Raw genomic sequence first — 43,931 nt, 5'->3', positions numbered from 1 at the left:
GGATAAAACTTAGGAACTTTAGACATTACGTTCGCTTTGAAGGGGGACGATCCCATGAATCAGGACCAGTTAGACCTACTCAACTTCTTTTTAAATCGCACGTTTGATTCCAAAAGAGGCCAAGCGGAGATCCTATTGCTTCAGGTGTTTAGCACCCAGGAAAACCGCCCATTAACCCAACACCGAATTGATGACATTGAAAGTAAACTGCTGCCGCTCGTTAAGCCAGAATACTTTGCGGCAGTCAAAGAACGTTTGGATCATTTTCCAAATCGAAACGAACCGTTAACGATGGAATGAATGATCAAGAAAATGACGCTAAGATCACTCCCAAATGGAGGACCTTAGCGTCATTTTTTGGTTGGTTTAATTTTGATTTCGGTTCTGTGTTGTTCATTAAGGTCAAATTTCTTGTGTGCAGTCCGACCGTAAAGCATGCTCGCAGCCCGCGCAAAGCGCTGACAAGTTCCTTTAGGGGCGACGGCTCAGGTGCTAACGTTTAAGGGGTGCAATGGTAATGGTAAGAATCCAGAGCCAGGACTCTTGCCTGCCACCTAGCGGAAACATGCTTCGCAGCCCGCGCTGAAGGCGCTGGCAAGCCCCTTTAGGGGCGACGCAACTGCCGCTAACGTGTAAGAGCTAAGCAGCCAAAATCCAGAACCGGGATTTCCGCTGTTTCACCCTTAGACACCGCACCTACCGAGCCTCGTCGCACTCTTTTTTTAATGAATTCCCAACTCCAACTTCGCCTCTCTCGACATCTTATCTATTGACCATGCCGGTTCGAACACGACGTTGATATTGACATCTCTTACCTCGTCGAAGCCTTCCAATTCTTCGCGAATGGCTTCATCCAGGTAATCCGTCAACGGACAACCAGCAATCGTCAACGTCATCGTTAAGTTGCAGACGCCATCATCCGTCAGTTCCACACCATAAATCAATCCTAAATTCACAATATCAATACCGAGTTCGGGATCAATGACATTTTCCAGCACGTCCAGGGCCTTCTCTTTGAATGGCCGATTATCAATTTCACTCATCTGCGTTGCCTCCTTGTCGGTTGTTCAGCGGTTTAGCCGATTGAACCTTCCATTTCAAAACTAATCAGACGATTCAATTCAACCGCGTACTCCATTGGTAGTTCCTTGGTAAATGGCTCCACGAAACTCATGATGATCATTTCGGTCGCCTTCTCTTCTGAAATTCCCCGGGACATCAAATAATAGAGTTGTTCCTCGGAAATCTTAGAAACCTTGGCCTCATGTTCCATCGACACATTATCATTCAAAATTTCGTTGTACGGAATGGTATCACTGGTCGACTTGTCGTCCATGATGATCGTGTCACACTCGACATGGGCAAAGGAACCATCTGAATGGCGGCCAAACTTGACCTTCCCACGATAATCCACCGCGCCGCCATCCTTTGAAATCGACTTTGAAATAACCGATGACGAGGTGTTCGGCGCGTTATGAATCATCTGGGCACCCGTATCCGAATCGATATTCTTGCCGGCAACCGCAATCGACAGCATGGTTCCCCGAGCACCCTCACCATTTAAATAAACTGACGGGTACTTCATCGTAATCTTGGAACCCAAATTACCATCGACCCACTCCATAATGGCGTTGTCCAAAGCCTGAGCCCGCTTCGTTTCCAAACTATAAACGTTATTGGACCAGTTCTGAATGGTTGTGTAACGGCAGTAGGCATTCGGCAGCACATTCACTTCCACAACGGCCGCATGTAAGCTGTCGCCCTGATATGTAGGAGCGGTACAGCCTTCAACGTATTCCAAATGGGCGCCTTCGTCCACAATGATAAGTGTCCGTTCGAACTGGCCGGACTTTTCAGCGTTAATCCGGAAGTATGATTGAATCGGAGTCGTGACGGTCACGCCCTTTGGTACGTAAATAAAGGTCCCGCCAGACCAACAGGCCGAATTTAACGCGGCATATTTGTTATTTGTTGGCTTGACCAACTTGCCAAACCATTTTTTGAAGAGTTCCGGGTACTTCTTAAGCGCCGTATCCGTATCGGTAAAGATAATCCCGAGCTTATCAAACTGCTCTTCCATTTTGTGGTAAACCACTTCAGATTCATATTGAGCCGAAGACCCAGCCAAATATTTTCGTTCAGCCTGGGGAACGCCCAACCGGTCAAAGGTGGTCTTAATCTCTTGGGGCACATCGTCCCAATCCCGGTACTGCTTATCAGTTGCCCGTTGGAAAAACTTCATGTGCTTTAAATCCAACCCGGTTAAATCGGGGCCAAATCCGGGTTCAGCCATCTTTAAATACGTATGATAAGCCTTCAAACGATAGTCAAGCATCCACTGCGGCTCATCCTTGGCCTTGGAAATTTCCCGAACCGTATCCTCCGTCAAACCCAATCCAGTTGAATAAACCGGCTTCACGTCATCGTGAAAGCCAAATTCGTAATCTTTATCATCAAGCACTTCTGAAACGTCAGTCATGTGACCCACTCCCTTCTTGAACCTTATTGACGATTGTTATAATTATGATTTTTGTGTTTTATCTAAGACTTCATCCATTGCGTGCCAGGCTAACGCGGCGCATTTAATCCGGGTCGGAAATTCCGCGACGGAACCGACAATCGCGGCATCCCCCAGCAGTTCCTCGTCCTCATCGTCAATGTCGCCGCCACTGATCAGCTTTGAAAACGCTAAGATCAGCCGCCGGGCAGTCTTAACGTCCTTACCCATTAACACGGTGGTCATCAAACTGGCCGAAGCTTGGGAGATTGTGCAGCCGGATCCGGTAAAGCCAACGTCGGCAATTTTGCCGTCATCGACCTTCACCGAGACCTTAATCAAATCACCACAGGTGGGATTCTTCAGTTGCATTTCACCGGTTGGATCGGCAATCTGGCCCTTATGCCGCGGATAGTTCGCGTTATCAATAATGACCGTTTTATACAGTTCGTTCAGCTTTGCTAGTCCCATTTGCAAAAAACTCCTTTACTTCGTTCAATGCATCGAGTAAACGATCTGCCTCTTCCTTGGTATTGTAAAAATAAAAGCTTGCCCGACAGGTTGCTTCACAGCTCAGGTATTCCATCAACGGCTGCGCGCAGTGATGGCCGGCCCGAACCGCAATCCCGTCCATGTCCAGTCCGGTTGCCACATCGTGAGGGTGCAGCCCTTCCAAATTAAAGGAGAGAACCCCGGTGTGTTTGGCCGGATCATGCGGTCCATAAACGGTAATGCCGTCAATCTGCGTTAATTTTGGCAGCGTGTAATCGACTAATTCCTGCTCGTAGGCTGAAATATTATCCATTCCCAAGTTGTTCAAATAGTCGATTGCACTGCCCAGCGCAATTGCCCCCGAAATATTAGGGGTGCCGGCTTCAAATTTCCAAGGTGATTCCTTCCAGTCGGCGGCCTGTTCATGAACTTCGTTGATCATTTCGCCGCCAAACTGAGTGGGTTCCATCTCGTCCAAAATTTCTGGCTTACCGTAAAGAATCCCGATCCCCGTTGGTGCCAACATCTTATGGCCGGAAAACGCGTAAAAATCAACATCCAGGTCCTGAACGTCAACCTTCAAATGCGGCGTTGACTGGGCCCCGTCAGCAACCATATACGCATTATGCGCATGGGCCAATTGGGCCAACTCCTTGATGGGGTTGACAACCCCCATCACGTTAGACGCGTGGGCGATTGCGACGATCTTCGTCTTGTCGGTGATCTGCTTTCTGGCATCGTCCATGTCCAGCTCGCCATCAGCCGTTAAGCCAATGTACTTTAAAGTTGCGTGTTGGTTCTTCGCAACTTGCTGCCAGGGAACAACGTTACTATGATGTTCGAGTTCGGAAATGACGATTTCGTCACCCTCATTAACCATTGCGTTACCAAAACTCGACGCGATCCAGTTCAAGCTTTCAGTCGTCGACCGGGTGTAAACGATCGTCTTTCGGCTGGGGGCATTAATGAACGCTGCCACCTTGTCGCGGGCAGCTTCAAACTGTTCGGTTGCCCGTTCTGCCAAGGTATGAACGCCCCGGTGAACGTTAGCGTTATCGTGCTCATAGTAGTGCATGATCGTCTGTAAAACGCTAACCGGTTTCTGGGTTGTGGCGGCGTTGTCTAGATAAACCAACGGCTCGCCGTTAACCTCTTGATCAAGAATTGGAAAATCTGTTCGTGAATCATTCAGTCCCTTGCTCATGCGAAAGCTTCCTTTCCATCATGTCCACCATCTGTTCTCTGACATCGGCAACCGGAATATCCCGAAGGACAACCCCGAGAAAGCCCCGCACAACCAGCCGTTTGGCAACTGCTTTGGATAATCCCCGACTCATCAGATAGTACAATTGTTTTTTATTGACCTGGCCAACACTGGCAGCGTGGCCGGCAATCACATCGTTTTCATCAATTAACAAAATTGGGTTCGCATCACCGTGCGCCTTTGGTGACAGCATTAACACCCGATTTTCCTGTTGGGCTTTGGAACCGTGAGCGCCATGGATGATTTTACCAACCCCGTTAAAAATCAAGGTTGATTTGTCCAACAGAACGCCCCGTTGCAGGATGTTGCCTTCCGAGTGGCGCCCATAGTTGGTCACCTGGGTATCGAGCCCCTGAACCTGCTTACCGGTTGAAAGCGCCACGGTCTGCATTTCGGTGTGCGATCCGTCGCCGCGTAAGTCAGAATCAAAGTCCGCAACCGTTGAGCCGTCGTTCAGAACGCCCATCGTCCAATCGATGCGGGCACTGTTTTCCAGATACCCACGACGGTTATAGTAGGCGTACGTGTTCTCACCCAAGGTATCCAGCGCGGAAAATTTGACATAGCTATTATCCTCAGCAACAATTTCAACGGTGACATGCGCTGGATTAACCTGATCACCAATGGTCGTCAACCGCTGCAGGACTGAAAAATGACTGTCGGCACCGGCAACAATTAATGTATGGTTAACAAAGTTTTCTTTTCCGCGACTATCCTGAACCTGCATTAAATCAATGGGTTGGTCAATCTCGACGCCCTTTGGCACGTAGAGAAAGGCCCCGCCGTTCATTAAGGCGGCGTTTACCGCGGTGAGACGGTTTTCGCCGAATTTAACGGCCTTTTGAAACAGGTATTCAGACAACAATTCACTATGGTCCCGAATGGCCGTCTGCATATCAGTCAAAATAACGCCCTTATCGGTTAATTCAGCCGCAAGATCATTTTTTACCGTTCGCTTACCCACACTCACAAACTGATAGTGATCAGTGGGATCTAATAAATCAGTGGGATCATCCGTCACTGGCGTTTGCTTTTCAGCAAATTCAAACAGTGGCCAGGTGTGATAATCCACCTTATCAAATACGGGCAGGGTCAATTCATCGATTTTTTGCCAAGCAGCCTGGCGCATGTCAGTCAGCCAAGCAGGTTCATCAGCGAACTTTGCTTGCGATAGCAGGGTAGGATTTAACTTGCGAGTTTTTGTTGACAACATATTACTTGCCCCCTCCGACACTGACATCGTCATCGACCAAATCGACATCCAATCCAAGTTCATCTTTCAGCCCGGCATACCCTTCAGCTTCCAGCTTCTTAGCCAAGTCGGCATCACCGGTCTTCACAATTCGGCCGTCCATCATGACGTGGACAAAGTCGGGGTGAATGTAATTTAAAAGTCGTTGATAGTGGGTAATCATCAATGTCCCGAAGTCAGGACCTTCCATATGATTAACCCCTTTGGCAACCACTTGAAGGGCGTCAATATCAAGGCCGGAATCAATTTCATCGAGAATGGCAAACTTTGGCTTGATGGTCATCATTTGCAGGATTTCGTTACGTTTCTTTTCACCGCCGGAAAACCCTTCATTTAAGTATCGTTCTGTCATTTCGTCAGACATATTCAGGATTTCCAAATTTTCGTCTAACATTTTCAGAAATTTACGAATGGGCAGCGGCTTATCCTTTGGCCGGGTGGCGTTAACGGCCGTCCGCATAAACTCCATGTTCGTAATCCCCTTAATTTCAACGGGATACTGCATGGCAAGAAACAGGCCGGCCCGGGCCCGCTCGTCGACTTTCATCCCCAAAATGGATTTCCCATCTAAAGTAATGTCTCCCTTAGTGACGTGATAGTTGCTGTTTCCCATAATGGTTTCGGATAACGTTGACTTACCGGTTCCGTTAGGGCCCATGATTGCGTGGGTTTCACCGGTCTTCATCTCCAGGTTGACACCCTTCAAAATTTCTTTTCGTTCCTTTGGTTCTTCATCTTCAACTGCAACGTGCAGATCAGTTACCTTAAGAGTTGCCATATCGTGATACTCCCTTCTATCCCGCTAAATACGAGGATATCTCATGAGTTTGTTATGTACATTACATACATTTGGAATAATTATTTAAATGTGGCGGGTTCCCGGAGCACATTAAAATTTGATTAAATTATATACGCATTCCCCTACCCTTTGCAATACCCAACGCGATATTCATCGTGAATTTAATAATTTGTTTGTTTGGAATATTTACCAGCCATGTGATGGCGCGTGAAAGTGACGAATCGGCGTCAGAAATTTATCCATTTAAACTCGGTCTAAATGGCTTTTTATTACATCTATCAAAAAAACATTGTATTTTTACAATTATTAGAATATTATGAGAACTACACAATTTGATCTTACAATTCTAAGTAAATTTTACTAAGGTAGGTGGTTTCATGGATCGCTTAAAGGATGACGGCCATTTAATGTACTCACCCAAGTTTGAGCACGCAGCCTGTGGTATGGGCTTCATTACTCAGGTGGATGGCCATCCAAGTCACGAAATCGTTGAAAAAGCGCTCACCATGTTACAAAGAATGAATCATCGTGGTGGTACCGGGGCCGAACCCGATACTGGTGATGGGGCCGGAATTTTGATGGCCCTGCCAGACGCCTTTTTTAGGAAGCAAATGGCAGATTACGAACTGACATTGCCAGCGTCCGGTGACTACGCGGTTGCCCAACTTTTCCTACCACATGATGTGGAAGAAAAGGAATCAATGTTAAAGGCGGTTACTGATCAAATCGATGAGGCCGGATTCCCGGTTTTATGGACGAGAAACGTGCCGTTTGTTTATGAGAACTGTGGCCCAGCAGCTCAGCAGTCAATGCCCGGATTCGTCCAGGTTATCCTGCAGCGCCCAGTCGATATTAAGGCTGGTCAGGACTTTGAAGACCACTTATACATTTTGCGCCGACAGCTCGAAAAGACGTTTGACCGCGAATCAATGTATATCTGTTCCTTATCAAGTCGCACCATTGTTTATAAGGGCATGCTGCACGCTTATCAGGTGGGCCTCTTCTATCCGGATCTTCACGATCCTGAAATGAAGAGTGCCATCTGTTTGATTCACTCCCGTTTCTCAACCAACACATTTCCAAGTTGGGATCGGGCCCAGCCATTCCGGTTTCTCGCCCATAACGGTGAAATTAATACCTTAAAGGGTGCCGAAAACTGGATGACCAGTCACGGAATTGAAATCTATGATGAAGACGATTCCGATTCCGCTAAGCTGGAAAACTGCATGGAATACTTATACCGTCATGGCCGCTCGATTCCCCAATCATTAATGATGATGGTTCCGGAAGCTTGGGGTGACGGTGCCGAGATGTCAGATGAACAACGCGCATTCGATGAATACAATGCCACGTTCATGGCACCTTGGGATGGCCCTGCCGCCCTTTGTTTTACCGACGGCATCCAAGTTGGGGCGTTTCTTGACCGTAACGGGTTGAGACCTTCCCGATTTACCTTAACTAAGAACAACCAATTAGTAGTAGCATCGGAATCCGGCGTGGTCGATGTCGATCCAAGTGACATTGTCGATAAAGGAATCCTGGCTCCGGCTGAAATGATTCTGGTTGATACCAGTACCGGAAGAATTTCGAAGACTGATGAGTTGAAGCGTGAATTTGCCGAAGCTCATCCTTACCAGCAATGGCTCAATGCAAACCGTTTGACCCTTGATAAATTACCAGAAGTAAAACCTGAAGCCACCCTTTCAAAGGATGACCTCAAGAAACTGTGGCTTCGTAACGGCTACACCCACGAAGTCATTCAGACAGCGTTAATTCCAATGGCCAAAAACGGCAGCGAACCAATCGTCGCCATGGGATTTGACTCACCGTTGGCCGTTCTCAGTAAAAAGCCGCAATCGCTGTTTACCTATTTCAAGCAGTCCTTCGCCCAGGTGACCAACCCACCGATTGACCCACTTCGTGAAAAAGTGGTCATCGGCACGTTTGGCTTTCTTGGCCGCGACGGTGACTGTACGAAAGATTCGGCGGATAACTGTCATAAGTTAAAGATTAATAGTCCGATCTTAAATGACCAGGAATACGCTAAAATTCTCAGTCTTGATTTGCCATCCCTGAAGGTGGCCAAATTATCTCTGGCTTACGATTTAACCGACACGCCCGACCGTTTAGCTCACGTATTAAAGGATCTCTTCACCCAGGCTGAAAATGCCATCGACGACGGGGCAAGCATCTTGGTGTTAAGCGATCGGCCAGTTGCCGACAATCAAATGACCATTCCCGTTCTTTTGGCCGTTTCGGGCTTACACAATTATTTGGTTCGCCAAGGAAAGGGGACAATGGCTTCCATCGTGGTCGACACCGCCGAAGCGTGTGAAATTCACCACTTCGCCTGCCTCGTTGGCTATGGGGCTGCAGCCATTCACCCTTACGGCGCCTTCGCAGCGTTACGTGAACGGGGCCTGGAGAATCATTTGGAAGATTACTGTCACGCTTCGACCAAAGGAATCATCAAGATCATGAGCCGAATGGGAATTTCCACTACCGCCGGTTACCAAGGTGCCCAATTGTTTGAAGCCGTGGGCCTGGCCGACGACGTGGTTGCTGAATACTTTACCGGGACCCCAACCCGAATTGGCGGGATTAACCTCAACCAAATTGAGAATGAGTATTACCGGAAATATCAGCTCACCTTCAGCGCCCACTCAATCGATGATCTGCCTTCAGGCGGGAGTTTCCAGTATAAAGTTGACGGTGAAGAACACCTTTACAATCCAAAGAGCATTTACCAGTTCCAGAAGGCTGTTCGAACCGGTGATTACAAAGAATATCAAAAATACACTGCTGAAATGAACAAGGAAGCTCTGGATGACCCCGTGACGCTCCGTTCAATGTGGCAGATTGACGGTAACGGCAACAAGCCGGTGCCACTGAGCGAAGTGGAACCCGTCAGTTCAATCGTGAAACGGTTCAAGTCCGGGGCAATGAGTTTTGGGGCCCTTTCTGAAGAAGCCCACGAAACCATCGCGATCGCCATGAATAAGATTGGTGCCCGCAGTAACTCCGGTGAAGGCGGCGAAAACCGCAACCGATTCCACATTGGCGAAGATGGGCTGGACCGTAACAGCAAGATTAAGCAGGTCTCCACGGCGCGATTTGGCGTGAATACCGAATACTTAATGAGTGCCGATGAGCTGCAAATCAAGATGGCTCAAGGTGCCAAGCCTGGTGAAGGTGGGCAATTACCTGCCGGAAAGGCTTATCCATGGGTTGCCAGTATCCGAGGCTCCATTGCCGGCGTGCAGTTAATTTCACCGCCACCTCACCATGATATTTATTCAATTGAAGATTTAGCCCAACTGATTTATGACTTGAAGCAGGTTAACCCCTACGCCAAGATCAACGTCAAGCTGGTCTCCTCAACCGGGGTCGGCACCATTGCGGCCGGGGTTGTTAAAGCCGGCGCCAACACCGTTGTTATCTCCGGATACGATGGCGGCACTGGGGCAGCACCGCGAAACTCGACCCGTGACTGTGGTTTACCATGGGAAATGGGCTTGGCGGATGCGCACCAGACGTTGGCCTTAAACCGATTACGGCAACGAACCACTCTGGAAGTTGACGGGAAACTGTTAACCGGCCGCGACATTGCGATCGCCATTATGTTAGGCGCCGAAGAATTCAGTTTTGCGACCCTGACCATGGTCTCAATTGGCTGTGTCATGATGCGCAAGTGTAACTTGAACACCTGCCCAGTTGGAATCACCACTCAAAATCCTCAGTTACGACGACTCTACGCTGGCCGTCCAGAACACGTTATTAACATGATGCACTTCTTGGCTGAGGATCTTCGGGAACAGATGGCTGCTTTAGGCTACCGGACGGTTGACCAAATGGTTGGCCACGGTGAACATTTGAAGCCACGCTATGTGCCTTCTGGAAAATCCAAGACGTTAAACTACGATCGAATGATCAACAAGACCATCACGATCGAACGGAAAAAGGAAAATCCATTCAAGCCGAAATACAACTGGCCTGATCTGGATCGGTTTGCCGAAACCAGCTTAAAGAACAAGAATTCAACCGTTATTAACTTACCGATTAACAACGTTGACCGGGCGGTTGGTTCGCGATTAGGTGGCTGGATTGGGGCCCACTTTGGTAACTATGGCTTGAAGCCGGGGCAACTGCGCTTCAACTATCACGGTACCGCGGGTCAAAGTTTCGGGGCATTTATTACCCAGGGGCTTGAGATTAAGCTGGTCGGCGAGGCCAACGATTACGTGGGTAAAGGCTTATCCGGTGGTCGCTTGATCGTTGCCGCCCCTCACCAAGCCAAAGAAATTTACACCCACTCACCAATCGTTGGTAACGTGGCGTGCTTCGGCGCAACCGGCGGTGAAGCTTACTTTAACGGCCGGGCCGGCGAACGATTCTGTGTTCGAAATTCCGGTGCCAAGGTTGTCGTTGAAGGCGTTGGCAACAACGGTTGTGAATATATGACCGGCGGAGTTGCCGTCATCCTCGGTCGAACGGGACGAAACTTCGCCGCCGGAATGTCCGGTGGGGTGGCCTACGTCTACGACTGGACGCACGACTTCGAGAAGAACTGCAACAAGGATCTCGTTGACCTTTACCATTTGGACGAAGCCGGTGATGACAGCATTCTCAAGGACCTCCTAAAGAAGCACGTTCAATACACTGACTCTGAGACTGCCCGGAAGATTTTGGACAACTGGGAAGTTGAAAAGAAGACGTTCATCAAGGTATACCCTCGTGATTACCACAAGATGAAGAAACTGATCCGTGAATACTCCAAGCCTGGCATTCCGGAAGCCAAAGTGATTGAAAAAGCCTTTTACACGGCTACGAGTGAAGATTAGGAGGAATCAAACATGGCAGATCCAAGAGGCTTTTTAAAATACCCAAGAAAAGATAATCCGATGCGGCCAATCATGCAGCGGGTCAAGGACTTCAACGTCATGGAGCTGGACCTAAGCGATGCTGATCGCCGCCAACAGGCTGCCCGCTGTATGAATTGCGGGATTCCCTTCTGTCACCACGGGGTTTTCTATGGCGGCGGCCGGGCGGTCAGTGGCTGTCCCAACGATAACCTGATTCCAGAATGGAACGACTTGGTCTATCGAGATCAAGACCGCCGGGCATTTGAGCGGTTAAGTCGCACCAACTGCCTGCCGGACATGACCGGTCGGGTGTGCCCCGCTCCGTGTGAAGTTTCCTGTGTTCAGGCCTTAAACGGCCCGGGCATTACCATTCGAAATAACGAAAAATTCATTATCGAGCAAGCCTTCAAAAATGGCTGGGTCGTTGACTCAGGCAAGCCGCTGCACCGAACCGGCAAGAAAATTGCGATTGTTGGCAGCGGTCCTGCCGGGATTGCGGCCGCATGGCGTTTGAACCAGCTTGGTCATTCGGTCACCCTATTTGAACGTGACGATCGGTTTGGCGGTTTCTTAATGTATGGAATTCCAAATATGAAATTACCAAAGGAAATCGTCCAACGCCGGATTGACACCCTTCGCCAAATTGGTGTCAAACTGGTGCCCAATACCGAAGTCGGTAAAGACATTACGGCCGATGAGCTTAAGAAAGACTTTGACCGGGTAATTCTGTGTACCGGATCGCGCCAGTCCCGTGATCTTGACGTTCCGGGCCGCGAATTGAAGGGCATCTACCAAGCGCCAGAATTTCTTAAGATGGCCACAAAGAACATCCTGAAGAACGGCACCGAAGCTAACAGCCTGCTCAAGGGCAAACACGTCCTTGTCCTGGGTGGCGGTGATACCGGTAACGATTGTATCGGAACCGCGATTCGGGAAGGTTGTGCCGGCATTACCCAATTAGAAATCATGCCGCCGCTGCCAAAGGAACGAACCCCGCAAAATCAGTGGCCCGAATGGCCAATGGTTTTAAAGACTGGTTATGGTCAAAAGGAAGCCAAAGCCCTATTTGGTGACATTACCGAATACTCGGCTACCGCAACTTCGTTCTTTGGTAAAAACGGGCACGTCACTGAGGCTGAAATCAGTCAGGTTGACCACTTCAAGCCGATTGCCGGAACCGAAAAGAAGATCAAGGCCGACATTGTTGTGTTGGCCATGGGCTTCACCGGCGCCGAACAATGGCTGTTCGATCAATTTGGCATCACCAAGACGAATGCCAACTATACGACCAACGATAACCAGATTTACGTTGCCGGTGACTGCCGTCGCGGTCCCAGCCTCGTTATCTGGGGGATTCATGAAGGCCGGATGTGTGCGGAGAAGATTGATGCTTCACTGCAGACGTTGGCGGATGCGAAGGTTTAACGATTACCTTTTCACCAGATATTGAATTAAACTAACAGTCGTTAAAAACGAAGAGGTTGAGACAGACAGATTGCTCGTCTCAACCTCTTCGTTTTTATTCGAATTTTACAGTGTCAAAACGTGCGAGCCCAAGCAATTTAGAAGTTGCTTTGGCCCGCACGTTTTTTGTTATGATCAATGACTTGTAACCCTTCATGATCTGATTTGGTCGCGATTATCAGCTATTGATCGTCAGCATTCAATGCAGAATCAGTGTCCCCCGTTTGTTTAGAAGCCGTCAGTTGCTTATTTAAGGCTTCATACGAACCCAACTTTGGCCCGGTAAAGTGATAGCGGGCGTAGGCGAAGTAAGCAACCGCCAAAACAATTAAGACAACTCCGAAGATTTTGCCAGTTGCGTAGTGCAATACGATTGTTGACGTCAATTGAACATCGGTTGGTGAGAAAATCATCAGCAAAATCAAGAAGACAATCCAGCCACAGGCAACGACACTGACAGCAATGCTCCAAGTTCCCAAATTCCACGGGCCATCATCAGCACTCGTCCAAACATGGGTTAATCTTGCGCGCAATTTAAGCGCGATTGGAATCAAATAAGACCCGTACAACCCAATGACACTCATTGTTCCAATAACGGCGTAGACCCCATCCGAAGTTCCAAATAGAAATGCCAAAATTGAAATCAACCAGATAGCAACCATTGGCGTATGGAACTTCGAGGAGATTTTTTTCAAAACCTTGGAAAATGGTAATCCGCCATCACGGCTGAAGGCATAGATCATTCGCGAGGAAGATGTGACTGCCGAACAGCCACAGAACCACATTGCGATGGTAACCAGCCAAACAATTGCAGAGCCGAGGCGCGGCCCAATTGCCTGCTCAACGGCAACAATGAACCCATTATTACCAGCATTGGCAACCGCAACCGGATTTTTAATCGACATCGTCACTAATGCCAATAACAGAAACCCAAAGATTCCTGAAATTGCCACTGACAGGTACACTCCCCAAGGAGCCTGAACACGTGGGTTCAAGGTTTCTTCACTTGTATGTGCGGAGGCATCGTATCCCGTAAGCGTCCACTGAGCCTGCAGAAGTCCGACCAGAAAGGCGCCCCAATACGGCATCGATTTTGTGGTTGCCGTTGAAAAGGTATGAAATAGATAGGTTGTGCTGTGCGTCGGGCCGAAGAATACCAAGACACCAATAATTAGAAAAACCCCGATGACGTGATAGATAGCTGAAATCGAATTTAATTTGGCAACGATATTGATGCCAACGTGATTCAAAACGGCGTGACTCGCCAAGATAACGAAGTAAGTTGTCAGAAACAGTGGCTTGCTTGGATTGGTAAATAAAAGGTTAGCTGCAAAAATTGCACAGCCATAATCAATTCCAGCAACGATTGTCACCTGCCCGATCACGTTAAGCCAACCAGTAAACCATCCCCACCGGGGACCGCCAAGAATTGCGGCCCAGTGATAGATCGCCCCGGATGTCGGAATGGCGGAAGTTAATTCGGCCATCGCCGCGGCAACGAATAACACGAAAAAGGTGACGATTGGCCACCCAACCCCCATCATCGCGGGGCCACCATGGCTGAATCCATAACCGTAATACGAAACGGCGCCGGTTAAAATTGAAATAATTGAAAATGAAACCGCAAAATTTGAAAAACCACCCATGTCACGAACTAATTCCTGCTTATATCCGAATGATTTACTTGCCTGAAATAAATCGCCGGATTTCAGCTTCCACTGACGAACCGATGAGGTTGCTTTCACAGCAATTGCAGCCATCATGGTGACCGTTAGAACGATCATTAACGTTCCAAATAAAACCATGTGCCTCAGCCCTTTCAAAATTAAAACTTCCGTTTTCGAATTTATGTGTTATATTATATGACATAAGTTAGAATATTGAAAGCTGATTTTCATTTATTTTTAATTTTTACGCAGGAAGTTAATGATTATCAGCTTTTGAATGAACGATATATTGGCAGAACGGGATGGATCGTCTAGTCTTTGTTACTTTTTATTACATCAACTATTTTGAGCTAATCCACCCCACTTCAGTACCAGGGTGGTAGCACCAATGATTGGTCAACTACTTAAGGAGGGACACCCATGAATTTAAAAGTGAAATTATCTGGACACTATTATCAATTTAAGTCGGTGAAGGAAGTGTTGGCCAAGGCCAACGAGCAAAAATCAGGTGATCAATTAGCTGGCATTGGAGCCGCCAATGCTCAAGAACGCATTGCTGCCAAGGTCGTCCTATCACAACTCACCCTAAGTGACCTTTACAATCATCCGGCCGTTGATTATGACCAGGACGAAGTGACCAGAATCATTATTGATGATTTAGATACCCGCGTCTATTCACAAATTGCCGCTTGGACAGTCACCCAGCTTCGAGAGTGGCTGCTAGCCCCTGATACGACCAATGAAATGATTCACCAAATCTCCCGGGGCCTAACCTCAGAGATGATTGCGGCAGTTTGCAAGTTAATGACCAATCTGGATTTAATTACTGCGGCAGCAAAGATTATCAATGAGAAAACCGCCAACACCACAATTGGCCGGCCAGGAACGTTTTCCTCCCGCCTGCAGCCCAACCACCCAACTGACAACCTCAGCGGCATCATGGCTTCGACAATGGAAGGTCTCAGCATGGGAATCGGCGACGCGGTCATTGGTCTGAACCCAGTGAGCGACACCGTCAGCAGCGTGACGAACATTTTAAACGCATTTGATCGGTTCGTAACTCGCTGGCAGGTGCCCACTCAGACCTGTGTGTTGGCCCACGTGACCACCCAAATGGCCGCAATTGAGAAAGGCGCCCCATCCGGATTAATCTTTCAGTCAATTGCGGGGTCGCAGAAGGCAAACACCGCTTTCGGGATTGACGCTCACCTCATCGATTCTGCTAACAAGCTTGGCCAGCAAGCCCTCAAAAATAGTGGTCCCAACGTTATGTACTTCGAAACGGGCCAGGGATCGGAATTATCAGCAAACGCCAATTTTGATGCCGACCAAGTCACCATGGAAGCGCGCTGTTACGGATTTGCCCGCCATTACGACCCCTTCATCGTCAACACGGTCGTGGGTTTCATTGGCCCGGAATATCTTTACGACGCCAAGCAGGTGACCCGTGCGGGCTTGGAAGATCACTTCATGGGGAAACTCAGTGGCTTGGCAATGGGCTGTGACGTTTGTTACACCAACCACATGCAGGCAGATCAAAACGACATCGAGAACTTGGCCCTCCTGCTTGCCAACGCCGGCTGCACTTACATCATGGGGGTGCCCCAGGCTGACGACGTCATGCTGAACTACCAGTCAACCGGTTATCAAGAAACGGCTGCCATTCGCCAGCTGCTGAATAAACGGCCAATTGCGGAATTTGACCAATGGTTGGAAAAGATGGGCATTAGCATGAATGGCCGGTTAACCGATAGAGCCGGCGATGCCACATTGTTTTTAGAAAGGGAGCTAATCAAATGATTATCACAAATAAACATTTAACTGAATTAGTGCCACCGATGATCCATAAATTACCGGTTGATCAAACCGGGGCCATTATCGACATTACTGCGGAAAATCTTCAGGATAAGCTTTTAGTAACGAACCCCCGCAACCGATCCGCGTATTTTGGCCTTAAACAAACAACCCCTGCCCGCCTTGGGATGGGCAGAGTTGGGACGCGTTACCGAACCGCTTCGGTCCTTAGACTTCGGGCGGACCATGCTGCGGCCCAAGATTCCGTTTGGCAGGAAGTTCCAGAAACCTTTGTCAGGTCGATGAATATGCTGCCATTGCAATCCAGCTGTCGTGATGAATCTGACTACCTCACCCGCCCGGATCACGGCCGAAAATTAACTCCGGCTGCAGTGGCGACTGTGAAAAGCCAGCTGCCAACCCACCCGACCGTGTTGATTGCCGTTGGTGACGGATTAAGTTCGCGGGCGATCACCGCAAACGTTGCCCAAGTCATTCCGGCAATCAAACGGGGTCTCGCTCACGAAGCCATTAGCGTGGGCAAAATTCCCTTCATTAAATATTGTCGAGTGGGAATTGAAGATCAGTTAGGCGACCTCACCCATGCCGACGTGGTATGTCTCCTGATTGGTGAACGGCCGGGCTTGGTAACGCCAAAGTCAATGAGCGCCTACGTGGCTTATCGCCCAACGGTTGGCATGCCAGAAGCGCGGAGAACCGTTATTTCAAACATACATCCCGGCGGTATCCACGCCAATGACGCGGGCGCAGACATTGCAACCCTCATTGTTGAAATGCTAACCCACCAAGCTTCGGGATTAGCCCTCAAACAACAGTTGGTCGTTAAATAACGCATTTATCACGAATCTTCTTCAATAACTCAGCTTCCAAATCAATGAAAGTAAGTGACGAATAATGGACATCACCCCATCAAAAATAACATTCAAAGGAAATTATATCGACAGCCACTGGCAGCCTGCCAGCTCGGGTAAGCGCCGGCAAGTTTATAATCCAGCAACTCACGCCCTCATTGGTGAAGTTGCCGATAGCGACGTTAATGACGCGATCAATACCATTCAAGCGGCTAAGCGCTCGTTTTACCAAACTCGAAAATGGCGGGATACCAACGCCCAGTCCCGCGCTGACACGCTCTTGGCAATCGCCCATAAGATGGGCCAGGAACGGTCTCAATTTGCTTATCTGGATACCATCGATAACGGCAAGCCATTAAGGGAGGCTGAAGGGGATGTGGATGACGCAATCCACTGTTTTGAATATTACGCCGGGCTCTTAAAGGCACCGTGGGGCGGCTATAAGATGAGCGGGATTGGTCGAGAGTTAGGTATTTACGGTCTCAGAGAATATCAGGAAGTTAAACAAATCAATACGAATCTGAATCCCGGCCCAGTCGGCTGGTATCAGCATTGACATGAATAAAAAGATGACAATTATTTCATCATAAAACGGCTTCCTTGAGTTGGGAAAATCCAATTCAAGGAAGCCGTTTTGTGATGATTATCCGAATATTTTGAGTCACAAACTCTGTTATAAATCAGCTCACTCATCTCTGAGACCAAAATTAATGGTCCCCGCCAAACTGGCCAGGTACAGGCCCAATTGGGTGTGACCGCCTCCCTCACCGGGAAATCTGGATGGAACTGACCTTGGCACCAGCATTGGGTTCATGATCACCGCCGTCGAGCCGGCGTTTTGAGCTAATGAAACCGACTGATCTAAACGGCGCTGCAAGGCTGCTAACGAGGCAATCTCATCACCCTTTTGCGGCTGGCTGGTCGACTGCTTTGATCGCGGATGATGCTTTGTCGCCGCAGCCGGTGACTTCTCGCTGGTTGCGGCCTGTTCAACGGCGGCCGCCGTTGTCGGCATCCAGGTAATTGGCTGGGTGCCGACTACAACTGGCCGCGACGTTACTGGGGCTTCCGATTTAGAAGCGTGCTGGGTCAAAACGGTCACCAGATCCTGGGTTGGGGTCTTTGGCTGCGGGCTCATCCCAGGATTGGCGGGCAGTTCCGTTCCCTTTGGCTGATGAACGACCGTTACCGGTGCCGGTTGAGACTCTGGCACCTCATCACTTGGGATTGGCGTGACCACCGGAGCCGGGGTAACGTCAGTTGGTTGGGTAGTCGGTGATGTGGTAACCGTTGGCGTCGTGACCGTTGGCGTGCTGGCAGGCGGCGTGGGCTGCGACTGCGGCTCACTATCACTAGGTGTCAGTGCCACAGCGTTTTTAACGTACGAATAAGTAATAACGAGGTCCCCGTCAGCATTCAGAATATCGTAGTTGAAGTGATCATCCCAGACGCCGCTGGCATCGGTTGGTAGGACCGTCGTCACAGCCGTGTACCCGTCAATTGTTGGCGGGGTCGTTGTCCAGCTGCCCCCATATGCCAGGTCATTTCCCTGATCATCCTTTAGCTGGGTGGTCTGCAGGACCTGGCCCGCCTGATCGACAGCGGCGACCTTGACGGGAATTACCAACGTCTTACCCGCGTTGACACTAGTGCCGGTTGCCGTTAACAAATTAAAGGCCAAATCGACCCCGGCGGCATCCAAATTAGTTAATAGATAACGGCATTCGTCGGCCGCAAACTGATCCAGAAATTGGTTCAAATGGCTGTACAGCGTTTGTTCGTCAGCGGTTTCTTTGCTCGTAAGCTGCGTCTGAATTCGCCCGCCACCGCTCGTTGTTGCCCCGGCTTGATAGTCGGTTTGATATTGTTGATCATAGGTGCTCACGTAACTTTTAACCAGCTGTTCATATTCTGTCAGCTGGGTGCCCGTCAACGCTTGCGGCTTGTTCACAGCGGTTGAATTATCAATCGTGTTTGGCTGAACTTGCTTCTGATTATCACTCGTCGTTGATGTTGGTGACGCGGCCGTTTCTGAAGTGGCAGTTGATTGTCCTGGCGTTTCAGAATTGGTCGAACTGGTTGCCGGCGTTTGTTTGGCCGCCGTACCAATCGCAGAATCAGTGGTCTTTTTACCCGCAATTGATTGTCCCGCTGCAGCGTTGTTCCGTGCCGGCTGATCGGCTGCGGATTGATCAGTAACCGTCTGCCCAGTTGCCTGTCCTGCTGGCTTCGATGATTGACTAGTCTGATCCGTCGCGGTCCCAGAATTACTGGTCGGCCGCTGATCAACGGTTGCCGTTGGCGTCGCTTCTGGTGCGACCTTTGGCGTGATCGTCCCAGTAGTTGTCCCAGCGCCTGGATTGGCACTTTGCTTGGTTGAATTTGAATCAGCCGTCGTTGATGCAACGGCCGTCTGCTGGCTCGTCTGAGTTGCTTGTGACCCTGCGGATTCATCCGCTGCTGAAACCGTCACGGGGGCCGTCGACAGAACGCCAAAAAAGAGCGGGACAATGCCCAGCCCAATGACCTTATAATAAAGCGGTGCCTTCAACTCATTCATCACGGTCTCACCCCCTTTGTTGACCTCTGAATTTCGTTCACTAACTGTTGAACCTTCATGTGCTTTAACTTGATGATGTTATCCCCTAAAGCGGCCCAGTCATCCGGTGACGGTGGATTGCGCCAAATGGTTTGGGATTTCTTAACGGCAGTGGAATAAAAGTCTGATAGATAAATATCCGTTGTGTGGGATAAATTCGATTCGATAACAATGTTGGCGTTCGCGAATCCTTCCAGCGTTTCAGTAATGTAAGTATTATAAATTTTCCCCTGCGAAAAGTCGACGCAAATGTGAACCTTATCCAGCAGCAGGCTTTTAGGAACCGAGTTAATCAGCGCAAACATATAGTCAAAGTAGAGGTTGGCCGACTCCCGCGGATTCAGCTTCAGCATCCCTTCATGCTTAATGTCCTCAATAAACTGATTAATCACCGCGTGAAAGAGCGGGTAGGTTTCCTTGAAGAAATCAATCTGGTTGAGGGAAATGAAAGTTGTCGGTTCGATATAAAACGTCGTGAAGCGCAAGTTAATTTGAATCAGCGCTAGAAACAACGCTTGCGATTCAAACGCATCCGGATCGATTAAAAGCGTGGGAGTTGTCACCCGCTCAATCAGCTTGGTTGTCAGCTGATAAGCCAAGGGCACGTCGGCCTTATGCAGCACGTTTTGAATGCCGCCAATGTACTCCTGGGTTAACAGGAAGGTGTACAGATAGTTCAGTTCTTCCTTTCCCAAGGATAATTTAAAGGTGTCCCGAATGTATTTGCCAATGCTTGTCAGGCGCTCGGAAATATCGGCAGCCACGTTATCCGTCGAAATGATGTGGGTGCCAATATAGTGCCCGTTTTCCATTCTTAAAAGCCAGATTTTCAGAAAGATTTCCAGCTTACTTTTTTGAACCGGCTTGTTGGTAATCGCAAACTGTTCCTGAATCCGGACAATCAAATTGTTGGTCTGAATGTTCATGTTTTGAAAGGGGCTGCCAATTCCGTTAAAGGCCGTGTAGAAGAACTCAAATAAGTTGAGCCGCAAAATGTATTCGTCATCCGACGTGATGTTCGGTGATTGATAAAAGTCGGAATTTTTCAAAATATCGCGTAACGCAATTTCCGACGCGTAAAACTTGGTCTTACTGATGTAGTTGCTCTTCATAAAGACGGCTTTAGGGATCTTCTTGGACTGAAAAAAATTATATTTGAAGACGGCAAAAAGGACCGACCGTTGAAGGTACAGCAATCGAATCTCATTCACAACCGTGGTTGTAATATTTTGCCCCCGCAGAACATTCTTCTCAGTTTCGGTAATTTTGGGACTTTTGACATATTGAATATGCATTAAATCATTATTTAACGACGCCAGAATGGTCGTTAATTTATATTCCGAAACCGGAAATTGATCGAGAATTGATGACACTGTGATCATTGAATTCCGCTTGATGGCAAATTTTTGTAGTATTTGGAACGCCAGTTGGTCGTTCTTTTCAAAAAATTGCGTATAGTCCATAGTTGTCACCAGTCACTTTTTCATTTTAATCTAATTCGCTCACTGAACGGCTGCCTCATCTGAATTGACGGCCAGCAGTGCGGCGTGCTGCAGCCAGCTGCGAACTTTATTAACCAATAATTCAATGTTATTGCTAACGCTGAGCCATGGCAACCAGTAATATTGATCTTTTGCCGGCTGGGTTGGTTCCACCGTGATCGTGAAGGTGGGCAAAGTATCATCGGCCGCCTCCCGCACCCGCTGCAGGTGCCAATTGATGGCTTCAAAGCGGGTGCGCAACTGTTGCTGAATCGTGCCGACCGTATAGTCGTCCAAACTGTCCGGATAGCTCAATTCGACGTGCGTTTGCGGTAAGAACGGCTTGAGTGCCGGGCTTAACGTCTTCACGATCAGGTCCACAAACCGGGAAAGTTCTGGAATGTCGGGCGCCAGTGTCATGACCGCATCCCGCAAGTGTGGGACTTCCACGCCATCATCGGCTTGATCCAGGCGGATAGCCGGCTGGTTTAACAGAATCGCAAACTGAATGGTTTCCATTAAATACTCGTCAAGCTGTTCAAAGTACAGCGGCGATTGAAAGACCTTTAGCCGGGCAATCACGGTTTTGACCACCAGCTGAATCAAATAAGGCAGCACTTTGCGCTCCCGCGGCTGAACCAAACTGGTCTGGTTGGTATCCACAAAGTAGGGGCTGTAAATCACCATGTACTGGAGCCAATAAATTTCGGTTAGGTCAAACTGAATGTTCTTGGTCTTTGCTGGCAAGCTGGAAAATTGCACCAGGCTTTTTGATTGGTGCCCGGCTGCCAATCTGGGAACGTGGGCCAAAAACTTCAACTTGGCCAAGCGAATTGCCGTAATCTGTAAAAACCGTTCCATGGAGTGGGTCTTCACCACGCCATCAGGAATGGATTGGGTCAGCGACTTCAGATAGGCCTTTTGCTCGGCAGTCAAATCAAAGGTCGTCCCGCCAAGTTCACTCAATTGCCAGCCAAACAGGCGAATCACCCGCTCGTCACCGGTAATGACGTTGGTTTGAGGATCATAGGTCAGCTGATACTTTTTGAGCCAGGCCACCAGCGGTTTCAGCCGTGACTGAATCGTCACTTCCCCCACCGACAAGAGCGGCTTGGGTTCCTCCTTAACGGCGGCCATTAAGCATTGATAGCCGACGGAATTTCGAATCAGCGACTGAGCAAGCTGATGATAGATCCAGTCACACTGCTCAACCAGGGCCGGTTTGGAAATTTGCTTGCCGGTCATTAACCGATAATTCTTTAGCAGCCGGCGATAAACCTGCTGGGTCGACACGTACCTGCTGGGTCGACACGTACGGCCACTGCAAAATTTTGGCGATCTCGGTGAACTCAATTCGCCGCTGGGTTCGAATCACATTGAGGAGTTGCAGCTGACGACTTTCCGGACTGGTTAACAGCAGTTCAATAAACATGGCAACACACCTTCTTTATGCTTAAAAATCAATTCCAATCATGTCAGCGTCCTGACGAACGTTGACGAACCTTCTATGTATAAGCAAATGGGTTTCCCCATTTGCTCAATTGCGAGCCTTCTTAAAATCGGCCCACTAAGTGTCATCAATCAAGCTTTTAATCCTTAGTCCTGTTCGCGCTTCTTTCGTCGCAATGCTGCCAGACCCAAGGTGCTCAACATCCCAATGACTCCGAGAATAACGGTGCCCTTATTCTCAGCCTCACCAGTTTGTGGCAAACGGCTTGATGGATATTGAATCCCGTTGTTGGCGTTGGTCTGTCCGGCAGCTGCCTGAGTGGTGCCAGCCGTGCCGGCAGATTGACCGCCGCCATTGCCGTTGGTTGCCTGGCTGGTCATCTGACCGCCATTTGACGAACCGCCAGCAACCGCTCCGCCACCGTTATAGCCGTTATAGCCGGTGTTGGAAGCCGTTGGCGTACCGTTACCGCGGTTGGTGAGGGCCGTTGGCACAATGCCGCTGGTCTTACCTTTGGTTGGCGTCAACTTGGTGACTTTATCGCCACCAGTTGTTGTCTTACCTGAGGTACCACCGTTGTTATTGCTGCTTGGCGTGGTATTCCCGCCGGCGTTGCCACCATTTGGCGTGGTGCCGCCATTGTTATTGCTGGAGCCACCGCCATTGCTGCTGGAACCGCCGCCGTTATTATTCGAATTACCACCGTTGCTGTTTGAACCGCCACCATTATTATTCGAACCGCCGCCATTATTAGAGCCGGTGTTCTTGTAAGTGATGTAGGTGTTCAAATCAGGTTGAGCAGTTGGGGCTGCTGGTGGCAAATAACCTTTCGACAGGTCATTTGGATCAACCGGCGTTAAATTATTCCCCTTACTGTCAACTGGCGTGTAGCCCGGAATATAAGGGACTACCCCGTAGTTCGGCGTCGTAATTTCCCGCGGATTGGTTGGATCGTTTGGATAAACGACGTTGGTAATGTTGCCCTTGCCTGCGGGTGGCGTGATGACGTACTTGCCGATTGCCCGGTAAATGTAGGTCACGCTATTACCGCCCTTGACGATGGTACCGCTGGCGTTGCTTGGCGTATTAATCAGATAATAGCCGCTGATCACCTTGGCACTGGTCGAGTAACTGGCACCGTCTTTATAGGACTGAACCAGCGAGCCGGCAACCTTATTCCCAGACTCGTCAACGTAGTTAACGGTCAGGTTGTCATTCGTTGTGGCTGGCGTATCCGGAACGTACTTAATTGGCGTGTCGTCGCTTGGATTATCCGGCACTGCTGGTGGCAAATAACCCTTGGAGTGGTCGTTAGGATCCACTGGTGTCAACGGATTACCGTGATCATCAGTTGGGTGATAGCCCGGAACGTTTGGAATGACACCGTCAGTTGGCGTATCGGCCTTCTTAGGATCATTCGGATCGTTTGGATAAATGATATCGGTTGGCTTACCGCCATCCGGTGGCGTCACGATATAACTACCGTTCTTGGCATAAATGTAGTTAACCACTTCGCCGCCCTTGACCATCTTACCGCTGGCGTTAACCGGCGTGTTGGTCAAGTGATAACCATCAACGACCTTTGGCGTCGTGCTGTAGGCATCCCCAACGCTGTAATCCTTCGAATCCGTTGTTGACCCGGCAATCTGGTTACCCGCTTGATCGAGATAGTTGACCGTTACGTGATAGGTATCGGCCGTCCCATCCTTGTGGTAGTAGATTGGCGTGTCCTGACTTGGATTACTTGGAACCGTTGGTGGCAGGTAGCCCTTGCTTGGATCGTTTGGATCAACCGGCTTCAGATCGTTACCATTACCGTCAACTGGGGTGTAGCCTGGCTTATTAGGCACAATCCCACTTGTCGGCGTGTCGACTTTGGTTGGGTCCTTTGGATCATTTGGATAAACGATGTTGGTCGTCTTCCCGCCATCCGGTGGCGTGATGATGTAGCTACCAATCTTGTTGTAAACGTAATTGATCGTCACATCACCCTTGGCAACCGTGCCGCTGGCGTTACTTGGCGTTGCCGTCAGGTAGTAGCCGTCAATGACTTTGGCAGTCGACGTGTACTTGTCGCCATCCTTAGCATTCTTGGCAACCACTGCCGGATCGGCAATCTGCTTGCCGTTCTGGTCAACGTAATTGGCAGTAACCGTATACGTATCAGTCGATGGCGTATTGTTCTTCTTGTAAGAAATTGGCGTATCCTGACTTGGATCATTTGGCACAGTTGGTGGCAAGTAACCCTTGGTTGGGTCGTCTGGATCAACCGGCTTCAATGGATTGCCATCTGGATCAACCGGGGTGTAGCCTGGCTGGTTAGGGACAATCCCTGAAGTTGGCGTGTCGGCCTTGCTTGGGTCAGTCGGATCATTTGGATAAATGACGTTGGTAGCCTTCCCGCCATCTGGTGGCGTAATGATGTAGTCACCGTTCTTGGCGTAAATGTAGTTCACCGTCACTCCGCTGTCGTCAATCGTCCCACTGGCGTTGCTTGGCGTGGTAACCAAGTGGTAGCCGGAAACAATCTTGGCAGATGTCTTGTACTGATCACCCTTGGCATAGGCCTTTGGATCGGTGGTTGAATCGGCGACTGAGTTACCGTTCTTATCAACGTAATTAACCAGAACGTGGTAGCGTCCTTGTGATAGTAGATTGGCGTATCGGTACCTGGATTGCTTGGAACCGTTGGTGGCAAGTAACCCTTAGTTGGATCGTTTGGATCAACCGGCTTCAAAGCGTTGCCGTCGTTATCAACTGGGGTGTAACCCGGTTTGTTTGGTACAATCCCCGTGGTTGGCGTATCCGCTTTAGTTGGGTCCTTTGGATCGTTTGGATAAACGATATTGGTGGTCTTACTGCCATCCGGTGGCGTGATGATGTAATCACCAAGCTTGCTGTAAACGTAGTTGATGGTGACATCACCCTTGGCAACCGTGCCATCAGCGTTACTTGGCATCGTTGTCAGGTAGTAGCCCGTGACGACCTTCGCCGTTGAGCTGTACTTGTCGCCGGTCTTAACGTTCTGGGTAACCACTGGATCGGCAACCTTGTTACCGTTTTGATCAACGTAGTTTGCCGTAACCGTATACGTATCGGTATCGGGATTGTTATTCTTCTTGTAATTAATATTGGTATCTTGACCTGGATTACTTGGCACTGTTGGTGGCAAGTAGCCCTGGGATGGATCGTTTGGATCAACCGGCTTCAATGGGTTGCCGTCCGGATCAACTGGCGTGTAGCCTGGTTTGTCCGGGACGATGCCCTTATCAGGGGTGACAACCTTGGATGGGTCCTTTGGATCGTTTGGATAAACAACGTCGGTTGGATTACCGCCATCTGGTGGCGTGATGATGTACTTCCCATTCTCGCCGTAAACGTAAGTAACTGTGACGTTACTCTTGTCGATGGTGCCCTTAGCGTTGCTTGGCGTTGTCTTCAGGTAGTAGCCATCAATGACTTTTGCGTCGGTGCTGTAATCAGCGCCGTCCTTCAAAGTCGACGTGCTGGTTGAAATCGTCTTGTTATTGTCGTCACCATCGACGTAGTTAACCGTCAAGGTGTAGTTATCGGTCGCACCCTTGTCGTTGATGATCAGCTTGCCGTTCTTCACCGTGACGTTGTAGTTCGGGTTATTGTTAGCTGTAGCGTCAATGTCGTAGGTTCCCGGCTCGGTGTCATTGCTCAAATCATTGAGCTGGTAGTTGACGTCGTCGCCCTTAGCCGGCTTGCCGGATACATCAACGTTGATCTTGTCACTGTATGGCTTTCCGTCGTAATCCTTAGTCACTGATGGCACTGTAATGGTAATCGGCGCTTTGGTAATTGTGAAGACACCGGCGGAAATTGAAGCGAGATGGTAGTTCGGGTTGGCAGCCTGTAAATCGGCAATCCCCTTATCAGAGAGGGTCACGCTATAGCTACCGGCGTTTTGACTGGTAATGCCAGTGGTATTGAAATCATCAGCGGACCACTTTGGTGCGGTGATGCCGTCTGGCAATTCGACACCATAAGTGGCTGGATCAGTCGTGGCATCGTTATCGTAAACTTTTTGGGTTCCCTGAACAATGACCGGTGTGTAGGTGCCCTTCGGCGTAATGAATAACTTCCCGGGGTTGACCGTCACAACATAGTTTGGATTGTCCTTGGCATTGGCTGTAACGCCAACGTCGTAAGTGCCAGCGTCAATATCTTTGCTGAGGTCGCCGAGCGTGTACTTCACGGCATCACCCTTTGCGGGTTGGCCGGCAACCGTTGCTTTGACGTCGCCGCTATAGGCCTTGCCGTCGTAAATCTTGGTCAAATATGGCGCGTTGACCGTGACTTGGGCTGGCGTGATAGTGAAGGTGCCGCCAATCACGTTGGTATTGGTAATCTTGTAGTTCGGGTTGGCATCTTGAAGTTTCTTCAACCCAGCGGCGCTTAATGTCACGTTGTAGGTGCCAGCGTTTTGGCTGGTAATGCCTGACGTGTCAAAGTCGTCGGCGGCCCAAGTTGGTGCTTTCACGCCGTTGGCGAGGACAACATTGTAGGTCGTTGGATCGGTGGTTGCGTCGCCATCGTAAGTCTTGGTGGCGTTTTGAACAATGGCATCGGTTTGGTCCTTAGGGGTGATCGTTAATGCCCCGGCCTTCACCGTAATCTGATAGTTCGGATTATCGGCGTCGGTTGCCGTAATGTTGATTGGGTAGTTGCCCACATCGGTATCCTTACTGATGTCGGTTGTCGTATATTGAATATCGGTCCCGTTAGCTGGTTTGCCGGTAATGGCAGGCGTTAAAGCGCCTTGGTAGGCCTTACCGTCATAAACCTTGGTAGCGGATGGCGCCGTAATGGTAATTGGGGCCTTGGTAATGGTAAATTGGCCGGTTGTCACGGCAGCCATCGTAATGTTCTTCGAGGCGTTGGCTTTCTGCAAGTCAGCCAATCCTTGTTGACTCAGCGTAATCGTGTAGCTGCCCACGTCCTGGCTCTTAATGCCAGAAGTATCGAAGTCGTTGGCAACCCAGCCGGCAGTTGGTGCGTTAATACCGTCAGCTAACTTGACGTTGTAGGTCACTGGATCGGTTGACGCATCGCCATCGTATACCTTAATGGCACCCTGAACAGCGACGTCGCCTTTATTAACATTGGACTTGGTGTAAGAAACCGTGAAGACTTGAGTTGGCGCGGTGGCGTCGGACTTTTGATCAAAGGTCGAGTTGGCTTTCAAGGCGTCCGCTAATGTAGCGTAAGTCTTGGAATCCGGTCCGGTGACGGTGTAGGAACCGCCCTTGGCCAGATCAGCATCGGTGGTGGTGAAGGTAATCGTGTTGGTGCCGGTTGCGGTTGCGGCGCCGGTATTCGGATGTGCCTTATCATCATTACCATAGGCCGTTTCGGTGATGTCGCCACCTGGTCGGTCAACCGTCTTCAAAGTTGCGGCACTTTCCTGGAAGTGGTTCGTCACTGTGGAGTTCCCACTCATGCTGATGGTGCCGTCACCGTTGATCGTTTGGTTATTTGTGTAAACATACCCAGGAATCGTTGGTACATCGGTAGTTCCAATCTTGGAACCCACTTCACCATAGGTTGTGGTTTCCGGATAACCGTTGATGATGTTACCGTTTTGATCGACGTTTTGAACCTTCACAGTAGATAGGAAGGAATCGGTAATTGCCCCGAGAGTGACGTTCTTAAGATCATCGCCACGGAAGGCAGTTGGAATTGAAACTTGTTTGCCCTGATCAGTAGCACTAGCAGGATCTTTAACTGGCAGTAAGACATCGGCTGTATCGCCAGGGGCCAAATTAGAAATGGTCGTGACAATACCTACAACTTTAGACCAGTCCGTTACCTGGTCAGCGGTCATCATATCCGAAGCCGTCGCATCGCTAGTACCATCCTTCGTATTGAAGTAGTATTTAGTCCCATCCGCAAAGCTGACATACTTACCGTCAGAAGACAAGGTAACCTTCCCATTCGAATAGTAAGTCTTGGTTGATTCACCGGCTGCATTCTTAGCTTCGGTAGCCGCACCGGTCATCTGCAGAGCAAACTTGCCACGAGAGTTAGTATTAGCATCATTAGCGGTGACGTCGGTTGGTAGGTTTATAACACCGCCGACGTTGGTTACAGTTTGGTTGTTAGTATTGTTGTTTAGTCGCAAACGAATTGTTTGCTTGTCGTTGGTAACAGGCTTGTTAAGGCCATTCACACTGAAATGATCGCCTGAACTTTGGTTATCCTGAATTGCACCGTTTAAGGCAATACTTGATGGTGCAGAAATATAAAAATAACCGTATGTTTTGGGGTTATTTGTTATAACATTCGCTTCAGAGCCACCATAATTCTGAATTGCTGACAAACCAGATATCGTTTGACCATCTGCAGTCTTAATGTACAAGTTTTGAAGCTTATCAGGAGTAGTGTCATAACTATTGGAATAATTCTTTCCTTGAATCATGACGACAGCGATGGATTCACCAGTTTTCCCAAAACTAGTTGCAGCATTATTACTTGACGTAACACCACTATTAGGGAAGTCTGCTGTGTTTACATAATTAGTCCCATTATAATTACCTTCCCCAGTCGCTTGAGACCCATTCCATGGAATAAATGCAGAAGTTGCATCATTATTCACTTTAAAACTGACATACATTAACTGGTTCGACGGTGTCCATGTGAAACCAGTGCCTGTATAGTCTAACTTCGTAACCGTTAAACCATCAGCATTAGTAAAAGTAGATACTTTAGGAGTATCACTCACACCTTTCCACCCAACACCTTTTTCCGTAATGGGAAGTCCTGTTGTAGAATTGCGTATCAATGTCGTCTGTGCAGGAGTGGTAAGGTAAATGACCGGTTCAAAAATGGAACGAGTATTCCCATTGTAACTTGACTGATCATTTGGATCTGTCGTAGTTGGTTGATTTGCAATTTGACCTTTGCTATCTCTGTAACCATTAGCATTAAGATTGGTTGAAATAGAATCATTTAAGGCCAGTGTGTAATTATTACTAATTGCAAAGGTATATGTGCTCCCTGGAGTGAGAACGCTTGGCCCATCATGCTGACCCAACGTTAATTCAGCAGAAGGTTCAGTCGTTGCAGTAAACGTGTAATTTGCAGATGCATTATAGCTGGAATCTTTATCTTGGATGTTCATGCCAATTGATAATTTTGTCCCATCCTTAACAGGAGCAACGTTACTCGTGCCAACGTTTCCTAGAACTGTAAATGCATAGGCAATTGCATCATTATTATTGCTAGCAGACAAGTTCGTATACCATGCTTCACCACCACTACCAACGACGCCTTTTCCACCCAGATAATTACTTGGATTGATTGGTTCAGATTGATCGATTTGATAACTAGTTACATGTGCACCAGAAGGAATATTCATTAGTTGAACATCTGTACCCTTAATGGATGATACAGTCGTGCCAGAACTAAGTTTGGTGAAGTCTTGATGTGTACCATCACTATAGTTGACAGTTACATTATATGTGGCATCTTTTGGCCAGTTAGAATTAAGAGCTTGGTTCAACGGTAAATTTAATCCTGTTGATTCAACCCCCGCCGGAATCGTAATTGTATACTTAGGATTAATCGATGTATTTCCTTTATTCATTACCGTAAAGTTTGCCAAAATATTGTTGCTGGTATTTCCAATCAGCAATGTATTATCGGAATTTAAGGGTTCGTATCCAACCACTAAGTTAGAGATATCCTTATCGGTGAGGGTTTCTGTATACTGGTTAGTTGGGACCGTATAACTATGACCTGTATTGTAATCAGACGATGTTGAAGAAAACTTTGATTCAGCACCATTACCTGAAATAATCGGTGCCTTACCATCGCTACCAGGAAGATAAGCACTGGTAAAGCTCTCAACCTTAAATTGTTGGCTGCCGCTTGCTGTATCAAGATAATGTCCAACGAAATTAATCGTTCCGTTGTTATAAGCGTATAATCCACTCTGCCCACCAATAGTGATTTGCAGCTTATTTCCCGGCAGAACTTTGAACGAATTTACGCCAACCCCTGTTCTAAAGCTATTTTTTTGAACATAGTTGGTGGCATCTAGATCTACAACAAAGTCCTTTGGCAAATCAACGACTGCTGTTGCAACACCAACATTATTAAAGTCATTACTGAGAACATATTGAAGAGAGTAATCGTAGTTTTGGCCAACCTTTTTGATGTTACTTGCCGTATTCGATTGAACGTTCATGGCGGTTATTGTAGGTTGATTCTTATAAGTTATCTTTTTATATTGCGTGTCAAGATTGGATCCGCCATAACTAATTGGAAGAATTAGGCCATCTGGAATTTCACCATTATAGCTTCGCGTAGCTGTACTTGAATCTTTTCCGGCAGGCCAGAAAAAACCACCATCAGGTGACTGACTTACATCATTATGATTTGTTGGGGTCGTTGCTCCATACGAAAACGTAACCGCCTGTTGTTCTGAAACGCCATCTTGATTCAGTGTCCAAGTAATAGTTGCTGAACCATCTTTATTGCTAACAATATTATAAGTGGTTTGGCCATTCTGGTTCTTTGCGTCTGACGCAAGACCCGTAACCGTCATTGGCCAATTAGGAATAGTAAGAAAAAACGTATCGCCCTTATTACCTGACAGTTGAACATTCATTTTGAATATTGTTCCGCTTAGCGCATTCGCTTTTGTTTGATCAACCGTTACATTTCCGTCCGCATCGGTCGTAGAAACATTAGTTGGAGCAACTATATTTAGTGAAACTGAGTCTTCAGTTTGATCTGCGGATCTTTCAGGAGCAACCGACTGCGTCGCACTCAACATCTGCGTCGACAAATTATTCAGCATCTTCATTGCCGTATCAGTATTAAGATCCGTGTCCTGTGAAGATGTGTCGCTTGTTGTCGTTGCGTCAGGCGTATCAGCTGATGGAGTGCTGTCATCATTTTGCTGATCCGTGGTGTTTGCGTCCGTGGTGTTATTTCCAAATGCGTCCGTGCTGGCAATTGGCGTGTTCGTCGTACTGCTATCTGTCGTTCTGCCGTTGGACGTGCCAATAGTGGCCGATTGATCGAAAGCATTCGATTGGTCGGTTGTTTGGTTACTGTCTGAACTAGCAGTCTGCGAGTCATCATTGGCCTGATCGTTATTTTGCGTATCAGAAGTCTGCTTGCTCGATGAATCAGCGTTCACATCAGAACTCGTTGAACTGTCATCCGTTTTTGTTGCTTGTGAAGAACTTGAATCGGTTGTTTTTTGTGTCGTCTGGTCAGTCGTTGAACTGGATGACTGTGACTGATCAGCCGCGTTATTAGTCGGTGTTTGGGTGCTGCTGGAACTTTGATTGGTCGCTTGATCGATTGTGGCTGACGACGTCGAAGTTGATGATTGGTTCGCGTCGGCAGTTTGCTGAGACGTACTCGAACTCGTTGTTCCAGTCGTTGTCGTGCCGGTCGTCGATGATGCGGCCTGCTCAGACGGCGTTGTTGTGGCCGTCGGGGTCTGCGTGGTTTCTGAACTGCTTTGCGTTGCGGTTACCGGCCTGGTTGCCGTCGCTGTAGCGGATCCCCCGGCCTGCGCCGTGGTAGTTGCGGCAGTATTTTGACTGCTGCTGGTCATGGTTGCGGTGGTATCCGCATGAATTTCATGGGATGCCAACATTGTGTAGGATAATCCCGACGTGAATACGGAAATTCCGGCAACTAACCACAACTTGCCCTTCTTATACATCTTGAAGTGCTCTTTTTTCTCCAGACTATCTTTAAAAAGCCGTGAATTGTATCGATATCTTGTCATTTAACTGACCCCCCAGTATATGATTTCTTCTTATTTGATACCCCTCAGACGCGGAAACGTGCCAACATCCACAAGCCCGGCGATGTCAAAGGTTGCTTGAACCTCTTCAACCTTCACCGGGGCCTTCTGTCTTGCATCGTGGACTGATTTAACAGCGGCTCTTTGCTTCCGGCGCAATTGCCGGCGGCTGGGAACCGCATGCCGATATTCTTCCACAACGTCACCCCCAAATTAATTTGTTGATTTAATCAAACCAACCCGATTTTCGGGTATAAAACGGTGCCACCCGGGCCTTAATCTCTTGACCAACGGGATCTCTGAGCTGACCGACAATAATATCTGAGCCATACGGCAGATGCCGGTGCGCCGCCAAAGCCAGCTTCCGGGACACCTTCTCCTCAAACTTATCCGGTCGGCCGACATAATCCACGATGATCGTGTACTGATAATCGTCATCTTCGGTGGTTCTCATCCCCACCAGCCAGGCTTGTTTCACGTGCCGAAGCTTCCTCAACGTCCGGCGTAACTCACCCTCAAGTTTGCGCGGTGTTGGATTGATTAATTGATACGTTGATTTAGGATTTTGCGCCCTGGTGACGACCACCGGGGCAACCTGATGAATGTACTGCCAGTATTCCTGAGTCAGTGGAAAGCTTTCGTTGCCCGGATTAATGAGCACCCCATTGATTTGGAACTTCTTGCTCTGCCCCATCAGCTCCTCGCTGGTAAATTCAAACGAGCGAAACGGTGTCATATTCGGCGCGCCGGCCAGAAACTTCTGGAGTTTAGCCAAATCGGTAAACGCCGGAATGTATTTTTCGCCATCCGCTAAATAAGTTGTCACAGCAACCGACAACGTCATTGCCGGATCCGGCTGCCGGGCCGTCGCGTACCGGTGACCGGTTTGAACCGGCACGTAAAACGTCATTTTCAGTAGCGACGCGGCAAACCGGTGCTCAATTTCCGGATCCATCGGCTGGTTCATAAATGCCTGAAGCCGCAGCCCAAAGCCAGCTGTCTTAAACGGGGTAATCCCGTCCGGCTTCGGCCCGGTCCGTTTAGGTGGTTCCGAAATATCCGGTTTGGAAATCAGCTTTGCATCTTCCATCGTTTCACCCCCTCAATTTCAATTTTGGCTACTGATTCAGTAACGAAATGGCCTTCAATAAGGATTGCGCCCGGTCAACCAACTGGATAACCCGTTGTTGATCCCCATCATTGGCAGCCTGGCTGATTGCCTGGGCAACCTTTTCCATGCTGTCACTAAGTATTTTTACCGGCGTCATATCAATCAACGCTGCCGTTGAACCATCACTATTTGTGTTCATCTTCAATTCCTCCCCAATTTACCTCACTGGTTATTAGTCGCTTGGTCTAATTGCGCCAGTGTCTTAATCGCTGCCAACAGGCTCTGACCCGATTGTGCCAACTTGGCGATCTTCTGTTGATCGGCCGTCTCGGTCAGGTCCTTGCTAACCATCACAAACGCTTCCGTTAATAACGTTGTCGGCGTCTTTTCAGGATTTAATTGCGCTGCTGGTTCTGACGGGGTCGGCTGCATTGATTGCGGCTGCTGGCCATCGACCCGTTGCGTGTCAGACTGTGGTGATTGACCCGCTGGTGTCGGCTGCGGTGGCGTTGGCTGGACTTGCGGTTGCGGCTGAACCGGCTGTGGTTGCCCGACTTGTGGTTGTGGCTGCTGTTGAGCAGCGGATATTGGTGCCGCTTGAATATGCAGATCGGCTGCCGGGGCGATCTTAGCGGTCGTTGGCTGCTGATTGCGCGGTTCAGACTGTGCGGGCTGTTCCGGCACATCCGGTGCAAAATTACCCAAATCAATTTGCGGATGAGTCGTCGGCTGGTTTGGCTCCGATGCCAACTCGTCCTTTAACGCGTCGATATTCAAGTTGCTTTCATTATCATCGGCACTGAGCTCCGCTTCCATATGATCCACCCGCTGCTTTTCAGCAGTGGTTAAACTCACCAGGCTTGTCTCGGCGGTCGGATCCCTGGGAACGTACTGTTCGGGATTCGCAACTTGGGCGCCAATTCCCTCATCACTCATTTCAAAGTAGAATTGGTCGCTGTTAATCCGCGGTAGCTGCACTGGCTTAATTTGATCCGGCTGGTCGCTATTGCTAAGCGGAACCAATTCTCCTGTCATGTCTGTCAGCCCGTGGTATACGTGCAGTGACCCAATCTTGGCATAGATCAGGTGAATGACTGTCGGCTGTTCCTGCATCGTGTAAACAAGTTTTTGGGGCCGATGCACTAATACATACCCTTTCAATATTGGCAGTGCAATGCGAAATTGCTCCCCAATGGTCCGGAACACTTTTAGTGACTCCATGATTGTGTCCCCGGAACGCGTTTCAAAGTGAATTTCGGCATAGTTTTATGAGTGCCGTGATGCCTTTTCAGGTTCCATCATTTCATACTCCCCCCAACAAAAATCGTTAAAAATATACGGTGCATGTTAACTAAAAAATTGTATGTATCATCATATGTCACCAACTCAGAGATGACTAACTAATTTTTTTAATATTTTTTAATCATCTAATTTATATAATAATCGATAATCATTTTGGCAACTGGCGGTAATTGGCGCTTTTTTCCCTAAATTTTTGGGAAAATAAAAAAATATCAAACTTCAAATCATTTTTTGATGAGTGCAAATACATATTTTTTTGCGGTTTTGCAGTGAGACTCAAAGAAACCCTTTGAATTGGATTTCTCCAATTCAAGGGGTTCAGTTCAAGAATTGCAGTTGCCTGTGGCACTTTTCCCGCAAACCGCGCTAATCTGACGTCTTAACCGGCCGTCTCAACGCCATCCTGCTAGTTGCCACCGCCGACACAAACTCCCGATCATGGTCAATCACCAGCATGGCTGGCGGGTAATGACATCCAGGTAGTTCAGGGGCTCATCCCAAATATAGAAGTTTGCCGGCTCACACAACGATCTGGCCAGTGACACCTTACGCTTTTGGCCCATGCTCAAGTCGGCGAGATCTTCGATGAAGGTGCTGCGTTCAAAACCAAGCTTTCGTAACGTATTCAGTAATGTTGGTAATGCGACGTTGGACTGTTCCGCGTAGTCAGCCAGCGAACCGGTTAACGTTTCGAAATTCTGGGTTAGATAGGAGGTTCGGATCGCCTTGGAGAATGTGACGTGTCCGCTGGCAATCAACCGCTCATCTCCCAAGATGGCGCGAACAATCGTCGTTTTTCCAAAGCCGTTTGGCGCGCTGAGCACCACCCGCTGACCGCGTCTGAGGTCAAGGAAAATTGGGGCATTGAGAATTTGGTGATTTTGGGCAACCTGAAGGTCATCGAGCATTAGGATATGATCCTGATGTGGTGGCTGGTAGTTCAACGTCAATTCCGGTGTGTCGTCGACATTCTTGAGCAGAGCCCGTTTCTGATCGATTGCCGTTTCAGTACGCTTGACCGTGCTTTTTGCCCGCTTCATCACCTTGGCTGCCTTATGACCCAGAAATCCTTTGTCAAGATTGACGTTACCCTGATGACGATAGGCAGCCTTTGATTTCTTGCCCTCAACAGTTCCAGCCCACTGCTTCACCTGAGCGGCATTGGCAGTCAAACTCTTGATTTCCGTCTGTAAATGAGTCTTTTCATGTTGCTCCGACTGAATTTGGCGGTTAAATTCCCGTTGCCAGGTTTCGTAGTTGCCAACAAATAGTTGCACTTTCGCGCGGTCAATCGACAGGACGTGGTCGATCACCTGGTCAATAAAGTAACGGTCGTGGCTGACAACGATGAACCCCCGCTTATGGCGGAGATAGTCTGCGACCATTTGACGACCCTCGGCATCCAGATGATTGGTCGGCTCGTCGATGAGCTGGAAGGTGTTGCCATCAATAAACAGGGCGGCGAGCAGCGCCTTGGTTTGTTCACCGGGACTGAGGGTGGCAAACGGCCGGTCTAAGATATCATCATTCAGCTTCAGCTTATCCATTTCCAATTGAATTTTCCAAACGTCGGCGCTGCCAATGCCGGCAACCGCCGTCAAAACGTCAACCGTTTCCTGAGTTGGATCAGTGACCGGTTGGGGAAAGTAGTTAAATTGGACACTGGTTTGAATGGCACCGTGATCCGTTAGTTTCCCCAAAAGCAATTTTAAGAACGTCGTTTTACCGCGACCATTTCGCCCAATCAACCCCAGCCGCCAACTTTCATCAATGTTGAGACTGAAATCATCAAAAATGTTAGTGGTCATCCCGTCATAACGGAATGATAAATTGTTAATTTGAATGTTACCCATTAAGTGGCACCTCGCTTTATATTTCAAGCAAGTCTGTGCGCCAGTGCAAAACAAAACCCGTCGCAAAAATGCGGACGGGTTAAGTCACTATTTGTTTCAAGTTAACGATGAGACTTCAACCATCGAAGTGTGTCAAGACACACGGATACAAATCGCACAGACTAACCCCGGCAAACGCAGTCGTTATTAGAATTCTGATAAACGATTTGTAAATTTCAATGTGGTGTCACATCCCTTATTTAGTATGTCAATAGCATAACCGATTCACAACTATTCCGCAAGTCACGACAGTTGTTCTGAAATCGGTTGCATGTGTCCTTAATCCCTATACACCGGGAATTTTTGTAACATAATTCGTCAACATTTTGATGACATTCCCATGTGAGGTCTGTATAATGAAGGTGTAGAGAAACGCAGACAATTTGCTTGCGACAGACATTATTCCGCATATTGGAAAACGATTTGAATTACTGAACTTTTCACTCATAACCAAATTGCTTGCGAATCCACAAATATAGGGGGAGCGATCTTATGGATGAGAATTTACGAATCACGTTAATTGGCATGTTGACCTTAATTATTGGCACGATTTTTGCATCAGTTGTTGCCAGCTTCGGGATTACAAGTGTCATTCCTGGTTTACTATCATTCCTAATCGCAGCGGCATTGGTAACTTTTGGATTCCGGTTCACCAATCACCATCACCTGGCTTCCAAACACTGAAGCGAGTGTGGCATAGATAATTTCTCCGAAGAACCATTACTTCATTTGAGGTGATGGTTTTTTTATTAAGGGGATATATCGCCGCAAGCGTAATATTAAATATGCTTTAGATGTAACTAGGTTTTAATGTACTTTTACGATTTCGAAATATAATGTTAATTTAGTTCAAAAGAATTGATTTCTCCTCTGAAAAAAGTAATGAATTCATAAGAAATTATTATTGCACCATTCTAAGAATTATCTGATAATTAGTGGTGTTTCAAATATACGTCACAATATAATTTATGGGGGATGCATATCATGGGGAAAACAAAATTTATCGTAATATTAGTGACTTTCAGTTTATTTATTGGGGCTTCCACATCTGTCGAAGCAAAGACGAAAACAACCAACAGTATCGTTTGGAATAAAGTAATTAAAAAGACACCAGTTCACTTCACAAGGAATCGATCATACTTATACAACAAGCCATCCAAGCCTCAAAAGATCATCGTCAATTTGCACAATTTCCCAGACACAACTTTCTATACTTACCGAGAGGCCAAGCTCGTGAACGGAACACGATTTTATTACATTAAGAAGGGAAGTATCAAGGGATGGGTGAATAAAAAGAATGCCATTTCAGGAAAGGCTCCAATCCTCAAGGCAACCGTAACTCCAACCGTAGAACCTAGTTCGCCTGTCCAAACACCTAGTTCTTCTACAACGAATCAATCCACTCCAACCATTACAAGCAGTACTTCAGCCACAACAACTAGTGGCTCTTCAACAAGCATTATTCCAGATGCTGGCCCAATTGCATCATTAGCTGCACAATCGGTAAACAATGACCCTACAAATCAAAACTTCAAGAAAACATTTGCTAATATCGATTCACAGGTATCATCTATTTCTGATCCAAGCCTGCGTCAACAATTTCTTGATGATGTCACAAGTGAGCTGTTAACGGCCATGAGCGATAATGCCAAGAAAGCTTTAGGCGCGCAACTTGGCCGGACAGATACGCAATTTACAGACAAATCTGAAGATGCTCAAGCAACGAGCTCCGCTATCCAATCAACAAACTGGATTGAATCACGACTTACTAATATCGCGAACAAATTAGGATCACTGGCCGAAGTTAATTACAACAATTCTGCAATCATTCAAAGCTTTATCGATAGTAATGATTCCGAGTTAAAGGATCTTATTAAGGATCAGAGTGGCTTATCTAACCTTAAGAAAACAATTGGGGACTTTGAAATGCTTAACAATAATGCATTTACTAAAGACGAATTAGATTCCCTAATCAACCGAGCAGAAAAGTTGGTTGCACCACAAACATCACTACCATCCGCATCTACAACGCCGTCTCAAGGTACAACAGCCAATGCAAAGTAACGACAATTCGTAATTTAACAAACTCAACGCAAGTATACTTCGGGATCTGGATATAACTCAGATCCTTTTTTAAGGCAAACTATGGTACCCTTCCCAATATCCTTTAACAGCGGAAACAATCGCTTCTGTCGCTCCATGAACAAACCCGTAAATTTCTGGCACTAATAATAGCGTCAGAAAGATGATTCCAAAAATAATGGCTGGTTTCGACAATGATCGGTTAAATTGGCGCCAATTAATCGTAAATAAAAGTCCGATCAGACAAATAAATAGTGGAAATCGAATGATCGAATGTACATCGTCAGCCTGCAAGCCGAGTGCCATTGATAGCCCATACAGAACAATTGAAATCCCAATCGCCCACAACAAAATCTTCGCTGCTGGGCCCATTTTCTGATTCTTCGTTAACTTATCCATCAGCTCATCATCTCCTCTGATCAAATCGTCCAACGAAATTTTAAACAAATCACTGATTGCGACCACGTTTGCAAAACTTGGTAAACTCACATCCTGTTCCCACTTGGAGATTGACTGGCGGGAAATTTGTAATTTAGCGGCCAATTCCGATTGAGACCAATGATGCTTTTCACGTTCCTGCTGAAGGACTTTTCCAATTTTCATTTTGCCACCACTTCCTTTACTTCTTTTAACCATCCTCAGTATACGAAATTCGATTCAACAACGGTAGCTTCTGCATGGCACCAATTGGTTGCGGCACAAAATAACGCAAACCTTACATGCTCAGGTTTGCGCTTTTTGGGAACTGATTTAAATGTACTTGCTGGCTTCTCTGACGGCAAGTTTCGACAGCTCATGGCTTTTCAAGAAGTCTCGCACCCATTCCGGGTTGGTTTTACTATAATTTCGCAGCGCCCAGCCGATCGCCTTTTGAATGAAGAATTCATCCGTATCGATGTCGGCCTCGACGGCTTTGGTGAGAATCTCAGTGTCCAACGATTCCTTTTCCAGTAACTGTAACAGGATTCCCACCCGGCGCATCCAGAAATTGGGTTGGTGATAGAACAGCTCAAATACCGCCTGCTTCTGCTCAGGATGACGAACCACGTAAGTTCCGTAAATCTTGCGCCAGGTGTCAACCGTATCCCACCAGGATTTCACCTGAATGTACCGGGTTAATTTCTGCAGGTCGCTAAAGGCCAACCGGCGGACGTTGGCATTGGCGACGTCGATGGCAACGTACTGATATTCCCGGGCGTCGCGGCCATACAAATCGTCAATGGTCGCAAACACCTGCTTTATTGGCCACTCTTTCGACGCCTTAAGCAAGGCTTTCGACTGCGCTTTTCGTTCGGGCGTCTTTACCCCCAGAAACGGAAACTGATTGCGCATGTAGTTTGCCATTGGTTTCTGATTTTCCGGATTAGCTGTCATTGTAAACACATAAACACCCCCGTTTGATTGCTTAATTAATAGTATACTTGATTCAACAGTTTGAAAATGGAGGAATCTCATGTTTACACACCAAATCAATGACAAATTAAGCTTTAAATTACCAACCATCGCCGACGCCACCGATCTTCTCGCCCTCATCGACGCAGACCGCGGTCCCCTTGGCAAATGGCTGCCATGGGCCAAGGACAGTTTTTCGATCAATGATGAAATTGACTTTATTCAAAACGGTCGCCAAGAAATGGCCGCCGACAGCTTCTGGTTTGCCATCATCCAAGTCGATGGCCAGGCCGCCGGCATGGTGGACCTTCACAACATTAGCCAGGAACACCACCGCTGTGAAATCGGCTATTGGTTAGCCAACCAATTTCAAGGACAGGGCATTATGACCGCGGCAATACGGGAACTTGAAGCCATCGCCTTTAACGAGCTAAACATGAACCGCCTGGAGATCTTTGCCGACGCTGAGAACGAAAAAAGCCGCGCCATAGCAACCCGACGAGGCTTTAAATTAGAAGGCATTTTAAATCAGTACGTCAATTATTCGGATCAATTTCGTGACATGGCGCTATATGCCAAATTACGCAATTAATGACGCCCACTCACAACCTTCTCCCAAGCTTGGGCGATGACCTGACGATCCACAAAGTCCGCGTCGGGAATCTTGAAGGTGTTGATCACGTCGTTGTCCAAATACAGGCGCCGCTGATCAACACCAACGTCGTCATGATGCAGCGTAATGACGTTGTAAGCCGTGGCATCGGAAACCGTATGTTCCCGAACATTCGAACAGTTGATATGGTAGGCGGTTGAATCCGCGACCACGTTTAAAATGCCGTGAACCACATAGCTGGTGCTGAAATGAACGTGACCGGCAAAGATAGCTTTAACATTGTGCTTGTCCAGAATTTTTAGCAGCTCATCCCCATTTTGCAGAATACTATACTTCATATTCCCAAGGGACGGCCCGTAGAGCGGGTGGTGCATGAAAATAATCGCCGGCTTGGTTGCCGCCTGCAGCTGATTATCCAGCCATTCCAGTTGGCGCTGATCAAGATATCCCTGCTCAATGTCGCCACATTTGGTATCCAAAAAGAAAAAGTCATAGTCATTCGTTGACTCATGGTAGTAGTAACGAATATCCGGTCGTTTGGCATCTAAGTACCCCATGTAAAACTGATCGGTCCGATCATGATTTCCAAGAATCGCCTTGATTGGCGCGTCAAAGCGTTCCTGCTGCTGGCGCAAAAGACGGCGAAAATCACGATAGGCATCTTCATCACCGTTGTGCACCAGGTCGCCACCGAGAACAATTAAGTCCGGATGAACGTCTGTCTTATCAACATCATCAAACACCTTCCGCAGCTTCTCTTCAGGATCAAGCCGCTGGTGATTGGCCGGCACCGCCCCCTGAACTGATAAGTGCGGATCCGATATATGAACAATTTTATAGTCGCTCAAACATACCACTCCAAAGTTATAAACGTTATTTGCCCTCATCATACCAACCAATTGTAAATTATCCATCATTATCGGGTAATTTTTAGGTAAACCAACGCCATGAAGGCTCTGATAATAATTAAAAATGCTTAATAAAGTTACCGATAATTTTCAAGAATCCGGTGACAATGCCGACGAGCGTCTCACTAATTTTCGCAAACAGCGATTGATGGTGAGCCGCTTTTTTATGCTTAACCGGCGCCTTGACCGTCGACGCGGCCAACATTGGCACGGTCGCGGTCTGGTTTTGCCCCTTAAGTTGAATCAATGCGCTGCCAACCTGCTGATTCTTGGCAACCGATGTGGCGTTGACGGTGTCTTGGTAGCGAACTGCCACTGCTGGCGTCTGGGTTCCCTTTCGATACCACACAACCGTTTTGGCCTGTTGCGGGACGGCCGTAATCGTGTGCTTGCCAACCGCAAGCCGATGATCACGCACCGTTACGGCATGGCTGACATAGTTTTTCTCGATGGCCTGCACGAGTTTCGCCATCGAAGAAAAGATCGTGTTACTGTCAATGATGGTCGCAATCAAATGACGCCCCTGGTGCCAGAACGATACCGTTAAGCACAGCCCCGCCGTGTCGGTAAAGCCGGTTTTCAGGCCGTCCACCCGCGCAGATTTCTTATAAAAGACGTCACCCTTAAGCAGCCGATTACTGTTAACCAAGACCTGGTTGCCAACTTTCATGGATGGCTGGCTGCTCCACTTGGTGATCTGGGGAAATTCGCCCAACACCTTGGCCGCCACGGTCGAAATGGCTTTGGCACTTACCATGTTTTGCGCCTTTTTGCCGGTTCCAGGAACCTGCAAGTGATACTTGGTCAAATCCGTGTTATCAAGGCCGGAACTGCTGACAAAGTGGGCGTTAATGTGCCATTGCTTGGCCTGGGCATTCATCATTGAGATGAACTTAGTGTTATTCCCGTTGGCAACCGCCTCGCCCAGCGCGATGGCCGCCGAGTTCGAAGAGGCGATCAGGGCAGCCTGGTACAATTGCTTAACGGTATACTGCTTCGATTTTTTAATCTTGAAGGTTCCCAGTTCGTAACTCTTGCTCATCTTAATGAGCGGCTTGCTGACGGGAACCTTTTGATTCCAGGAAAGATGATGCTGGTCAATGGCCTGCTTGGTTAAATACAGGGTCATCAGTTTTGACAAGCTGGCAATTGGCCGCTTGGTATTGCCATTTTTTTGATAAATTGTCTGGCCGGTTTTCGCATCGGTCACGTAGATTTCTTTTGCTTCAAATTTATATTGGGGTTGTTTTGCCTTCGCTTGGGCGGTGCCGAATGGTAGAAAGATGGCTAAACCGCCGATCGCGATGAGCCCCCAAGTTGTGAGCTTTTTTAGTAGGGATTTCTCTCGCACAATCTTAATAACCTCCAAATTAGTTTTGACTGAATTATCATAACGCGTTAGCGGACGTCAGCCACCCGGTAGTCACAAATCTTTACCCAAAGTTTACCGGGAATTGAAGCTTTCTTCACAAATTAAAACAATAAAAAAGCCTCAATTTGGTCCCTAATGTACCAAAATTGAGGTGACAATTCAACTAATAATTAGAGTCGTTATGGCATCAATTTCATGCCCATTTCGTCAATGTGCCGGCGCACCACCTGCTCCTTGGCGCGCATCTGGTAAGTAGCGCTGTGAATAATGCTGTTGCCGCGGTTCACTTTGTTATAAAGCGGGGCGTCGTAGTAAACCAACTGGTGCGCTGCCAAAATGTAGTCCGCCGTAAACAGTAAGTCTTCGGCCAAGTCCAGCGATTCGTCAAACCGAATTTGGTTATCGCGAATCACCGCCATGGAAAAGCCCTTATTCCAAGTGTAGCCGCCGAGGTTATCACCCCGGTAATTAATCGACTCGTAAGCCCGTCGTTTGGTGACCGTTTCGAACTGCGGGTGGCGGGAATAACCACCACCGCGCCAGCCCCAGCTAAAACCGACGATCACCAAATCCGTTTGGGGATCGGCCATGCCGGCAACCATTGTTTCCAAATAGGTTGGCTCTAGCAAGTCGTCGCCGTCAACGAACACGATGATGTCACCTTGGGCGTGATCGATCGCATAGTTGCGGGCCTTCGAAACCCCTTGATGGGTCTTAAAATAGTGGGGCTTAATTCGTTCGTCCGCCTCGGCGTGCCGATCAATGGTGGCAGCCGTTTTGTCCGTCGAAGCGTCGTCAACCAGGATGATTTCAAAATTTTGATAGGTCTGATTAAAAATACTTTCCAGGGTTTTATCAAGATAACCGCCCAGATTGTATGCGGGTATTGAAATGGTTACTAACGGTTTGTCTGTCATGATCCTTCCCCTCGATTCACTTTTCGTAATGTCTAAAGTTCCTAAGTTTTATC

General features: G+C 48.1%; 30 protein-coding genes and 3 pseudogenes. 9 read left to right on the top strand and 24 right to left on the bottom strand.

Annotation, left to right across the window (positions count from 1 at the left end; translation table 11 throughout):
* Window positions 1-54: 54 nt before the first annotated feature.
* Window positions 55-300 (top strand): hypothetical protein, encoded by a 246-nt coding sequence (locus tag FD47_RS06475; protein ID WP_008211578.1) that lies wholly within the window; start codon window positions 55-57, stop codon window positions 298-300.
* A 422-nt stretch (window positions 301-722) separates the two neighbouring features.
* Here the strand turns inward: FD47_RS06475 and FD47_RS06470 are convergent, their stop codons facing one another.
* Genes FD47_RS06470 through sufC form a run of 6 tightly spaced genes read right to left on the bottom strand, consistent with a single transcriptional unit; the run spans window position 723 to window position 6,283 of the window.
* On the bottom strand, window positions 723-1,043 hold the full coding sequence (locus tag FD47_RS06470) for a metal-sulfur cluster assembly factor (RefSeq protein ID WP_008211580.1): 321 nt from the start codon (window positions 1,041-1,043) through the stop codon (window positions 723-725).
* A gap of 32 nt (window positions 1,044-1,075) precedes the next feature.
* On the bottom strand, window positions 1,076-2,479 hold the full coding sequence (gene sufB / locus FD47_RS06465; RefSeq protein ID WP_008211582.1) for a Fe-S cluster assembly protein SufB: 1,404 nt from the start codon (window positions 2,477-2,479) through the stop codon (window positions 1,076-1,078).
* Between the two features lie 42 nt (window positions 2,480-2,521).
* On the bottom strand, window positions 2,522-2,968 hold the full coding sequence (sufU, locus tag FD47_RS06460) for a Fe-S cluster assembly sulfur transfer protein SufU (protein WP_008211583.1): 447 nt from the start codon (window positions 2,966-2,968) through the stop codon (window positions 2,522-2,524).
* On the bottom strand, window positions 2,937-4,193 hold the full coding sequence (locus tag FD47_RS06455) for an aminotransferase class V-fold PLP-dependent enzyme (RefSeq protein ID WP_054734037.1): 1,257 nt from the start codon (window positions 4,191-4,193) through the stop codon (window positions 2,937-2,939). Before FD47_RS06455 ends, sufU begins: the two co-directional genes overlap by 32 nt.
* A complete protein-coding gene (sufD, locus tag FD47_RS06450; RefSeq protein WP_054734034.1) occupies window positions 4,174-5,466 on the bottom strand; it encodes a Fe-S cluster assembly protein SufD in 1,293 nt (430 codons plus the stop codon). Before sufD ends, FD47_RS06455 begins: the two co-directional genes overlap by 20 nt.
* Window position 5,467: 1 nt before the next feature.
* Window positions 5,468-6,283 carry a Fe-S cluster assembly ATPase SufC gene (gene sufC, locus FD47_RS06445; RefSeq protein ID WP_056980277.1) on the bottom strand — a complete coding sequence of 272 codons (816 nt, stop codon included), beginning with the start codon at window positions 6,281-6,283 and terminating at the stop codon, window positions 5,468-5,470.
* 398 nt (window positions 6,284-6,681) lie between these two features.
* Here sufC and gltB point away from each other — a divergent pair, with 398 nt between their 5' ends.
* Entirely contained in the window at window positions 6,682-11,145 is a 4,464-nt protein-coding gene (gltB, locus tag FD47_RS06440; RefSeq protein WP_056980275.1) for a glutamate synthase large subunit, read from the top strand.
* A 12-nt stretch (window positions 11,146-11,157) separates the two neighbouring features.
* Window positions 11,158-12,591: a glutamate synthase subunit beta gene (locus FD47_RS06435; protein WP_008211594.1), complete on the top strand. Its 1,434-nt coding sequence runs from the start codon at window positions 11,158-11,160 to the stop codon at window positions 12,589-12,591.
* A 221-nt stretch (window positions 12,592-12,812) separates the two neighbouring features.
* On the opposite strand, the gene FD47_RS06430 is transcribed toward FD47_RS06435, so the two are convergent.
* Window positions 12,813-14,435: an amino acid permease gene (locus FD47_RS06430; RefSeq protein WP_056980273.1), complete on the bottom strand. Its 1,623-nt coding sequence runs from the start codon at window positions 14,433-14,435 to the stop codon at window positions 12,813-12,815.
* A 282-nt stretch (window positions 14,436-14,717) separates the two neighbouring features.
* Here FD47_RS06430 and FD47_RS06425 point away from each other — a divergent pair, with 282 nt between their 5' ends.
* The 3 genes from FD47_RS06425 to FD47_RS06415 all read left to right on the top strand — a co-directional run bounded on the left by FD47_RS06425 (window position 14,718) and on the right by FD47_RS06415 (window position 17,519).
* A complete protein-coding gene (locus FD47_RS06425) occupies window positions 14,718-16,097 on the top strand; it encodes an ethanolamine ammonia-lyase subunit EutB (protein ID WP_054734032.1) in 1,380 nt (459 codons plus the stop codon).
* Window positions 16,094-16,942: an ethanolamine ammonia-lyase subunit EutC gene (gene eutC, locus FD47_RS06420; protein ID WP_054734029.1), complete on the top strand. Its 849-nt coding sequence runs from the start codon at window positions 16,094-16,096 to the stop codon at window positions 16,940-16,942. The genes FD47_RS06425 and eutC overlap by 4 nt, the downstream gene beginning before the upstream one ends.
* Before the next feature lie 64 nt (window positions 16,943-17,006).
* Window positions 17,007-17,519: an aldehyde dehydrogenase family protein gene (locus FD47_RS06415; RefSeq protein ID WP_054734025.1), complete on the top strand. Its 513-nt coding sequence runs from the start codon at window positions 17,007-17,009 to the stop codon at window positions 17,517-17,519.
* 129 nt (window positions 17,520-17,648) lie between these two features.
* Here FD47_RS06415 and FD47_RS06410 read toward each other — a convergent pair whose 3' ends face one another.
* From FD47_RS06410 to abc-f, 12 genes and pseudogenes are all read right to left on the bottom strand, one after another.
* Window positions 17,649-19,523: a MucBP domain-containing protein gene (locus FD47_RS06410; RefSeq protein ID WP_054734021.1), complete on the bottom strand. Its 1,875-nt coding sequence runs from the start codon at window positions 19,521-19,523 to the stop codon at window positions 17,649-17,651.
* Window positions 19,523-21,025, bottom strand: a complete 1,503-nt coding sequence (locus FD47_RS06405) for a hypothetical protein (protein WP_054734020.1) — start codon at window positions 21,023-21,025, stop codon at window positions 19,523-19,525. The genes FD47_RS06410 and FD47_RS06405 overlap by 1 nt, the downstream gene beginning before the upstream one ends.
* A gap of 39 nt (window positions 21,026-21,064) precedes the next feature.
* Window positions 21,065-22,288, bottom strand: a complete 1,224-nt coding sequence (locus FD47_RS06400; RefSeq protein WP_054734014.1) for a hypothetical protein — start codon at window positions 22,286-22,288, stop codon at window positions 21,065-21,067.
* On the bottom strand, window positions 22,251-22,475 hold the full coding sequence (locus tag FD47_RS06395) for a hypothetical protein (RefSeq protein ID WP_054734011.1): 225 nt from the start codon (window positions 22,473-22,475) through the stop codon (window positions 22,251-22,253). The genes FD47_RS06400 and FD47_RS06395 overlap by 38 nt, the downstream gene beginning before the upstream one ends.
* Window positions 22,476-22,639: 164 nt before the next feature.
* Window positions 22,640-24,949: a MucBP domain-containing protein gene (locus FD47_RS06390; protein WP_056980270.1), complete on the bottom strand. Its 2,310-nt coding sequence runs from the start codon at window positions 24,947-24,949 to the stop codon at window positions 22,640-22,642.
* Between the two features lie 45 nt (window positions 24,950-24,994).
* Window positions 24,995-25,120 (bottom strand): annotated as a pseudogene (locus FD47_RS16170) (MucBP domain-containing protein); the annotation flags it as partial.
* Between the two features lie 284 nt (window positions 25,121-25,404).
* A pseudogene (locus tag FD47_RS06385) lies at window positions 25,405-32,271 on the bottom strand (MBG domain-containing protein); the annotation flags it as partial.
* 30 nt (window positions 32,272-32,301) lie between these two features.
* Window positions 32,302-32,487 (bottom strand): hypothetical protein, encoded by a 186-nt coding sequence (locus FD47_RS06380; RefSeq protein WP_054733990.1) that lies wholly within the window; start codon window positions 32,485-32,487, stop codon window positions 32,302-32,304.
* Between the two features lie 28 nt (window positions 32,488-32,515).
* The gene (locus FD47_RS06375) at window positions 32,516-33,379 is read right to left on the bottom strand and encodes an enhanced serine sensitivity protein SseB C-terminal domain-containing protein (protein ID WP_056980266.1); all 864 of its coding nucleotides are present in this window, start codon (window positions 33,377-33,379) and stop codon (window positions 32,516-32,518) included.
* Window positions 33,380-33,407: 28 nt separating this feature from the next.
* A complete protein-coding gene (locus FD47_RS06370) occupies window positions 33,408-33,599 on the bottom strand; it encodes a hypothetical protein (protein WP_008212132.1) in 192 nt (63 codons plus the stop codon).
* A 23-nt stretch (window positions 33,600-33,622) separates the two neighbouring features.
* A complete protein-coding gene (locus FD47_RS06365) occupies window positions 33,623-34,621 on the bottom strand; it encodes a hypothetical protein (RefSeq protein WP_156319444.1) in 999 nt (332 codons plus the stop codon).
* Window positions 34,622-35,068: 447 nt separating this feature from the next.
* A pseudogene (abc-f, locus tag FD47_RS06360) lies at window positions 35,069-36,555 on the bottom strand (ribosomal protection-like ABC-F family protein).
* A gap of 531 nt (window positions 36,556-37,086) precedes the next feature.
* Here abc-f and FD47_RS06355 point away from each other — a divergent pair.
* Together FD47_RS06355 and FD47_RS06350 are read left to right on the top strand one after the other, a co-directional pair.
* Window positions 37,087-37,278 carry a hypothetical protein gene (locus FD47_RS06355; RefSeq protein WP_040537697.1) on the top strand — a complete coding sequence of 64 codons (192 nt, stop codon included), beginning with the start codon at window positions 37,087-37,089 and terminating at the stop codon, window positions 37,276-37,278.
* A 300-nt stretch (window positions 37,279-37,578) separates the two neighbouring features.
* A complete protein-coding gene (locus tag FD47_RS06350; protein WP_054733975.1) occupies window positions 37,579-38,658 on the top strand; it encodes a hypothetical protein in 1,080 nt (359 codons plus the stop codon).
* Window positions 38,659-38,727: 69 nt separating this feature from the next.
* On the opposite strand, the gene FD47_RS06345 is transcribed toward FD47_RS06350, so the two are convergent.
* Together FD47_RS06345 and FD47_RS06340 are read right to left on the bottom strand one after the other, a co-directional pair.
* The gene (locus tag FD47_RS06345; RefSeq protein ID WP_225352806.1) at window positions 38,728-39,279 is read right to left on the bottom strand and encodes a helix-turn-helix domain-containing protein; all 552 of its coding nucleotides are present in this window, start codon (window positions 39,277-39,279) and stop codon (window positions 38,728-38,730) included.
* A 147-nt stretch (window positions 39,280-39,426) separates the two neighbouring features.
* Complete coding sequence (locus FD47_RS06340; RefSeq protein WP_171035022.1) at window positions 39,427-40,050, bottom strand: DNA alkylation repair protein; 624 nt, start codon at window positions 40,048-40,050, stop codon at window positions 39,427-39,429.
* Window positions 40,051-40,129: 79 nt separating this feature from the next.
* Here FD47_RS06340 and FD47_RS06335 point away from each other — a divergent pair, with 79 nt between their 5' ends.
* Window positions 40,130-40,660, top strand: a complete 531-nt coding sequence (locus tag FD47_RS06335) for a GNAT family N-acetyltransferase (protein WP_054733969.1) — start codon at window positions 40,130-40,132, stop codon at window positions 40,658-40,660.
* Here the strand turns inward: FD47_RS06335 and FD47_RS06330 are convergent.
* The 3 genes from FD47_RS06330 to FD47_RS06320 all read right to left on the bottom strand — a co-directional run bounded on the left by FD47_RS06330 (window position 40,657) and on the right by FD47_RS06320 (window position 43,878).
* Window positions 40,657-41,568: a metallophosphoesterase family protein gene (locus tag FD47_RS06330; RefSeq protein WP_054734041.1), complete on the bottom strand. Its 912-nt coding sequence runs from the start codon at window positions 41,566-41,568 to the stop codon at window positions 40,657-40,659. The two genes, FD47_RS06335 and FD47_RS06330, sit on opposite strands and share 4 nt — an antisense overlap.
* Window positions 41,569-41,647: 79 nt before the next feature.
* The gene (locus tag FD47_RS06325) at window positions 41,648-42,940 is read right to left on the bottom strand and encodes a D-alanyl-D-alanine carboxypeptidase family protein (RefSeq protein WP_235806060.1); all 1,293 of its coding nucleotides are present in this window, start codon (window positions 42,938-42,940) and stop codon (window positions 41,648-41,650) included.
* 200 nt (window positions 42,941-43,140) lie between these two features.
* Entirely contained in the window at window positions 43,141-43,878 is a 738-nt protein-coding gene (locus FD47_RS06320; protein ID WP_054733966.1) for a glycosyltransferase family 2 protein, read from the bottom strand.
* Window positions 43,879-43,931: the final 53 nt, after the last annotated feature.

Source organism: Lentilactobacillus parafarraginis DSM 18390 = JCM 14109, from assembly GCF_001435895.1.
In the GTDB taxonomy this organism is placed as follows: Bacteria; Bacillota; Bacilli; order Lactobacillales; family Lactobacillaceae; genus Lentilactobacillus; species Lentilactobacillus parafarraginis.
This window is presented reverse-complemented; position numbering and strand designations above follow the sequence as displayed.

Bases quoted from the DNA above. Each gene is read 5' to 3' on its own strand.
- gltB (WP_056980275.1), top strand. From the start codon at position 6,682: ATGGATCGCTTAAAGGATGACGGCCATTTAATGTACTCACCCAAGTTT.
- FD47_RS06370 (WP_008212132.1), bottom strand. From the start codon at position 33,599: ATGAACACAAATAGTGATGGTTCAACGGCAGCGTTGATTGATATGACG.
- FD47_RS06330 (WP_054734041.1), bottom strand. From the start codon at position 41,568: ATGAGGGCAAATAACGTTTATAACTTTGGAGTGGTATGTTTGAGCGAC.
- sufD (WP_054734034.1), bottom strand. From the start codon at position 5,466: ATGTTGTCAACAAAAACTCGCAAGTTAAATCCTACCCTGCTATCGCAA.
- eutC (WP_054734029.1), top strand. From the start codon at position 16,094: ATGATTATCACAAATAAACATTTAACTGAATTAGTGCCACCGATGATC.
- FD47_RS06435 (WP_008211594.1), top strand. From the start codon at position 11,158: ATGGCAGATCCAAGAGGCTTTTTAAAATACCCAAGAAAAGATAATCCG.
- FD47_RS06345 (WP_225352806.1), bottom strand. From the start codon at position 39,279: ATGAAAATTGGAAAAGTCCTTCAGCAGGAACGTGAAAAGCATCATTGG.
- FD47_RS06455 (WP_054734037.1), bottom strand. From the start codon at position 4,193: ATGAGCAAGGGACTGAATGATTCACGAACAGATTTTCCAATTCTTGAT.
- sufC (WP_056980277.1), bottom strand. From the start codon at position 6,283: ATGGCAACTCTTAAGGTAACTGATCTGCACGTTGCAGTTGAAGATGAA.
- FD47_RS06415 (WP_054734025.1), top strand. From the start codon at position 17,007: ATGGACATCACCCCATCAAAAATAACATTCAAAGGAAATTATATCGAC.
- FD47_RS06355 (WP_040537697.1), top strand. From the start codon at position 37,087: ATGGATGAGAATTTACGAATCACGTTAATTGGCATGTTGACCTTAATT.
- FD47_RS06475 (WP_008211578.1), top strand. From the start codon at position 55: ATGAATCAGGACCAGTTAGACCTACTCAACTTCTTTTTAAATCGCACG.
- FD47_RS06410 (WP_054734021.1), bottom strand. From the start codon at position 19,523: ATGAATGAGTTGAAGGCACCGCTTTATTATAAGGTCATTGGGCTGGGC.
- FD47_RS06470 (WP_008211580.1), bottom strand. From the start codon at position 1,043: ATGAGTGAAATTGATAATCGGCCATTCAAAGAGAAGGCCCTGGACGTG.
- FD47_RS06350 (WP_054733975.1), top strand. From the start codon at position 37,579: ATGGGGAAAACAAAATTTATCGTAATATTAGTGACTTTCAGTTTATTT.
- FD47_RS06340 (WP_171035022.1), bottom strand. From the start codon at position 40,050: ATGACAGCTAATCCGGAAAATCAGAAACCAATGGCAAACTACATGCGC.
- FD47_RS06425 (WP_054734032.1), top strand. From the start codon at position 14,718: ATGAATTTAAAAGTGAAATTATCTGGACACTATTATCAATTTAAGTCG.
- FD47_RS06320 (WP_054733966.1), bottom strand. From the start codon at position 43,878: ATGACAGACAAACCGTTAGTAACCATTTCAATACCCGCATACAATCTG.
- FD47_RS06405 (WP_054734020.1), bottom strand. From the start codon at position 21,025: ATGGACTATACGCAATTTTTTGAAAAGAACGACCAACTGGCGTTCCAA.
- FD47_RS06400 (WP_054734014.1), bottom strand. From the start codon at position 22,288: ATGACCGGCAAGCAAATTTCCAAACCGGCCCTGGTTGAGCAGTGTGAC.
- FD47_RS06335 (WP_054733969.1), top strand. From the start codon at position 40,130: ATGTTTACACACCAAATCAATGACAAATTAAGCTTTAAATTACCAACC.
- FD47_RS06375 (WP_056980266.1), bottom strand. From the start codon at position 33,379: ATGGAAGATGCAAAGCTGATTTCCAAACCGGATATTTCGGAACCACCT.
- FD47_RS06395 (WP_054734011.1), bottom strand. From the start codon at position 22,475: ATGTTTATTGAACTGCTGTTAACCAGTCCGGAAAGTCGTCAGCTGCAA.
- sufU (WP_008211583.1), bottom strand. From the start codon at position 2,968: ATGGGACTAGCAAAGCTGAACGAACTGTATAAAACGGTCATTATTGAT.
- FD47_RS06430 (WP_056980273.1), bottom strand. From the start codon at position 14,435: ATGGTTTTATTTGGAACGTTAATGATCGTTCTAACGGTCACCATGATG.
- FD47_RS06365 (WP_156319444.1), bottom strand. From the start codon at position 34,621: ATGGAGTCACTAAAAGTGTTCCGGACCATTGGGGAGCAATTTCGCATT.
- sufB (WP_008211582.1), bottom strand. From the start codon at position 2,479: ATGACTGACGTTTCAGAAGTGCTTGATGATAAAGATTACGAATTTGGC.